General features: G+C 61.9%; 51 protein-coding genes (2 of these 51 only partly in view). 20 read left to right on the top strand and 31 right to left on the bottom strand.

Annotation, left to right across the window (positions count from 1 at the left end):
* Positions 1-150, top strand: the end of a protein-coding gene (locus tag BLU85_RS07080) for an OmpA family protein (protein WP_092205461.1). The gene continues 987 nt to the left of window position 1, outside the view; the window shows 150 of its 1,137 coding nt (coding positions 988-1,137); its start codon lies off the left edge, out of view; its stop codon occupies positions 148-150.
* 24 nt (positions 151-174) lie between these two features.
* Positions 175-822, top strand: coding sequence for a pyridoxamine 5'-phosphate oxidase (gene pdxH / locus BLU85_RS07075; RefSeq protein WP_092205462.1), 648 nt, complete (start codon positions 175-177; stop codon positions 820-822).
* Here the strand turns inward: pdxH and BLU85_RS07070 are convergent.
* Positions 770-1,054 (bottom strand): hypothetical protein, encoded by a 285-nt coding sequence (locus tag BLU85_RS07070; protein WP_092205463.1) that lies wholly within the window; start codon positions 1,052-1,054, stop codon positions 770-772. The genes pdxH and BLU85_RS07070 overlap by 53 nt on opposite strands.
* A 171-nt stretch (positions 1,055-1,225) precedes the next feature.
* On the opposite strand from BLU85_RS07070, the gene BLU85_RS07065 reads away from it, so the two are divergent.
* Positions 1,226-1,690, top strand: a complete 465-nt coding sequence (locus BLU85_RS07065) for an outer membrane lipoprotein (protein ID WP_047228399.1) — start codon at positions 1,226-1,228, stop codon at positions 1,688-1,690.
* Positions 1,691-2,713: 1,023 nt separating this feature from the next.
* On the opposite strand, the gene nhaA is transcribed toward BLU85_RS07065, so the two are convergent.
* Positions 2,714-3,901, bottom strand: a complete 1,188-nt coding sequence (gene nhaA, locus BLU85_RS07055; RefSeq protein WP_092203981.1) for a Na+/H+ antiporter NhaA — start codon at positions 3,899-3,901, stop codon at positions 2,714-2,716.
* A gap of 269 nt (positions 3,902-4,170) precedes the next feature.
* Here nhaA and BLU85_RS07050 point away from each other — a divergent pair, with 269 nt between their 5' ends.
* Positions 4,171-5,265, top strand: coding sequence for a PLP-dependent cysteine synthase family protein (locus BLU85_RS07050; protein ID WP_092203979.1), 1,095 nt, complete (start codon positions 4,171-4,173; stop codon positions 5,263-5,265).
* A gap of 123 nt (positions 5,266-5,388) precedes the next feature.
* Here BLU85_RS07050 and BLU85_RS07045 read toward each other — a convergent pair whose 3' ends face one another.
* The 3 genes from BLU85_RS07045 to BLU85_RS07035 all read right to left on the bottom strand — a co-directional run bounded on the left by BLU85_RS07045 (position 5,389) and on the right by BLU85_RS07035 (position 8,411).
* On the bottom strand, positions 5,389-7,002 hold the full coding sequence (locus tag BLU85_RS07045) for an NAD(P)/FAD-dependent oxidoreductase (protein WP_092203977.1): 1,614 nt from the start codon (positions 7,000-7,002) through the stop codon (positions 5,389-5,391).
* A 73-nt stretch (positions 7,003-7,075) separates the two neighbouring features.
* Positions 7,076-7,750, bottom strand: coding sequence for a COG3650 family protein (locus BLU85_RS07040; RefSeq protein ID WP_092203985.1), 675 nt, complete (start codon positions 7,748-7,750; stop codon positions 7,076-7,078).
* A gap of 61 nt (positions 7,751-7,811) precedes the next feature.
* The gene (locus BLU85_RS07035) at positions 7,812-8,411 is read right to left on the bottom strand and encodes a short chain dehydrogenase (RefSeq protein WP_092203975.1); all 600 of its coding nucleotides are present in this window, start codon (positions 8,409-8,411) and stop codon (positions 7,812-7,814) included.
* A gap of 104 nt (positions 8,412-8,515) precedes the next feature.
* On the opposite strand from BLU85_RS07035, the gene BLU85_RS07030 reads away from it, so the two are divergent.
* A complete protein-coding gene (locus BLU85_RS07030; protein ID WP_092203973.1) occupies positions 8,516-9,430 on the top strand; it encodes a LysR family transcriptional regulator in 915 nt (304 codons plus the stop codon).
* A 134-nt stretch (positions 9,431-9,564) separates the two neighbouring features.
* On the opposite strand, the gene BLU85_RS07025 is transcribed toward BLU85_RS07030, so the two are convergent.
* From BLU85_RS07025 to BLU85_RS06985, 9 genes are all read right to left on the bottom strand, one after another.
* A complete protein-coding gene (locus BLU85_RS07025; protein ID WP_092203971.1) occupies positions 9,565-10,044 on the bottom strand; it encodes a DoxX family protein in 480 nt (159 codons plus the stop codon).
* Positions 10,041-10,799 carry an HvfC/BufC N-terminal domain-containing protein gene (locus BLU85_RS07020; protein WP_092203969.1) on the bottom strand — a complete coding sequence of 253 codons (759 nt, stop codon included), beginning with the start codon at positions 10,797-10,799 and terminating at the stop codon, positions 10,041-10,043. The genes BLU85_RS07025 and BLU85_RS07020 overlap by 4 nt, the downstream gene beginning before the upstream one ends.
* Complete coding sequence (locus tag BLU85_RS07015) at positions 10,796-11,665, bottom strand: MNIO family bufferin maturase (RefSeq protein ID WP_092203967.1); 870 nt, start codon at positions 11,663-11,665, stop codon at positions 10,796-10,798. Before BLU85_RS07015 ends, BLU85_RS07020 begins: the two co-directional genes overlap by 4 nt.
* 25 nt (positions 11,666-11,690) lie before the next feature.
* Positions 11,691-11,996, bottom strand: coding sequence for a BufA1 family periplasmic bufferin-type metallophore (locus BLU85_RS07010; protein ID WP_092203965.1), 306 nt, complete (start codon positions 11,994-11,996; stop codon positions 11,691-11,693).
* A gap of 276 nt (positions 11,997-12,272) precedes the next feature.
* Positions 12,273-12,974, bottom strand: a complete 702-nt coding sequence (locus BLU85_RS07005; RefSeq protein ID WP_003184675.1) for an ABC transporter ATP-binding protein — start codon at positions 12,972-12,974, stop codon at positions 12,273-12,275.
* Positions 12,975-13,742, bottom strand: coding sequence for a high-affinity branched-chain amino acid ABC transporter ATP-binding protein LivG (gene livG, locus BLU85_RS07000; RefSeq protein ID WP_060738896.1), 768 nt, complete (start codon positions 13,740-13,742; stop codon positions 12,975-12,977).
* Positions 13,739-14,995, bottom strand: a complete 1,257-nt coding sequence (locus BLU85_RS06995; RefSeq protein ID WP_060738895.1) for a high-affinity branched-chain amino acid ABC transporter permease LivM — start codon at positions 14,993-14,995, stop codon at positions 13,739-13,741. The genes livG and BLU85_RS06995 overlap by 4 nt, the downstream gene beginning before the upstream one ends.
* Complete coding sequence (gene livH / locus BLU85_RS06990) at positions 14,992-15,915, bottom strand: high-affinity branched-chain amino acid ABC transporter permease LivH (protein ID WP_060738894.1); 924 nt, start codon at positions 15,913-15,915, stop codon at positions 14,992-14,994. Before livH ends, BLU85_RS06995 begins: the two co-directional genes overlap by 4 nt.
* Positions 15,916-16,145: 230 nt before the next feature.
* The gene (locus tag BLU85_RS06985; RefSeq protein ID WP_092203963.1) at positions 16,146-17,273 is read right to left on the bottom strand and encodes a branched-chain amino acid ABC transporter substrate-binding protein; all 1,128 of its coding nucleotides are present in this window, start codon (positions 17,271-17,273) and stop codon (positions 16,146-16,148) included.
* A 341-nt stretch (positions 17,274-17,614) separates the two neighbouring features.
* Here BLU85_RS06985 and BLU85_RS06980 point away from each other — a divergent pair, with 341 nt between their 5' ends.
* Positions 17,615-17,920 (top strand): DUF2288 domain-containing protein, encoded by a 306-nt coding sequence (locus tag BLU85_RS06980; RefSeq protein ID WP_092203961.1) that lies wholly within the window; start codon positions 17,615-17,617, stop codon positions 17,918-17,920.
* Between the two features lie 288 nt (positions 17,921-18,208).
* Here the strand turns inward: BLU85_RS06980 and BLU85_RS06975 are convergent, their stop codons facing one another.
* Positions 18,209-20,386, bottom strand: coding sequence for a hypothetical protein (locus BLU85_RS06975; protein WP_092203959.1), 2,178 nt, complete (start codon positions 20,384-20,386; stop codon positions 18,209-18,211).
* Positions 20,387-20,746: 360 nt separating this feature from the next.
* Between BLU85_RS06975 and BLU85_RS06970 the strand changes: the two genes are divergently transcribed.
* On the top strand, positions 20,747-22,096 hold the full coding sequence (locus BLU85_RS06970; protein WP_092203957.1) for a spinster family MFS transporter: 1,350 nt from the start codon (positions 20,747-20,749) through the stop codon (positions 22,094-22,096).
* A 133-nt stretch (positions 22,097-22,229) separates the two neighbouring features.
* Here BLU85_RS06970 and BLU85_RS06965 read toward each other — a convergent pair whose 3' ends face one another.
* Together BLU85_RS06965 and pobA are read right to left on the bottom strand one after the other, a co-directional pair.
* Positions 22,230-23,765 carry an MDR family MFS transporter gene (locus tag BLU85_RS06965; RefSeq protein WP_371914229.1) on the bottom strand — a complete coding sequence of 512 codons (1,536 nt, stop codon included), beginning with the start codon at positions 23,763-23,765 and terminating at the stop codon, positions 22,230-22,232.
* Between the two features lie 51 nt (positions 23,766-23,816).
* Positions 23,817-25,007, bottom strand: coding sequence for a 4-hydroxybenzoate 3-monooxygenase (gene pobA / locus BLU85_RS06960; RefSeq protein WP_092203953.1), 1,191 nt, complete (start codon positions 25,005-25,007; stop codon positions 23,817-23,819).
* A gap of 175 nt (positions 25,008-25,182) precedes the next feature.
* On the opposite strand from pobA, the gene BLU85_RS06955 reads away from it, so the two are divergent.
* Positions 25,183-26,076 carry a helix-turn-helix domain-containing protein gene (locus tag BLU85_RS06955; RefSeq protein ID WP_092203951.1) on the top strand — a complete coding sequence of 298 codons (894 nt, stop codon included), beginning with the start codon at positions 25,183-25,185 and terminating at the stop codon, positions 26,074-26,076.
* Between the two features lie 7 nt (positions 26,077-26,083).
* Here BLU85_RS06955 and BLU85_RS31105 read toward each other — a convergent pair whose 3' ends face one another.
* The 6 genes from BLU85_RS31105 to arcD (BLU85_RS06930) all read right to left on the bottom strand — a co-directional run bounded on the left by BLU85_RS31105 (position 26,084) and on the right by arcD (BLU85_RS06930) (position 31,795).
* Positions 26,084-26,260, bottom strand: a complete 177-nt coding sequence (locus tag BLU85_RS31105) for a hypothetical protein (protein ID WP_162843733.1) — start codon at positions 26,258-26,260, stop codon at positions 26,084-26,086.
* A 234-nt stretch (positions 26,261-26,494) separates the two neighbouring features.
* A complete protein-coding gene (locus BLU85_RS06950) occupies positions 26,495-26,854 on the bottom strand; it encodes a DUF5064 family protein (RefSeq protein ID WP_092203948.1) in 360 nt (119 codons plus the stop codon).
* A gap of 63 nt (positions 26,855-26,917) precedes the next feature.
* A complete protein-coding gene (arcC, locus tag BLU85_RS06945) occupies positions 26,918-27,847 on the bottom strand; it encodes a carbamate kinase (protein WP_092203946.1) in 930 nt (309 codons plus the stop codon).
* 150 nt (positions 27,848-27,997) lie between these two features.
* Positions 27,998-29,008, bottom strand: coding sequence for an ornithine carbamoyltransferase (locus tag BLU85_RS06940; protein WP_060738885.1), 1,011 nt, complete (start codon positions 29,006-29,008; stop codon positions 27,998-28,000).
* A gap of 71 nt (positions 29,009-29,079) precedes the next feature.
* The gene (gene arcA, locus BLU85_RS06935) at positions 29,080-30,336 is read right to left on the bottom strand and encodes an arginine deiminase (RefSeq protein WP_092203944.1); all 1,257 of its coding nucleotides are present in this window, start codon (positions 30,334-30,336) and stop codon (positions 29,080-29,082) included.
* 31 nt (positions 30,337-30,367) lie between these two features.
* Positions 30,368-31,795, bottom strand: coding sequence for an arginine-ornithine antiporter (gene arcD, locus BLU85_RS06930; RefSeq protein ID WP_092203942.1), 1,428 nt, complete (start codon positions 31,793-31,795; stop codon positions 30,368-30,370).
* A 390-nt stretch (positions 31,796-32,185) separates the two neighbouring features.
* Between arcD (BLU85_RS06930) and arcD (BLU85_RS06925) the strand changes: the two genes are divergently transcribed.
* Positions 32,186-33,613 (top strand): arginine-ornithine antiporter, encoded by a 1,428-nt coding sequence (gene arcD, locus BLU85_RS06925; protein ID WP_092203940.1) that lies wholly within the window; start codon positions 32,186-32,188, stop codon positions 33,611-33,613.
* Positions 33,614-33,753: 140 nt separating this feature from the next.
* Here the strand turns inward: arcD (BLU85_RS06925) and BLU85_RS06920 are convergent, their stop codons facing one another.
* The 7 genes from BLU85_RS06920 to gap all read right to left on the bottom strand — a co-directional run bounded on the left by BLU85_RS06920 (position 33,754) and on the right by gap (position 41,933).
* Entirely contained in the window at positions 33,754-35,100 is a 1,347-nt protein-coding gene (locus tag BLU85_RS06920) for a CoA transferase (RefSeq protein ID WP_092203938.1), read from the bottom strand.
* A 34-nt stretch (positions 35,101-35,134) separates the two neighbouring features.
* Positions 35,135-35,578, bottom strand: a complete 444-nt coding sequence (locus tag BLU85_RS06915; RefSeq protein ID WP_092203936.1) for a YbaN family protein — start codon at positions 35,576-35,578, stop codon at positions 35,135-35,137.
* Between the two features lie 120 nt (positions 35,579-35,698).
* Positions 35,699-36,289 (bottom strand): biliverdin-producing heme oxygenase, encoded by a 591-nt coding sequence (locus tag BLU85_RS06910; protein WP_092203934.1) that lies wholly within the window; start codon positions 36,287-36,289, stop codon positions 35,699-35,701.
* Positions 36,290-36,458: 169 nt separating this feature from the next.
* Positions 36,459-39,053, bottom strand: a complete 2,595-nt coding sequence (locus BLU85_RS06905) for a TonB-dependent receptor (protein ID WP_092203932.1) — start codon at positions 39,051-39,053, stop codon at positions 36,459-36,461.
* A gap of 118 nt (positions 39,054-39,171) precedes the next feature.
* Complete coding sequence (locus BLU85_RS06900; RefSeq protein WP_092203930.1) at positions 39,172-40,077, bottom strand: FecR family protein; 906 nt, start codon at positions 40,075-40,077, stop codon at positions 39,172-39,174.
* A gap of 143 nt (positions 40,078-40,220) precedes the next feature.
* Positions 40,221-40,727, bottom strand: coding sequence for an RNA polymerase sigma factor (locus BLU85_RS06895; RefSeq protein ID WP_092166018.1), 507 nt, complete (start codon positions 40,725-40,727; stop codon positions 40,221-40,223).
* Between the two features lie 204 nt (positions 40,728-40,931).
* Positions 40,932-41,933: a type I glyceraldehyde-3-phosphate dehydrogenase gene (gene gap / locus BLU85_RS06890; protein ID WP_092203928.1), complete on the bottom strand. Its 1,002-nt coding sequence runs from the start codon at positions 41,931-41,933 to the stop codon at positions 40,932-40,934.
* Between the two features lie 230 nt (positions 41,934-42,163).
* Between gap and edd the strand changes: the two genes are divergently transcribed.
* The 11 genes from edd (at position 42,164) to BLU85_RS06835 (ending at position 55,887) form a co-directional block, all read left to right on the top strand.
* Positions 42,164-43,990 carry a phosphogluconate dehydratase gene (gene edd, locus BLU85_RS06885; RefSeq protein ID WP_092203926.1) on the top strand — a complete coding sequence of 609 codons (1,827 nt, stop codon included), beginning with the start codon at positions 42,164-42,166 and terminating at the stop codon, positions 43,988-43,990.
* Positions 43,987-44,946: a glucokinase gene (locus BLU85_RS06880; RefSeq protein WP_092203924.1), complete on the top strand. Its 960-nt coding sequence runs from the start codon at positions 43,987-43,989 to the stop codon at positions 44,944-44,946. The genes edd and BLU85_RS06880 overlap by 4 nt, the downstream gene beginning before the upstream one ends.
* Before the next feature lie 185 nt (positions 44,947-45,131).
* The gene (locus BLU85_RS06875; RefSeq protein ID WP_060738873.1) at positions 45,132-45,863 is read left to right on the top strand and encodes a response regulator; all 732 of its coding nucleotides are present in this window, start codon (positions 45,132-45,134) and stop codon (positions 45,861-45,863) included.
* Positions 45,853-47,322 (top strand): ATP-binding protein, encoded by a 1,470-nt coding sequence (locus BLU85_RS06870; RefSeq protein ID WP_092203922.1) that lies wholly within the window; start codon positions 45,853-45,855, stop codon positions 47,320-47,322. Before BLU85_RS06875 ends, BLU85_RS06870 begins: the two co-directional genes overlap by 11 nt.
* A gap of 236 nt (positions 47,323-47,558) precedes the next feature.
* A complete protein-coding gene (locus BLU85_RS06865) occupies positions 47,559-48,818 on the top strand; it encodes a D-mannose isomerase (protein WP_092203920.1) in 1,260 nt (419 codons plus the stop codon).
* Positions 48,819-48,934: 116 nt separating this feature from the next.
* Positions 48,935-50,236, top strand: coding sequence for an ABC transporter substrate-binding protein (locus tag BLU85_RS06860; RefSeq protein WP_092203918.1), 1,302 nt, complete (start codon positions 48,935-48,937; stop codon positions 50,234-50,236).
* Between the two features lie 146 nt (positions 50,237-50,382).
* The gene (locus BLU85_RS06855; protein WP_092203916.1) at positions 50,383-51,291 is read left to right on the top strand and encodes a carbohydrate ABC transporter permease; all 909 of its coding nucleotides are present in this window, start codon (positions 50,383-50,385) and stop codon (positions 51,289-51,291) included.
* Positions 51,284-52,129: a carbohydrate ABC transporter permease gene (locus tag BLU85_RS06850; protein ID WP_003198539.1), complete on the top strand. Its 846-nt coding sequence runs from the start codon at positions 51,284-51,286 to the stop codon at positions 52,127-52,129. The genes BLU85_RS06855 and BLU85_RS06850 overlap by 8 nt, the downstream gene beginning before the upstream one ends.
* 2 nt (positions 52,130-52,131) lie before the next feature.
* The gene (locus tag BLU85_RS06845) at positions 52,132-53,292 is read left to right on the top strand and encodes an ABC transporter ATP-binding protein (protein WP_092203914.1); all 1,161 of its coding nucleotides are present in this window, start codon (positions 52,132-52,134) and stop codon (positions 53,290-53,292) included.
* A gap of 130 nt (positions 53,293-53,422) precedes the next feature.
* A complete protein-coding gene (locus BLU85_RS06840) occupies positions 53,423-54,769 on the top strand; it encodes a carbohydrate porin (protein ID WP_092203912.1) in 1,347 nt (448 codons plus the stop codon).
* Between the two features lie 263 nt (positions 54,770-55,032).
* Positions 55,033-55,887, top strand: coding sequence for a D-hexose-6-phosphate mutarotase (locus BLU85_RS06835; protein WP_092203910.1), 855 nt, complete (start codon positions 55,033-55,035; stop codon positions 55,885-55,887).
* 146 nt (positions 55,888-56,033) lie between these two features.
* Here the strand turns inward: BLU85_RS06835 and BLU85_RS06830 are convergent, their stop codons facing one another.
* Positions 56,034-56,658, bottom strand: partial view of a MurR/RpiR family transcriptional regulator gene (locus BLU85_RS06830; RefSeq protein ID WP_170842276.1) — the 3' portion only. It continues 236 nt past the right edge of the window; 625 of the gene's 861 nt are visible here — the last part of the coding sequence; the start codon falls outside the window, past its right edge — the gene reads right to left on this strand; its stop codon occupies positions 56,034-56,036.

Below are 56,658 nucleotides of genomic sequence, written 5' to 3'. Positions count from 1 at the left end.
GCCAAGAAAGCACCGGCCAAGAAAGCCGCGACCAAGGCGCCTGCAAAGAAGGTCGCGGCCAAGCCCGCTACCCCAGCCAAGAAGCCCCAACCGGCCAAAGCCGCCACCGATACCAAGAAAGTCGCGGCCGCCGATACCCCCAAGCAGTGATGGGCTAACCACAAGGAATGCGCCATGACCCAAGCGCTGGCTGATATGCGCCGCGACTACACCCGCGATGGCCTGACCGAGGCGCAAGCCCCGGCCGAGCCGTTCGCCCTGTTCCACCAATGGTTCGCCGACGCGGTAAAGACCGAACAGGCCCCGGTGGAGGCCAACGCCATGACCCTGGCCACGGTGGATGAGCAGGGACGTCCGCACTGCCGGATCCTGCTGCTCAAGGGCCTGGATGCCCAGGGCTTCACGTTCTTCACCAACTACGACAGCGCCAAGGGCCAGCAACTGGCTGCGAACCCGTTTGCGGCCATGACGTTTTTCTGGCCGACCCTTGAGCGCCAGGTGCGCATCGAGGGCAAGGTGGTGAAGGTCACGGCGCAGGAATCGGACGCCTACTACCAAGTCCGTCCGCTGGGCAGCCGCTTGGGCGCCTGGGCGTCACCCCAGAGCCGGGTGATTGCCGGGCGCGGCGAACTGGAAGACCTGCTCAAGGCCACCGAGCAGCGCTTCAGCGACAGCCAGCCACACTGTCCCGAGCATTGGGGCGGTTATCGCCTGCTGCCCGAACGCATCGAGTTCTGGCAGGGCCGTCCGAGCCGCCTGCACGATCGCCTCAACTATCGCCTGCAAGGGGCGCAGTGGGCTCGCGAGCGTCTGGCGCCTTAGCATCGGGATAACCTGCCGCGGCGCTCTGGAGCCATTGCGGCAGGTCGCGGCGCTTGATGCCTTGTGCCTGGGCGCGGGCCAATTGTTGCAACATGTAGGTTTTCTTTTGCCCATCCGGCCCCGCCAGTGAAAGCGCCAGATCGCGATCCACCCAGCGTTTGATCCGCACGTACAGCCACCAGTGGAAATACAAACCGGCCACGGTGGTGGCGACGATAATGAAATAATCCATGAAAAATTCCAGGGTTGATGACGCAGGTTTCGGAAATTGACGCTACTGTTTGGTGAATTTTTCGGGCGCGCCTGTATCCCACCTGAATGAAAGCAATTTTATCCCGGCGAGGCCGTGACAGGCGTCAAGCTGCGGAGTTTAATGAATCCCTGTCTTTTGGAGTTTGATGCTATGCGTAAGTCTGTTTTGCTGGTTGCTTCCTTTTCCACGATGGCGATGTTGCTCACTGGCTGTCAGTCGAGCCTGACCGGTGACTCCTACTCCCGTGACGAAGCGCGTCGCGTGCAGACGATTCGCATGGGCACGATCGAAGCCTTGCGTCCGGTCAAGATCGAAGGCACCAAGACCCCAATCGGCGGTGCGGCCGGTGCTGTGGTCGGTGGTGTAGGCGGCAGTGCCATCGGTGGTGGTCGTGGCAGCATCGTCGCTGCCGTGATCGGTGCCGTGGCGGGCGGCCTGATTGGTTCGGCTACTGAAGAAGGCCTGACCCGTACCCAGGGTGTGGAAATTACCGTTCGTGAAGATGACGGCAGCATGCGTGCCTATGTGCAGCAGGTTCAGGAAAACGAGGTGTTCCGTGTGGGTGAGCGGGTTCGTATTTCCACTGTGGATGGTACGAGTCGCGTATCGCACTAAGCTTGAGTCGGTAATTGAAAACGGCGCTTATTCCGGGAGTGGAAAGCGCCGTTTTTTTATGGCTTCGTTTCGGGTGACGGGTGTATATCCGTTTTTTGCGTAACGGCGGCTTATGGTTCCGCTCTTACAGCGGGTCACTTTTGAAAAGCCTGCGCGGCCCGGCGAAAAGTAACCAAAACGCTCTTGCCCCACCACTCGGTGCCTCGCCTAGGCTCGGCATGCCTGAACGAAGGCCTTGCTCCGTGGGCCGCCGCGAAGGGCCATCCATGGCCCAGCGCGGCTACCTCGGCATCCATGCCGAGGTGCCCACTGCGCAAGGCCTTCGTTCAGCCATCGTGGTTAACGGGGCGCCCCAGATCAAAAGCCGAAGCGAGGCGGCCTTATAGCCGGCCTGGTTCTTCCGGATTTTACCCAGCCCCAGTGTGGGAGCGAGCTTGCTCCGGATAGCGGTGCTTCAGTTACATAGATGTTGGACCTACTGTCGTCATCGCGAGCAAGCTCGCTCCCACAATGGTTCTATTTTCTATATAAGTTTGTGTTTGCTGAAATTTAATTGCGAACCTGCTCTCAGTCGTTGCTATTCAAATTAATTGCTCTTGCTCTTGCTCTTGCTCTTGCTCTTGCTCTTGCTCTTGCTCTTGCTCTTGCTCTTGCTCTTGCTTTAGATGTTGATCTCGGCGCCCCATTAACCACGCTGGCTGAACGAAGGTATTGCGCAGTGGGCAACCCGGCATGGATGCCGGGTTAGCCGCGCTGGGCCATGGATGGCCCTTCGCGGCGGCCCACGGAGCGATGCCTTCGTTCAGGCATGCCGAGCCTAGGCGAGGCACCGAGTGGTGGGGCAAAGCGTTTTTGGTTACTTTTGGCGCTCTTCCAAAAGTGACCCGCCGTAAGGGCGGAACCCTAAGTAGCCGTTACCGCAGAAACGGATATACACACCAACCATACTTCTACTTGTCCATCAGTTACTGGTAGGGCCGGATATTGAGGACCCGAAACGACTTAAAGACGTGTTGGAAAGTATCAGGAAGGCAATGCCGCCCGCTTGCGACTGGCCGCTGCCGTCACCGCATAACCCAGCAACGCCGCCAGGATCGAACCGGTGAGGATCCCCATCCGGTCCATGCCAGCGTAGTCACTCACACCCGGCTCGAACGCCAGGGAGCCGACGAACAGGCTCATGGTGAAACCAATCCCGCACAGGATCGCCACGCCCAGTACCTGGCCCCAATTGGCGCCGGCGGGCAGGCTGGCGATGCCGATTTTCACGGTCAGCCAGGTCAGGCCGAAGACGCCGACGGTCTTGCCCAGCAACAGGCCGATGGCGATGCCCATCGGCACGTGATGGGTGAAGCTCTCGACGGTGACGCCGCTCAAGGACAGGCCGGCGTTGGCGAAGGCGAACAGCGGCAGGATACCGTAGGCCACCCAGGGATGCAGGGCATGTTCCAGGGTGAGCAGCGGCGAAGTCTCGGCGTTTTTCGTGCGCAGCGGAATGCAGAACGCCAGGGTGACACCGGCCAATGTTGCATGGACACCGCTCTTGAGCACGCAGACCCAGAGGATCAGGCCCACGACCATGTAGGGCCCGAGCTTGACCACGCCCATCCGGTTCATCGCCACCAGCACGGCGATGCAGGCGGCCGCCAGCATGAGCGACAAGGTCGACAGGGCGCCGGAATAGAAGATGGCGATGATGATAATGGCGCCCAGGTCATCGATGATCGCCAGGGTCATCAGGAACAGTTTGAGCGACACCGGCACTCGCTTGCCGAGCAAGGCCAGCACGCCGAGGGCGAACGCGATGTCAGTGGCCGTCGGAATCGCCCAGCCGGCGAGGGCGGCCGGGTTGTCGCGGTTGAGAAACCAGTAGATCAGCGCCGGCACCACCATGCCGCCAATCGCCGCCGCGCCCGGCAAGACGATTTGCGACGGCTTTGATAGTTGCCCGTCGAGTACTTCACGCTTGACTTCGAGGCCGATGAGCAGGAAGAACATCGCCATCAGGCCGTCGTTGATCCACAGCAGCAGGGGTTTTGCGATCTTCAGGGCGCCCACCTGGGCGACTACCGGGGTGTCCAGCAGGCCGTTATACAACCAGGACAGCGGTGAATTGTTGATGACCAGGGCCAGTACGGCGGCGGCGATCAGCAGCAGGCCGCTGGCAGCCTCCAGTTGAAAAAAACGTGTCAGAGAATTGCGTAGAGCCACGATCGCTCTCCATGTATCGAATCAAAAAGATGGCACACCCTAACCCGTACTGTTAGTTGTTAAAACAAAAGTTATATTCTTTTTTGTTATATGTCGTTACAAGGCCTGCGCCACGCAGTCGGCAGTTACGGGTCATATTGGACCTTAGCTGTACCTGTGCGTGATGTCGGGTTTTTCCTAAGCTGTCGTCTGGTTTTTCCGAACTCCAGCCGTGCCTGCACGACCGCGTGATCTCCCCACGCTGAATACGATCAGTGAGCAAACACACCATGAACGACCATCGCCAGTGGGCTCGTGAAGCGATCCGCATCATCGAGGCCGACTTCCAGCGCAGCGCCGATACCCACCTGATTCCGCTGCCGCTGCCTGGCCTGCCGGGCATCGAGCTGTACTTCAAGGACGAGTCCAGTCATCCCACCGGCAGCCTCAAGCATCGGTTGGCCCGCTCGCTGTTTCTCTATGCGTTGTGTAACGGCTGGCTCAAGCCAGGTGCGCCAGTGATCGAGGCCTCCAGTGGCTCGACGGCGATTTCCGAGGCTTACTTCGCCAGGTTGCTGGGCCTGCCGTTCATTGCGGTGATGCCGGCGACCACCTCCAGGGAAAAAATCGCACAGATCGCTTTCTATGGCGGTCAGAGCCACCTGGTGGATGATCCTACGCAGATCTACGCCGAATCCGAGCGTCTGGCCCGCGAGCATGACGGGCATTTCATCGACCAGTTCACCTATGCCGAGCGGGCCACGGACTGGCGGGCCAATAACAACATTGCCGAATCGATCTTCCAGCAGATGCGCTTCGAGCGGCATCCGGAGCCCACATGGCTGATCTCCAGCCCCGGCACCGGCGGCACCACGGCCACCCTGGGACGCTATGTCCGTTACCGCCAGCACGGCACCCGTGTGCTGTGTGCCGACGCCGAGCGTTCGGTGTTCTTCGATTACTACCGCAGTGGCGACGCCAGCCTGCGCCTGGATTGCGGTTCACGCATCGAGGGTATCGGCCGGCCGCGAGTCGAAGCGTCGTTCCTGCCGAACGTCATCGATGCGATGGTCAAGGTGCCGGACGCCTTATCGCTGGCGGCCATGCATTACCTGGCCGGGCGTCTGGGACGACGGGTCGGCGGGTCCAGCGGCACCAACCTGATCGGCGCACTCATGGCGGCCCGGCAGATGGCGGATGCGGCGGAGTCGGGGTCGATCGTGGCGATCTTGTGTGACGGCGGCGAGCGCTACGCCACGACCTATTACGACCCGGCATGGCTCAAGGCCCAAGGTTATGAGTTGAGCGGGCTGATGGACATCGTGGCGGCGAGTGTGGAGCGGGGTGAGGCACTGCCGGAGAGTGTGTTGCGGGCCAATATCTGAATCTTGAAAACCCCGGGGTCCCTTGTGGGAGCGAGCCTGCTCGCGATAGCGGTGGATCAGTCAACATCTGTGTTGAATGCCAGGCCGCCATCGCGAGCAAGCTCGCTCCCACAGGGCCAACTGTCAGGCTTCGAGGCCGAGAATGTTTCGCGCCACCGCTTCGGCAATCCGAATCCCATCCACCCCCGCCGACAGGATCCCGCCCGCATAACCGGCGCCTTCACCCGCCGGGAACAGGCCTTTGACGTTCAGGCTCTGCAGCGATTCGTTGCGGGTGATGCGCAGGGGCGATGAGGTGCGGGTTTCGATGCCGGTCAGCACGGCGTCGTGCAGCGAGTAGCCGCGAATCTGTTTCTCGAATGCCGGCAAGGCTTCGCGGATGGCTTCGATGGCGAAGTCCGGCAAGGCCAGGGCCAGATCCCCCAGGGACACCCCAGGCTTATAGGACGGTTCGACGCTGCCCAGTGCCGTAGACGGCTTGCCGGCGATGAAATCGCCCACCAGTTGCGCCGGGGCCTCGTAGTTGCTGCCGCCGAGCACGAACGCGTGGGATTCCAGGCGTTCCTGCAACTCGATACCGGCCAGCGGGCCACCCGGATAATCCACTTCCGGGGTAATGCCGACGACGATGCCAGAGTTGGCGTTGCGCTCATTGCGCGAATACTGGCTCATGCCGTTGGTGACGACGCGGTTCGGCTCGGACGTCGCCGCTACCACGGTGCCGCCCGGGCACATGCAGAAGCTGTACACCGAGCGGCCATTCTTGGCGTGGTGCACCAGTTTGTAGTCGGCGGCGCCGAGTTTCGGATGGCCGGCGTACTTGCCCAGGCGCGCGCTGTCGATCAGCGATTGCGGGTGTTCGATGCGGAAGCCCACCGAGAACGGCTTGGCTTCCATGTACACGCCACGGCTGTGGAGCATACGGAACGTGTCTCGGGCGCTGTGGCCGAGGGCGAGGATCACGTGTTTCGAATGAATGCGTTCACCGCCGGCCAATTCGACGCCGACCAGTTGGCCGTCTTCGATCAGCACATCGGTGACCCGTTGCTGGAAGCGTACTTCGCCGCCCAGGGCGCGGATCTGCTCACGCATGGTTTCCACCACGCCTGTCAGGCGGAACGTGCCGATGTGCGGCTTGCTGACGTAGAGGATTTCTTCCGGCGCCCCGGCCTTGACGAATTCATGCAGGACCTTGCGGCCAAGGAATTTCGGGTCCTTGATCTGGCTGTAGAGCTTGCCGTCGGAAAACGTCCCTGCGCCGCCTTCACCGAACTGCACATTGGACTCGGGGTTGAGCACACTTTTGCGCCACAGGCCCCAGGTGTCCTTGGTGCGCTGGCGCACTTCCGGGCCGCGTTCGAGGATGATCGGCTTGAAACCCATCTGCGCCAGCAACAGGGCGGCGAAAATCCCGCACGGGCCGAAGCCGACCACGATCGGCCGCTCGTTCAAGTCGGCCGGGGCCTGGCCCACCACTTTGTAGCTGACATCCGGCGCTTCGTTGACGTTACGGTCATCGGCGAACTTGCGCAGCAGGCTGGCTTCATCACGCACCGTCAGGTCGATGGTGTAGATGAAGCACAGTTCGGAGGATTTCTTGCGCGCATCGTAGCTGCGCTTGAACAGGGTGAAGTCGAGCAGGTCATCGCTGGCGATGCCCAGGCGCTGCACGATGGCAGGGCGCAGGTCTTCTTCGGGGTGATCGATTGGCAGCTTGAGTTCGGTGATTCGTAACATGGCGGGGTCCGGTTCGCGGGATGCACAACTGCACCAGGGCGTGAACCGGCGATTATAAGCCAAAAGCTGCGAATCAGTCGTCGCGCGCGCCGCCGAAGTAGGCACAGCCGCGTTGGACCTGGCCGTTGACCCGCAACTCGGCGCTCATGTGTTGCACGCTGTCGCTGACACTGTCGACACAACGCGCAGGTGTGACCCAGAGCTCGACTTTCTGGCCGTTGGCCTCGGTGCCCAGGTTGAAGCGGCCATCGCCCAATTGCTCCTCGACGTAAGGCACCGCCAGCGGCGGCTGGCCTTCGCGGTCCAGCACCAGGCCCTTGCCACTGGCCTTGAGCGTCCATTCCGGGCTGTGCCCCGCGGCGCGCAGGATCACTCGTTTGAAGTCGACGTCTTCGCAAGCCGTTCCCGAGCGCTCCAGGCGATACAGCTGTTCAACGTCCAACTGACTGTCGGTGCCGGCCGCTGCGCTGGAAACGATACGGCCACGTACATCGGCAAACAGCTTGCCCCGGTCATCGGCCAGGCTGGCGGCCTGTTGCAGCACGCTGGTGCCACCGCTGTCGTTGACGATGTAGCGGCGCTGTTCCTGGCACGGCTGGAACACCAGTTTGCCATCGGCCGCCGTGAGTTCGCCTTGCAGGCGTGTCTGGCCGGCGTGGGAGGCGCTCTGACGTGGGGTGTCGAGCAATTGGCAGCCGGTGAACAGCGGCAGGAGGGCGACAAACAGCAGGGAGCGGGCGGCACGCATCATTGGGTCTCCAGACAAGTGCCGCCACGTTACTCAGACTGATCCTGCATCACAAGGGGGGTTAGCCCACGTGAAAGGTCTGACCGGTTTGTAGGCCTTCGACGCTCTTGGCGTAGGCCAATGCCACATCCACTGCGGGTACGGGTTTGAAACCGCGGAAATAAGGCGCGTATTTGTCCATGGCTTCCAGCAGCACGTTCGGGCTCACCGAGTTGACCCGCAGGCCCCGTGGCAACTCGATTGCCGCGGCGCGCACGAAACTGTCCAGGGCGCCGTTGACCAGGGCCGCCGAAGCACCGCTCTTGATCGGGTCGTGGCTGAGCACGCCGGTGGTGAAGGTGAAGGACGCGCCGTCATTGGCGAATTCGCGACCGATCAGCAGCAGGTTGACCTGGCCCATCAGCTTGTCTTGCAAGCCCAGGGCAAAGCTGTCTTCGGTCATGTCGGCCAGGGGCGCAAAGGTGACGTTGCCGGCGGCACAGACCAGGGCGTCAAAACGGCCAGTCTTCTCGAACAGGGCGCGAATCGAGGCGCTGTCGCTGATATCCACTTGCAATTCGCCGCTGTGGCGGCCGATCCGAACGATTTCGTGGCGGGGCGACAGTTCTTTATCAATGGCCGAACCGATAGTGCCGTTGGCGCCGATCAAGAGGATTTTCATGAGCTGTTCCTTAATGGGTTGAATGAGTTTTCAGTCTAGAGGGGTTCTTTCCAGTGATAATCATGCTAATAGGCAACCTTTGGTTTTCATTTGGAAACAATCCAATGAGCGAAATGGATGACCTGGCGGCGTTCGCCGTGTTGATGGAGGCCGGCAGTTTTACCTTGGCGGCCCAGCAATTGGGGTGCAGCAAGGGCCAGTTGTCCAAGCGCATCAGCCTGTTGGAGAATCGGTTTTCGGTGGTATTGCTGCAACGCACCACTCGGCGCTTGAGCCTCACGGCGGCCGGGGCGGCGCTGTTGCCTCAGGCCCAGGCGCTGTTGGTGCAGGTGGAAAGGGCACGTCAGGCATTGGCTCGGTTGAAGGATGACATTTGCGGGCCGGTGCGTATGACGGTTCCGGTTTCGTTGGGTGAAACCTTCTTCGAGGGCTTGCTGATGGAGTTCGCTCGCACGTACCCCAATGTGCAGATCGAACTGGAGCTCAACAACGGTTACCGTGACTTGAGCCGCGATGGTTTCGACCTGGCGATCCGTTCCGACGCCGCCATCGATGAGCGGCTGGTGGCCCGGCCATTGTTGGCGTGGCACGAAATGACCTGCGCCAGCCCGGCCTACCTCGAACACTATGGCGAGCCTGAGACGCCCCAGGCCCTGGCCGAGCACCGCTGTCTGCTCAACAGTCACTACAGCGGCCGGGAAGAATGGCTCTACCACCAACAACACGAACTGTTGCGGGTCCGAGTGTCGGGACCGTTCGCCAGCAATCACTACAGCCTGCTGAAAAAAGCCGCCCTGGCCGGTGCCGGAATCGCCCGGCTGCCGTCGTACCTGCTGCATGAAGCGTTGGCGGACGGACGCCTGCATTGGCTGCTGCGCGACTACCAGACCCGGCGCATGCCGATGTACCTGGTGCACCCGTACCAGGGCGGCCTGCCCAAGCGCACCCAGGTGCTGGCCGACTATTTGATCGACTGGTTCAAGCGCAGCGGCGAGGCGCTGGATCGGCTACAGCGATAACCCGGCCATTTGATATCCCTAGTGGGAGCGAGCTTGCTCGCGAAGGCGGTGGTACATCCGGTATTCGTGCAAGCTGACCCACCGCTATCGCGAGCAAGCTCGCTCCTACAGGGGGGCTGTGAGGGGATCTGTGTTCAGTCGTGGGCGTAACGCTTGGCTATCAGGTGATCGATCGACAACACCCCCGGTCCACGGGCCATCAGGTGGAGCAAGACCGCCGCCCAGGTGCCATGGGTCGGGTAGGCGTCCGGGTAGACGAACACCTGAATGGTCAAGGTCATGCCGAGCAAGGCCATTGCCGAAAAGCGTGTCGCCAGGCCAAACAGAAGCAGTACCGGGAAGACATGCTCGGCAGAGGCCGCCAGGTGCGCGGCCAGTTCCGGCGACAGCAGCGGCAGGGCATATTCGCTTTTGAACAGGGGGATGGTCGAGTCCGCCAGCCGCGGCAGACCGATCTGGAAGGTGCCGTCGAACAGGTCGATGGCCAGTCCTTCGATTTTGGTCTGGCCGGATTTCCAGAACACGGCGGCAATCGAGAAGCGTGCGACGAAGGCGATCAGGCTGTGGGGGATTTTCTCCAGCCATTGAATGAAACCGGCAATCAGGGCGTTCATGGGGATACCTGTTCGGCTAGGAGATGGGTGATGGCCTGGTGGCGGATGAGCCCCGCCAGGGTCTGTTCCAGGTCAAGATCGATTGAGGCTTCGATGGCCGCCGTCAGGGAAGACCCTTGTTGCAGGGCTGCGATGAACCCATGGGCAGCGTGACTGATCGCAAACACCTCTACGTCCAGGCCGTTGCGCAGCACCAAGGCGTTTTGCGGGGGAAACGTTTCGAACGGTACGGGCGCCTGGTGCTGATGAGCGGCCCAGATCGTCACCAGGGCGTAGGGGGATTGCAGCAGCCGCAGTGACGGGTGAAGCCCGATCTTCAGGTGCCCCGCCAGCGTGGGGGACGACAGCGCCGCCACGATTCGTTCTTGCGCCATGGGCTCGGCGTCGGCGGCATGCCAGGCTTGCACATGCAGTCGCTCCAGCCGAGCGACGTCCGCCAGGTAAGGCACACTGGCGGCGGGTTCGAAGTGTTCGATGAACTCGGCAAAGTCGCCCCCGTAGTCGTTCATCACCGGGCTGCGCGGCGGCGTCGATTGGGCATAGACCCCGGCCATGGCCCGGAAAAATTCTTCGCCCACCAGTTGCGCCACCACCGGGTAGTTGTCGGCCAGGGCGTTGATCAATGAGCTGAGCACGTTGTTGCGGTACACCGCGAAACGGCTTTCCGGGCCCGCTCCATTGGTGCTGACCAGGCCGGACGGACACGCCTTGCGCGGGTCGAGCAGGGCGGCGGCAAATGCGTGCTGGTTGCTCATGGCCGGGCTCCGGTGGCGCTCAACAGTTGATCGGCCTGGCGTGCTTCGGCCAGCAGCACTTCCCATGCCGGGACATGGTTGTCGCGTTCGATCAAGGTGGCGATCGGCCCGGTCCGCTCCAGTGCCTGGAGATACAGTTGCCAGACCGCGTGGTCGATGGGGGCTCCGTGATCGTCTATCAACAGGCGCTCGCCGAGGCTGTCGGAATCTTCGGCAAAGCCGGCCAGGTGAATTTCGCCGGTCGCTTGCAGAGGCAGGGCGTCGAGGTAGGCCAATGGATCGCGGCAATGGTTGATGCACGAAACGTAGACGTTGTTCACATCCAGCAGCAGGCCGCAGCCGGTGCGACGGATCACTTCGCTCATGAACTGTGGCTCGTCGAAGGTCGAGGTTTCAAAGGCCAGGTAGGTGGCCGGATTTTCCAGTAACAGCGTGCGCTTGAGGCTGGACTGCACCTGGTCGACGTGTTCGCAGACCCGGTCGAGGGTTGCTTCGTCATAGGCCAGGGGGAGCAAGTCATTGAGGAACACCGGGCCGTGGCTGGACCAGGCCAGGTGTTCGGAAAAGGATTGGGGCTGATAGCGTTCGATCAAGGCGGCCAGGCGCTGCAAATGCGCAACATCCAGCGGCTCCTCTCCACCGATCGACAGGCCGACGCCGTGCAACGACAGCGGGTACTGTTCGCGTATCAGCCCCAGGAAGTGATGAAGCGGCCCGCCGGCCACCATGTAGTTTTCCGCGTGCACCTCGAAGAAACCCAGGTCCGGTCGGGTCTGGAGCACCTCACGAAAATGCGCACTCTTGAGCCCCAACCCTGCTCTTGGCGGCAGCCGGGTATCCGTGGAGAGGGAAGGGACATTCGACATGGCGGCAGGCCTCAGGCAGAGGTGATCAGGACTTGGCTTTGAACGCTTGGAGTTGGCCGAAACCGGTGGGGGAGGTCTTGCTTTCAAGGGTGGTGCAAGTGCCTTTAGGGACCGATTTCCAAGCGTTGGGCTGATAGTCCATCTTTGCGGTACCGGCGCAGGTGGTGCCGGCACCGGCGGCGCAGTTGTTCATGCCTTTGAGGGCGACGCCGAAGCATTTTTCCATGTTGTCGTCGGCTGCGTGAGCGGTCGAGACGGCAGTCATGCTCAGGGCAGAACCCAGGGCCAGGACCAAGGCAGCGGCGGACAGGGTGCGAGTCGAAGCAGTCATGGTGATTCTCCAGTCTTCAGGGAAATGAACCGGCGTTAGCGCCGGTCTGCTGAACTAGAGAAGGGAGGTGGGAAAGCGTTACAGCGCGATCTCATTATTTTTTAGATACGCGTAACCCTGTGGCGAGGGAGCTTGCTCCCGCTCGGTTGCGCAGCAACCGCAAAATCTTGGGGTCGCTGCGCAGCCCAGCGGGAGCAAGCGCCCTCGCCACAGGGGATTGCGGGCGGTCCGAGCAAAAAAAACGGCCCGAAGGCCGTTTCTTTTACTGCGACAGACTCAACCCCCCAGATACGCCTCGCGCACTTTCGGGTCGGTCAGCAACGCCTCGCCGGTGCCTTGCATCACCACCCGGCCGTTCTCCAGCACGTACGCCCGGTCGGCGATTTTCAGCGCCTGGTTGGCGTTCTGCTCCACCAGGAACACCGTCACGCCATCCTTGCGCAGTTGCTCGATGATGTCGAAGATCTGCTGGATGATGATCGGTGCCAGGCCCAGGGAAGGCTCGTCGAGCAGCAGCAGCTTGGGTTTGCTCATCAGCGCACGGCCGATGGCGAGCATTTGCTGTTCGCCGCCGGACATGGTGCCGCCGCGCTGGGTAAAGCGTTCTTTCAGGCGTGGGAAAAGGTGCAGGACCTTGTCCATTTGTTCCTGATAGTCGCCCTTGTCGGTGAAAAATCCGCCCATGGCGAGGTTTTCTTCCACGGTCAGCCGGGCAAATACCCGGCGGCCCTCAGGTACCACGGCGATGCTCTTGCGCATGATCCGCGCCGAGTCCTGGCCCACCAGTTCCTCACCCATGTAGCGGATGCTGCCGCTGTGGGCCTGGGGCGAACCGCAGAGCGTCATCAGCAGGGTGGATTTGCCGGCACCGTTGGCACCGATCAGCGTGACGATTTCGCCCTGGCGGACTTCGACGTTGACGCTGTGCAGGGCCTGGATCTTGCCGTAGAAGGTGGAAACGTTTTCGAACTGCAGCATTTACGCTTCCCCCAGGTAGGCTTTGATCACTTCAGGATTGTCGCGGATCTGTTCCGGCGTACCGTCGGCCAGGGGCGTGCCCTGGTTGATGACGACGATGTGGTCGGAAATGCTCATGACCAGCTTCATGTCGTGCTCGATCAGCAGCACGGTGACGTTGTGCTCCTCACGCAGCACGCCGATCAGGGCTTTCAGGTCTTCGGTTTCCTTGGGGTTCAGGCCGGCGGCCGGCTCGTCGAGCATGAGGATCCGCGGACGGGTCATCATGCAGCGGGCGATTTCCAGGCGCCGTTGCTGACCGTAGGCCAGGGTGCCGGCGGTACGGTTGGCGAACTCGGTGAGGTTGACCTTGTCCAGCCAGTACTCGGCGTACTCCATGGCCTCGCGTTCGCTTTTGCGGAACGCCGGGGTCTTGAACAGGCCGGCAAAGAAGTTGGTGTTCAAATGACGATGCTGGGCGATCAACAGGTTCTCGACCGCCGTCATGTCCTTGAACAGCCGCACGTTCTGGAAGGTGCGCACCACACCCTTGCGGGCGATGTGGTGGCCGGGCAGACCCTGGATCGGCTCGCCGTCCAGCAGGATGGTGCCGCCGGTGGGCTGGTAGAAGCCGGTCAGGCAGTTGAACACGGTGGTCTTGCCCGCGCCGTTGGGCCCGATCAGGGCAACCACTTGCTTCTCTTTCACGGTCAGGGCCACGCCGTTGACCGCCAGCAAACCGCCGAAGCGCATGCTCAGGTTTTCGACTTTCAGGATCTCGCGGCTCATTTGCGCAGCTCCATGTGGGGGCGTTGCATAGGCAGCAGACCTTGAGGACGCCAGATCATCATCAGCACCATCAAGGCGCCGAACATCAACATGCGATATTCGCTGAATTCACGCATCATTTCCGGCAGCAGGATCATCACGATCGCCGCCAGGATCACGCCCAGCTGCGAGCCCATCCCGCCCAGCACCACGATGGCGAGGATGATCGCCGACTCGATGAAGGTGAAGGATTCCGGCGTCACCAGGCCTTGGCGGGCGGCGAAGAAGCTGCCGGCAAAACCGGCGAACGCAGCGCCGAGGGTAAAGGCCGACAGTTTGATCACGGTTGGGTTGAGACCCAGGGCACGGCAGGCGATTTCGTCTTCACGCAGTGCCTCCCAGGCGCGGCCGATCGGCATGCGCAGCAGGCGGTTGATGACGAACAGCGCGGCCAGGGCCAGCAACAGGGCAACCAGATAGAGGAAGATCACCTTGTTGATCGAGTTGTATTCCAGGCCGAAGTACTCGTGGAAGGTCTGCAGCCCCTCGGCGGCTTTACGCTCGAAGGTCAGGCCGAAGAACGTCGGTTTCTCGATGTTGCTGATGCCGTTCGGGCCGCCGGTGATGTCGGTCAGGTTGCGCAGGAACAGGCGGATGATCTCGCCAAAACCCAGGGTCACGATCGCCAGGTAGTCGCCGCGCAAGCGCAGGACCGGGAAACCCAGCAGGAAACCGAAGGTGGCGGCCATCATCCCGGCGATCGGCAGGCAGATCCAGAAGCTCAGGCCGAAGTAGTGGGACAGCAGCGCGTAGCTGTAGGCGCCGACGGCGTAGAAGCCGACGTAACCCAGGTCCAGCAGGCCGGCCAGGCCTACGACGATGTTCAGGCCCAGGCCCAGCATCACGTAGATCAGGATCAGCGTGGCGATGTCCACCGCGCCGCGAGAGCCGAAGAACGGCCACACCAGGGCCACGACGATCAGGCCCAGCACGATCCAGCGCTGGGTGCTCGGCAGGGTCAGGAAGTGGCTGGCCTTGGCCGGGATCACCGGCAGGCCGGGCGAGGACTTCCACGCCGCGCTGATCTGTGTGCTGAACAGCACGCGCACGAACATCAGCAGCGAGCACACGGCGATGGTCGCCAGGATCGCCGGGCTGGTGCCGTGCACTTCCAGGTTGATGCCGACGATGGTCAGTTTAAGACCCAGTACCGGATAGGCCACGGCCCAGACCAGCAGGGCGCTGAAAAGCGCCGATTTGAGATGCCTAGTCATACTTTCTCAACCTCCGGGCGGCCCAGGATGCCGGTCGGCCGGAATAACAGAACCAGAACCAACAAGCCGAACGCCACGACGTCCTTGTACTGGTCGCCGAAGATGTCGGCGCCAAAGGCTTCCGCCACGCCCAGCACCAGCCCGCCGAGCATCGCCCCGGGGATGCTGCCGATGCCGCCCAGTACCGCGGCGGTGAAGGCTTTCAGGCCCACGAGGAAGCCGGCGTTGGGGTTGATCACGCCGTATTGCATGCTCAACAGCACCGCGGCGATGGCCGCCAGGGCCGCACCGATGACGAAGGTCAGGGCGATGATGTTGTTGGTGTTGATGCCCAGCAGGTTGGCCATCTTGATGTCCTCGGCACAGGCGCGACAGGCGCGGCCGAGGCGGGAACGGGAGATGAACAGCGTGAGGCCGAGCATGGCGACCAGGGTCACCACGAACACCACGATTTGCATGTAGGAAATCAGCACTTCATGTGCCCCGCCTGGCCCGATGGCAAAGTTGCCCGGGATCAGGTTGGGAATGGATTTGTCCTTGGAGTCTTGCGAAAGCAGTACCGTGTTCTGCAGGAAGATCGACATGCCGATGGCGGAGATCAGCGGGATCAGACGGTTGCTGCCGCGCAGGGGGCGGTAGGCGATCCGTTCGATGCTGTAGCCATAGGAGCTGGTGACGACGATGCTCGCGAGAAACGCCGCGGTCATCAACAGCGGGACACTGTCGAGTCCCATCATGCTCAGCCCGGCGATGGCGATGAACGCCACGTAGGAGCCGATCATGTACACCTCGCCGTGGGCGAAGTTGATCATTCCAATGATGCCGTAGACCATCGTGTAGCCGATGGCGATCAAGGCATACGTGCTGCCAACGGTCAGGCCGTTAACCAGCTGCTGGAAGAAGTGATAGATGTCAGGCATTACAGCGCTCCTAAAAACCTGATACGCATTTCACTGGTGGAGTCATTTTCCCGCCCGGGCCCCGTGGATCTGCATCCACTTCGAACACGAGGTTTGCCAGCGAACCGCTGATGACGGTTTTGAGATTTTCAGGTGGGGAGGCTGGCGGATCACGCCAGCGCGGCCCAATACATTTAAAACAAAGCCCACGGCACGCCGTGGGCTTTATTGGCAGTCAGTCAGGCCAGGCCTTACTGAGGCGAAGCTTCGGTTTTAGGTTTGCCGAAATGCCACTCGTAGACCACGAACTTGAAGTCCTTCAGGTCGCCCTTCGCGTCGAAGCTCAGGTCGCCCGTTGGCGTCTTGAAGGTGCCGGCGTGGATGGCTTCGGCCACTTTGCCCGCGTCTTCGCTCTTGGCTGTGGTGATGGCCTGGGCAATCACCTGGACAGCGGAGTAGGACGGGAACACGAACGGACCGCTCGGGTCTTCTTTCTTGGCCTTGAACGCGTCAGCCAGGGCAACGTTGGCCGGATCCTGGTCGAAGGATTTCGGCAGGGTCACCAGCAGGCCTTCGGAGGACTCCTTGGCGATTTGCGAGATGGAGTCGTTACCCACGCCTTCCGGACCCATGAACTTGGCCTTCAGGCCTTTTTCCTGGGCTTGACGCAGGATCAGGCCCAGCTCCGGGTGGTAGCCGCCGTAGTAGACGAAATCGACGTTGGCTTGCTTGAGCTTGGCGATCATCGAGGAGAAGTCCTTGTCGCCGGCGTTCACGCCTTCGAAGACGGCCACTTTCACGCCTTTGCCTTCGAGGGTTTTCTTCACGGCGCTGGCGATGCCTTCACCGTACTGCTGCTTGTCGTGCAGGACCGCAACGATCTTCGGCTTGACGTGGTCGGCGATGTAGTTGCCGGCCGCAGGGCCTTGGGCGCTGTCCAGGCCGATGGTGCGGAAGATCATCTTGTAGCCGCGAGCGGTGATGTCCGGGCTGGTAGCCGCCGGGGTGATCATGACCACGCCTTCGTCTTCGTAGATGTCGGAAGCTGGCTGGGTGGAGCTGGAGCACAGGTGGCCGACCACGAACTTGACGCCGTCGTTGACGACTTTGTTCGCGACCGCGACCGCTTGTTTTGGATCACAGGCGTCGTCGTATTCGACGGCGACGAGCTGCTTGCCGTCGACGCCGCCCTTGGCGTTGATCTGCTCGATGGCCATTTTCGCGCCACTGAACTGCATGTCGCCGTATTGGGCTACAGGGCCGGTCTTGGGGCCGGCGATGCCGATCTTGATGGTGTCGGCGGCAAACGAATGGCTGGCAACCCCGGCCAGAACCATAGCGGCAAACAGTTTGGAAATCTGCTTAGTAGCCTTAGTCATAGTGCTCCACTCATGCTGTTGTAGTTTTTATAGTCCTGGCGCCGTAGCAGCAGAACCGGGTCAGATATCTTGGATACCCTCGCGGAAAATGCCCCCGGCAACTGTACCGGTACAGTGTAGAGCGCCCATTGTTGGCAAGGGAAGCTGGCGCTTGGGGGCAAAACCTGGGGGTGTCGCTTAATTGAAAGAAAAAGACAGAATAGCGGCGGGGGGTTGTCCGGTCGTTTCGGCAATCCTTGGCTTTCCTGCGCTTTTCAATCGGTACCGCAATTTGCTACCGGGTTTTTCTGCCAGACCACCGACGTTATCATTCGCGCCGATTTCTTTTCCGGACAGGTCCCATGAATCAAGAACCTAGCACCCTCTATGCCAAGCTGCTTGGAGAAACCGCATCCATCACCTGGAAAGAGCTGGAGCCGTTCTTTGCCAAGGGTGCCCTATTGTGGGTCGATCCGGCACTGGATTTGATCGCCGCCGCCGAGGCCGTCGCCCGGGACGAAGGTACCAAAGTCGCCGCCTGGCTGGCTGCCGACCAGCTCGCCAAGCTGTCTGAAACGCGGGCGCTGGATTTTCTGAAGCGCGATCCGCAGCTTTGGGCGGTGGTGGTTTCGCCGTGGATTATGATCCAGGAAAGGGCGTCGAATTGATCGGTGCACCAACTTGGTTCGTGTTTTTGTGTTTGAAAAAGTGTGTAGGTGAGTAGCGTGATAGCACCCTGCCGTGGCGAAACGCCACAGGGCAGGGTGACGTATACGTAACGGGAACAGTTCATGGAGCAGCCTTTGGGCTGCTCAATTGTTTCTGGATGTTGTTCAGGTGGGGGATTCGGGACCGCTATCGCGAGCAAGCTCGCCCCCACAAAGGTTCTGTGGACACAGGCCCACTGTGGGAGCGAGCTTGCTCGCGATCGAGGCGACGCGGTCTCCGCACCCGCCTCAGTAAGTCCTGCCAGTGTGGTTATTCAGAGAAATGACCTTGGTCTTGCCAATGCGGTGACGGTAGATCTCGCGCAGGTACTTGATGGATTTCTTCACGCAGTCGCGGGACAGGCGGATGTCGTTGATCGAGACGAACTTGTCCTTGTCATTGATCAGCTCGCGGTACTTCTTCTCGTACATCGGCTTGATCGCGTACCAGTTGGTGTCGAGGATCTTCGCCGGGTTTTCGAATTCGTTGAGCAGGTCGTCGATGCGCGCTTCGTCGAAGTCTTCATTGATGATGAAGTCCAGGATCGAGTTGTCCAGGGTGTCGTCGAAACGGTACGGGGTGCGGGCGAAGCAGCGTTTGATGAAGGCCACGATCAAGGTCAGGAAATCATCCGACAGGCACGGGCTCTTGGCGATCAGGGTGGTCAGCGACAGGTTCGCCGAGGCGCCGATCACCAACGCGTAACGCTTGAGCGTGGTGTTGGGGAACAGGCTGTTGAGGTGGGTCTTGAGCCGGTTCAGGTCCATGTAGGACAGCTTGTAGTCCTTGGGCAAGGAGACGATGGACACCACCGACGAGCAGTTCTTGAAAAAGTGCAGGTCATGCAGGGCCGCGGCGTCGTAGCCGGAATTCTTGTATTGCTCCAGCGAGGCGCGGTAGCGCTTGGATTCGATCGGCAACAGGCTGATGCCTTCGATGGCCTGGGTGACTTTGTTGAAGTGCGGCAGGTCGATGGAGCGGAAGAACAGGTCGTCGATGTTCAGGCGCGGCGGCTCTTTCTCGAACACCTTGAACTTGTCGCCGCTCGGTGCCGGGGTTTCCGGGACGACAGACTCGGCGTAGGCGATTGCCACCGGGCCGGCCAGGCTCATGAACAGGTCGTTGGCGTCCAGGCGAATGGTTTCGCCGATGTCGATGCCGGCACGGCGGAAGTAATTCTGGTCGTAGTCGGTGGTGACGGCCTGGGCCGTCAGGATGTTGAAGATCTGCTGGGAGATGTACTGGTTGGCGTGCTTCTCCATGGCGTTGACATCGATGTTCTGGATGTTGCCGTCATCGCTTTCTTCGGCGTAGCGCATGATGTCGTTGGAGATCAGCATCATCGCGTTCCACGGGCGGATACGGCCCATCACGCTGGCTTCGCTGCTGTCTTCGTTGGCGAAGTTGTACGAGAAATCCCATTCTTCCGACAGGTACTTGCACAGCAGGCGTCCGGCGTTGATGTGCAAGGCTTCGGACATTTCGCTGCGGTGGTCGGAAATGTTCGGCAGCACGCAGATGCCGCTGGTGAAGATCGGCTCGAAGACGAAGGAGTGGCCGCTCTTGCTGTCGTGTTCGTCCATCGGCTTGGTGTCGAACGTCTTGTTCATGTACGAGTACTGCTGGGCCAGGCCGAACTCCGAGGCCATGCCCGAACCGGTACCGCCGCCAGCGCTGAAGATCGAGAAGTACAGGCGCGATTGGTTGGCCTTGATGCCGCAGCTGTCGATCAGGTACGAGTGGATCATTTTCCAGTCGGGGCTGGAGAAGCGCTGGGTGTCCTTGTTCAGGATGATCTTGGCCAGGTACTGGCCGAGGATCGGTGCGTTACCGGCGCCACCGGCGTGGACTTCCGACAGGTCCATGATTTTCATCTTGCTGTAGTCGCGCAAGAAGCCGCTTTTTTCGCCCTTGCGCGAGAAACGGATGCGCCCGGCGATGTCCTTGTCCAGGTCGCCGAGCATCACCAGCGGCTCCACCAGGAACACCGGTTTGCTGGCCTTGCTGGTGCCCAGGCGCAGGTTGTTGCGGATCCATTGTGCAGGGCTGTGGCCCTTGTCACTGTAGCCTTTGTCTTCGGCGTTGAATTCGTTGAGGTAGAACTTGCGGGCGTTGTACACCAGCTCGGCCACGTCCAGGGCGATGTTGGAGCCGCAGCGACCCAGACCGATCAGGCACACCGACGGGAATTCCTGTTGCGCGCGGTCGTATTCGTCGTCCACCAGGTGCGGCGGACGCGGGAACACGGTGTCACGCAGGCCGTCGAGGTTATCGAGGATACGGTCGGTGTTGGTTTCGGTGAAATACAGATATTGCTGGGTCGACAGAGGGCGCGGGGGGCTCGATGGCTTCGAGACTTCCGGGCCGTTGGCGGCGGGGCTCAAGGTCAGATCGGATACCGCAGTGGCTGTTTTTTTGGAAGTCATTGTGCGCCATGTGCCTGAACTGGTGGCTCGACGAATGCGGTCATCGAACACTCGCGGATGGGAGTTCGCGCCTGGATAAACGCGAAAATCGGTCCAAGCGGCCAGGGCTGCGGCCTGAGCAGCGCTTGGGATAATCTTTTTCCTGATCACGTTGAATCGGCCACCGGACTTCGATCTTTAACCAGCAAAAGGCAAAATGGTGGCAATTGTTACAGAAGCTTGATGGGCATCAAGAAATACGCCGCGTCCCATGGGTGGGTATCAGTCTTGCGAATGATTGGAGACAGCTCCCGTAGCGCTGTCTAGATTGCATATCCAGGCCACGGACCGTTGGCCCATAACAATAAAAGAGACGGACCCATGCAGAACTCGACCCAAGCGGCGAATGCCTGGCGCATTCTGTTCCTGTTGTTCCTGGCCAACCTGTTCAATTTCTTCGACCGCACCATCCCGGCGATCATCATCGAGCCGATCCGCATGGAGTGGAGCCTCAGCGATTTCCAGATCGGCATCATCGGCACCGCCTTCACCATCGTTTATGCCATTGCCGGCTTGCCGCTGGGGCGCATGGCCGATACCGGTTCGCGCAGCAAGTTGATGGGCTGGGGCCTGGCGGCCTGGAGCGGACTGACGGCGGTGAACGGCCTGGTGGGCAGTTTCTGGGCGTTCCTGGTGGTGCGCATGGGCGTCGGCATCGGCGAGGCCAGCTACGCGCCAGCCGCCAACTCACTGATTGGCGACCTGTTCCCGGCCCACCGCCGGGCTCGGGCGATGGGCATCTTCATGCTCGGCCTGCCCCTGGGCCTGCTGTTGGCGTTTTTCACCATTGGCGCGATGGTCAAGGCGTTCGACAGCTGGCGTGCGCCGTTCTTCATCGCGGCGGTACCGGGGCTGGTGCTGGCGGTGTTCATGTTTTTCATCAAGGAGCCCAAGCGCGGTGCGGCGGAAACCGTGCAGGTCTCCCAGGAAAAGATCGACAAGCCGGTGCGCCGGGTGCTGGCGATTCCCACCTTCCTGTGGCTGGTGCTGGCGGGGCTGTGCTTCAACTTCGCCACCTATGCCTGCAACTCCTTCCTGGTGCCGATGCTGCAACGTTATTTCCTGATGCCGTTGCACGAGGCGGCCGTGGCCACCGGGATCATGGTGGGCGTGACGGGGTTGTTCGGGCTCACCCTGGGTGGCTGGGTCGCGGACAAGATTCACCAGCGCGTGCCCAATGGCCGCCTGCTGTTTGCAGCCTTCAGCCTGGCGATTTCGACGGTCACCACGGCCTGGGCCCTGCATGCCGGGCGCATTGAAATCGGCGTGTTCGTGGCGGTGTTCAGCGTGGGTTGGCTGTTTGCCTATAACTTTTACACCTGCGTCTACACCGCGATCCAGGACGTGGTGGAGCCGCGCCTGCGCGCCACGGCGATGGCGTTGTACTTTGCCGGGCTGTATTTGCTCGGCGGCGGCCTGGGGCCGGTGGTGGTGGGCGGCTTGTCCGACTACTTCGCCCGCACGGCCATGGCCACCGCGGGTGTCGACCAGATGACCGAAGCATTCAAGGCCATCGGCCTGCACGACGCGATGTACCTGATCCCGGTGGCGCTGCTCTTGACCATGGTGTTCCTGTTCCTGGCGTCACGCTGCTTCGTGCGCGATGCCAAGCGGATGAAGGACGGGATGAGCGCGCAGGTGATGCCAGAGGGTGTCGCGGCGACGGCTTGATAGCATTTGTGCGAGCAAGGCTTGTGTGGGAGCAAGGCTTGCCCGCGATGAAGGCGATGCGGTCTTTCAAAAAACCGAGGTGCCTGTTTCGCGAGCAAGCTTTGCTCCCACAATCCTTCTTCACCGGTACAGGTTACCCAGCCTTCTCATCCCGCCCACGCAGCAAGCGATTGGGCATCGCCACCGCGGCCGCCAGCCCCAACAGCGATACCGCCGCGCTGATCAACAGCAAATGCCGGAATGTCGCCTGCAATGCCTGGCGCAAGGCGTTCCGGGCCTCGCCCGGGGCGGCGTTGAGGCCGTCCAGCAAGACGTTGCCGGCATGTCCTTCACCGATCAATGACGCGCCGGCGAGTTGGGCCAGGCTTGAGTCCTGTAGCAAGGCCAGCAGCAAGGCCGACATCAACGCCACGCCCACCGCGCCGCCGAGGGAGCGGAACAGGTTGGTGGTGCTGGTGGCGACGCCGATGTCCTGTTGGTGGACGGCGTTCTGTGACCCCACCAGCGACGTGGGGAACTGCATGCCGGAGGCGATGCCGCAGAGCAGCATGAACAGGCTGCTGAGCCAGAGCGCGTCAGGCGCAGTGAAGGCCATGCCGAGGATGGCGAAGGGAAAGAGCAGTGCGCCGCTGAGGATCATCGGTTTGTAGCGCCCCGTGACCGAGGTCCGGCGGCCGGCGATATACGCGCCGAGCGGCAGCCCTATGGCCAGCGGCAGCAAGTGCAACGCCGCACTGTCGGCACCGGCGCCGGTCACGCTCTGGAAGCGCAACGGCACCAGCACCGTCAGGGAAATCGCCTGGAAACTGGTGAAGAACACCGTGCACCAGCACAGCACCGCGCTGCGGTTGGCGAACAGGTGCATCGGCAGCAACGGTTCCCGCGCCCGGCGCTCGTGCCAGGCGAACACCCCCAGGGCTATCCCCGCGCAACCCAGTAATCCCAGCACTTCACGGCTGTGCCAGGCATGGCCCTGGCCGACCTCGGTGATCCCCAGCAGCAACGCCGTCAGGCCAATGATCAGCAACACGGTGCCCAGGTAATCGATGATCGGCGTGCGTTGCGGTACGGGCAGCCCCACCAGGGTGCGTCGGGCCACCCACCAGGCCGTGAGGCCCAGCGGCAGGTTGATCCAGAACACCCAGCGCCACGACAAGTATTCGGTCATGTAGCCCCCGAGTACCGGCCCGGCCACGCTGGCCACCGCGTACATGCTGCTGAAATACCCTTGGTAGCGACCCCGCTCGCGGGGCGGGATGATGTCGCCGATGATCGCCTGGCTCACCGAAATCATCCCGCCGGCGCCGATGCCCTGGACGATCCGCGCCAGCACCAGTTGCTCCATGTTTTGCGCCAGGCCACAGAACAGCGAGGCCAGGGTGAACAGGCCCATGCCGAACAGCATCAACGGCCGGCGTCCGTAGAGGTCACCGAGCTTGCCGTAGATGGGCACCGCCACGGTCATGGCGACCATGTAGCCGGAAATCACCCAGGCCAGCAGGCTGACGTCGGCAAATTGTGCGGAAATGGCCGGCATCGAGACGGCGACGATGGTCTGGTCCAGCGCACCCAGGAAAATCGCCAGCATCAGGGCCACCAGCACGCTGCGGATGGCCGGTTTCGGAGCTTGGAGTGTATTGAGCTGAGTCACGGCAGAACCTGCGGGCATTGCGCTGAAGAGGCGAATGGGATGAAGCCCGCAGTTTAAGTCGGTAGGCGGCTATTCGATAGCCTCGTAAGGAAGTCCGACGTAATTTTCCGCAATGGTTTTTCGGCCGGCCTCGGAGTCGAGGAAGTATTCCAGCTCGGCTTCGCTGATGCGCTGGTTGAACGCATCGTCGTCGAAGCGGTGCAGCATCGAAGTCATCCACCACGAGAACCGTTCGGCTTTCCAGACGCGCCGCAGGCAGATGGCCGAATACTGTTCCAGCAAGTCCACACGGCCGTCGCGATAGACCTTGAGCAGGATGTTGAACAACGTGCTGACATCGCTGGCGGCCAGGTTCAGCCCCTTGGCCCCGGTCGGTGGGACGATGTGGGCCGCGTCGCCCACCAGGAACATCCGCCCGTACTGCATCGGCTCGACCACGAAGCTGCGCAGCGGCGCGATGCTTTTCTCGATGGACGGGCCGGTCACCAAGGCCTCGGCCAGGTCGGTGGGCAGGCGGTTTTTCAGTTCATGCCAGAAACGCTCGTCCGGCCAGTCGGCCACTTGCTCCTCGGCGGGGACTTGCAGGTAGTAACGGGTGCGGGTCTTGGAACGCATGCTGCACAGGGCAAAACCGCGGGCGTGCCGAGCGTAGACCAGCTCTTCATGAACCGGCGGGGTGTCGGCCAGCACGCCGAGCCAGCCAAACGGGTAGACGCGTTCGAAAACCTTGAGTTTTTCCGCCGGAATGGACTGTCGCGCCACACCGTGGAAACCGTCGCAACCGGCAATGTAGTCGCAGTCCAGGCGCAAGGTTTGCCCGTCATGCTCGAAGGTCACGAAAGGGTGCTCGGTTTGCATATCGTGGGGCTGGGCGTTGCTGGCCAGGTACAACGTGCGGGCGCCGGCGGCTTCGCGGGCGGCCATCAGGTCACGGGTCACTTCGGTCTGGCCGTAGACCATGACGTTTTTACCGCCAGTCAGGCCCTTGAGGTCGATGTGCACCCGCCGGTCGTTGAGCACCAGTTCAAAGCCGTCATGGGGCAGGCCTTCGGCGTCCATGCGTTGACCGACGCCAGCCTGGCGCAGCAGTTCGACCATGCCTTGCTCCAGCACACCGGCGCGGATGCGGCCCAGTACATAGTCCGGGGTCTGGCGTTCGAGGATGACAGTGTCGATGCCGGCGTTGTGCAGCAACTGGCCGAGCAGCAGGCCAGAGGGGCCGGCGCCGATAATAGCGACTTGGGTCTTGAGTGTTTTCATTGTTCTTATGACTCGCACGAAGCACGCGACCAGGGTCGGTGTTGATTATTAGAAATCGAGTGCCTACATTTTTCGCTTGCGGACCTGTCAGTTGAAGGGGAAAACTGAGCCGATACCTGTACTTTCTGCCAATTGGTGCGATTATCGCCCGCAACCCCAGGCCCGGATCCACGTTATGAAAAAACCTGACCTGCCTTCGATCCCGGTGTTCAAGCTCTACGGTGAGAGCCAGGAATGGCCGACCCCGGACCTGCTGCACTGCGAAACCATCTCCAAGCGCAGCCGCGAGCATCACTGGGAAATCAAACCCCATCGGCACGCCGACCTGTGCCAGTTGCTGTTTGTCTTCAAGGGCCAGGCGGAACTGGAAATCGAAGGTCGGCGCACGCAGCTCACCGAACCGGCCGTGCAGATCCTGCCGCCGCTGTCGGTCCATGGCTTTCGTTTTTCCGAGGATGTGGAAGGTTACGTGGTGACGCTGGCGGCGCCGCTGGTCACGCACCTGCAAGCGCAACTGGGGCATTCGGTCAATGTGCTGGCCCAGGCCGAAAGCTACCCCGCCCTCGAGAATGCCGAGTACCTCAACAGCCTGTTCAGCGCCCTGCAGAATGAATACATGGGGCACCAGCCGGCTCGGGAAATGCTGATGCATGCGCTGGTCAGCGTGATCATGGTCTGGGTCAGCCGCCAGGTGATGCAGCGACACACCCAGGCCCAGCGCCCGCAACGGGCCCGGGAATACCTCAACGGGTTCATTCAGTTGGTGGAAGAAACCTATCGCGAGCACGTCAAGGTCGAAGACCTGGCCCATCGCCTGGGCATTTCCGTGTCGCACCTCAACGGCACCTGCCGGGAGCTGGCGGGGCAACCGGCGTTGCAGATCATGCACGAGCGCCAGCTGTTGGAAGCCAAGCGCCTGCTGACCTACACCGGCATGACCATCTACGAGATTTCCGAACTGCTCGGGTTTTCCGACCCGACCAACTTCACTCGGCTGTTCCGCCGGCGCGTCGGGATCTCGCCCAAGGCGTTCCGGGACCGGCTCAAGACCGATCAGCAGGACGACTGACCACGCCTCAGCGCAGGGCGTTCAGGGTTGCGCTGTGGGGGATGCAGCGTTCGAAGTTGCAGCTGGCGTATTCACGGGGCAGTTGCCTGGCCTGCTCGACCCGGTAGGCCGCGGTGCCATACAGCGCAAGCGTGGCGGCGCAGGTGACGAAAATAGCGAGGCGTCTTCTTGTTTTGATGTTCATGGCGGTGACCTCTGAACGAATACCCGGGGGTACTACTTTCAGCATAGGTCAGCCGTGGCGGGTTGCCAGCCAGGCAGTGAGTGTGTTTAACCCGCTATTCAGAACACTGATAGCCCTTGTGGGAGCGAGCTTGCTCGCGATGAGGGTGGGTCAGTCACTATGTGTCTCGACTGATCTACCGCTATCGCGAGCAAGCTCGCTCCCACAAGGGATTGGGGTGGTCTTTTAGCCAGGTTATGCCAAGTGTTCCGGCTTCATCGGATCGCCCGGCTTGACGTCCAGTTGCTTGCGCACGTCTTCGAACATTTTGTCGTAGTACTCGTGCATCGAGCCGATGCTGGCGGTCTTGGGCAGGCCGTATTTCTGAGCGATGCGCGTGGCGTGGCGGGCGAAGTCGAAGGCCTGGTCCTTGGCCAGGAAGAAGGTCTCGTCCAGGGATTTGTCCTCCACCTTGCCATGCACCCGGAACGACATGCCGGTGCCTTCCTTGGGGTCTTGCTCAACCTTGTAGTCGATGCACAGGTTGTAGCTGAAGTCATTCTTGTTCAGCGCGTGGCGTTCCATGTGCAGGTGACCGGGTTCGAACATGGCCATAAACGACTCTCCTCGAAGGCGTGGGTGTAGGGCAGACTCTGGATCCGCCCTGCAAGTTTCCTGTTATCGATAAGCGATGCCAGGTGTCGACGTGCTGATGCGGGTGCCGGCCTGACCCTGGACGATAGCATCGATGTCCGACAGCGACCCGATCACCGCGACCTTGCCCGTGTTGCGCGCGAACTCGCAGGCGGCCTGCACCTTCGGCCCCATGGAGCCGGCGGCGAAGCCGAGCTTTTCCATTTCGTCGGGGTGGGCCTGGGCGATGGCTTTCTGGGTCGGCTTGCCGAAGTCGACGAACGCGGCGTTGACGTCGGTGGCGATCACCAGCAGATCGCTTTCCAGCTGTTCGGCCAGCAGCGCCGAGCACAGGTCCTTGTCGATCACCGCTTCCACGCCCTGCAGCTTGCCGTCGGCGTCGTACATCGTCGGAATACCGCCACCGCCGGCGCAGATCACGATGCTGCCTTTTTCCAGCAGCCACTTGATCGGACGGATCTCAAAGATGCGCTTGGGCCGTGGGCTGGCGACCACCCGGCGGAACTTGTCGCCGTCCGGGGCGATGGTCCAGCCTTTTTCAGCCGCCAGCTTCTGCGCCTCTTGCTGGCTGTAGACCGGGCCGATGGGCTTGGTGGGGTTCTGGAAGGCCGGGTCGTTGCCATCCACTTCGACCTGGGTCAGCAGTGTGGCGAAGGGGACTTCGAAGTCCAGCAGATTGCCCAGTTCCTGTTCGATGATGTAGCCGATCATGCCTTCGGTTTCGGCGCCGAGCACGTCCAGCGGATACGGTGTGACCGCGGTGTAGGCCGCCGCCTGCAACGACAGCAGGCCGACCTGCGGGCCGTTGCCGTGGGCGATGACCAGTTGGTTGCCGGGGTGGATCTTGGCGATCTGTCCGGTCGCGGTGCGGATGTTGCTGCGTTGGTTGGCAGCGGTCAGGGGTTCACCCCGACGCAGGAGGGCGTTACCGCCCAGGGCAACGACGATGCGCATGGTGCTGTCCTTTCAAAAATGGATCGGGAACGCAGTCCTCCCTGTGGGAGCGAGCTTGCTCGCGATAGCGGTGTGTCAGTCGACATCAATGTTGCCTGTTCCTGCGCCATCGCGAGCAAGCTCGCTCCCACAGTGATTCGCGTCGGGCATTCAGATATCCGCCAGCGCCGACACCAGGATCGCCTTGATGGTGTGCATGCGATTCTCCGCCTGCTCGAACGCGATGTTGGCCGGGGACTCGAACACCTCTTCGGTCACTTCCACACCATTGGCCAGGTTCGGATAGCGGGCGGCGATGTCCTTGCCGACCTTGGTTTCGCTGTTGTGGAACGCCGGCAGGCAATGCATGAATTTCACCCGTGGGTTGCCCGAGGCTTTCATCATTTGCGCGTTGACCTGGTAGGGCAGCAATTGCTCGATGCGTTCATCCCAGGCTTCCACCGGTTCGCCCATGGACACCCAGATATCGGTGTGGATGAAGTCCACGCCCTTGACGGCGGCCTTCGGATCCTCGGTGATGGTGATGCGCCCGCCGCTCTCGGCGGCGAAGGCCTGGCACTGGTCGATGAAATCCTGATGCGGCCACAGGGCTTTCGGCGCGCCGATGCGCACGTCCATGCCCAGTTTGGCGCCGATCATCAGCAGCGAATTGCCCATGTTGTAGCGGGCATCGCCCAGGTACGCGTAGCTGATGTCATGCAGCGGCTTGTCGCTGTGTTCGCGCATGGTCAGGGTGTCGGCGATCATCTGGGTGGGGTGGAATTCGGCGGTCAGGCCGTTGAACACCGGCACTCCGGCGAACTTGGCCAGTTCCTCGACGATCTCCTGTTCGAAGCCCCGGTATTCGATGGCATCGAACATCCGCCCCAGGACCCGGGCGGTGTCTTTCATGCTTTCCTTGTGGCCGATCTGCGACGACACCGGGTCGATGTAGGTGACGTGGGCACCCTGGTCGTGGGCCGCGACCTCGAAGGCACAGCGGGTGCGGGTCGAGGTCTTCTCGAAGATCAGCGCGATGTTCTTGCCCTTGAGGTGCGGTTGTTCGGTGCCGGTGTACTTGGCACGCTTGAGGTCGCGGGACAGGTCCAGCAGGTAGTGCAGCTCGCGGTTGGTGTGGTGCATCAAGCTCAGCAGGCTGCGGTTGCGCATGTTGAAAGCCATGATATGGATCTCCTTGGGTTTCGGTTATCCCCTGGGCGGCTATCGGCTCGATACCGGCCCAGGCTCAAAGGTCAGTAGTCGATCGGGTCGCGGATGATCGGGCAGGTCATGCAGTGGCCACCGCCGCGGCCGCGGCCCAGCTCGCTGGCGCTGATGGTGATGACTTCCACCCCGGCCTTGCGCAGCAGGGTGTTGGTGTAGGTGTTGCGGTCATAGCCGATCACCACGCCCGGCTCCACGGCCACCACGTTGTTGCCGTCGTCCCATTGTTCGCGCTCGGCGGCGAAGCTATTGCCGCCGGTTTCCACCACGCGCAAGGCCGGCAGCTTGAGGGCGGCGGCCACGGTGTCGAGGAAGCTGCCTTCTTCGCGGCGTACGTCGATGCCGCCGGGCTTGCTTTCGTCAGGGCGCAGGGAGAAGGCGACGATCTGGCCCACCACTTCCGGGAAAACCGTGACCAGGTCGCGGTCGCAGAAGCTGAACACCGTGTCCAGGTGCATGGCGGCGCGGGATCTTGGCAAGCCGGCGACGATCACCCGCTCCACGGCCTTGTGCTTGAACAGGTTCAGTGCCAGTTGGCCGATGGCCTGGCGGGACGAGCGTTCGCCCATGCCGATCAGCACCACGCCGTTGCCGATGGGCATCACGTCGCCGCCTTCGAGGGTGGCGTTGCCATGCTCCTGGTCCGGGTCGCCGTACCAGATCTGAAAGTCAGCCTGGGTGAACTCGGGGTGGAACTTGTAGATGGCAGTGGTCAGCAGGGTTTCCTGGCGTCGCGCCGGCCAGTACATCGGGTTCAGGGTCACGCCGCCGTAGATCCAGCAGGTGGTGTCACGGGTGAACTGGGTATTGGGCAGCGGTGGCAGGATGAAGCTGGAGTGCCCGAGGAAGTCGCGGAACATCTGGATGGTCTTGCCACCGAAGCTGTCCGGCAGGTCGTCGGCCGAGACGCCGCCAATCAGGAACTCGGCGATATGGCGTGGCTCCAGGCTGCGCAGCCACGAACCGACTTCGTTCACCAGGCCCAGGCCCACCGAGTTGGCGGTGATCTTGCGCTGCAGGATCCAGTCCAGGGCTTCGGGGACGGCGACGATGTCGGTCAGCAGGTTGTGCATTTCCAGCACCTCGATGTCACGCTCGCGCATCTTGGTGACGAAATCGAAATGGTCGCGCTTGGCCTGGTTGACCCAGATCACGTCGTCGAACAGCAGCTCGTCGCAGTTGTTCGGGGTCAAGCGTTGATGGGCCAGGCCTGGGGAACACACCATGACTTTACGTAATTTACCGGCTTCGGAATGAACGCCGTACTTCACTTTTTCCGTGGTCATTACAAATCCTCCTGTTAAAACAATCAGCCAGCTACAAGGTCAGGAAGCCGTCGTAGAGCCCATAGGCGGCCACCAGGGCGCCTGCGATCACTGCGGCGAAAATCAGCTTCTCGACAGAGGTGAAAACCGGTTTGCCCAACTCGCGCTTGGCCTTGGCGAACAGAATCGCGCCGGGGGCATAGAGCAGGGCGGAGAGCAGCAGGTACTTGATCCCGCCGGCATAGAGCAGCCACACCGCGTAGATCAGGGCGATGGCGCCGATGACCAGATCCTTGCGCCGCTCGGCCGCGAAGCCTTCGTAGGTCTCGCCGCGCACTGCCAGCAGCACGGCGTAGGCCGCCGACCACAGGTATGGCACCAGGATCATCGAGGTGGCGAGGTAGATCAGTGACAGGTACGTGCTGGCCGAGAACAGGGTGATGACCAGAAACAGCTGGACCATCGCGTTGGTCAGCCACAGGGCGTTGGCCGGTACGTGGTTGGCGTTCTCCCGGCGCAGGAACTCGGGCATGGTGTGGTCTTTGGCGGCGGCGAACATGATCTCGGCGCACAGCAGCACCCAGGACAGCAGGGCGCCGAGCAGCGAGATGATCAGGCCGACGCTGATCAGCACCGCGCCCCAATGGCCCACCACGTGCTCCAGCACGGCGGCCATGGACGGGTTCTGCAGCTTGGCCAGTTCAGGTTGGGTCATGATGCCCAGTGACAGCACGTTGACCAGCACCAGGAACAGCAGCACGGTGATGAAACCGATGACCGTGGCCTTGCCGACGTCGGAGCGTTTCTCGGCCCGTGCCGAGAAGATGCTGGCGCCCTCGATGCCGATGAACACCCACACGGTGACCAGCATCATGTTGCGCACCTGGTTCATCACGCTGCCCAGGTCCGGGTTCATCGTGCCCCAGATATCTCTGGTGAAGATATCCAGCTTGAAGGCGAACACGGCGATGAGCACGAACAACACCAGTGGCACGACCTTGGCGATGGTGGTTACGAGGTTGATGAATGCCGCTTCCTTGATGCCGCGCAGCACCAGGAAATGCACCGCCCACAGCAATACCGAGGCGCCGATCACCGCGGCAACGGTGTTGCCTTCACCGAAAATCGGGAAGAAGTAGCCCAGGGTGCTGAACAGCAGTACGAAGTAGCCGACGTTGCCCAGCCAGGCGCTGATCCAGTAGCCCCAGGCCGACGAGAAACCCATGTAGTCGCCGAACCCGGCCTTGGCGTAGACATACACGCCGCCATCCAGGTCGGGCTTGCGATTGGCCAGGGTCTGAAAGACAAAAGCGAGGGTCAGCATGCCGACAGCGGTAATGGCCCAGCCAATCAGTACCGCACCGACATCGGCGCTGGCGGCCATGTTTTGTGGCAGGGAAAATATCCCGCCGCCGATCATGGAGCCGACAACCAGTGCAACTAGCGCACCCAATCGAAGTTTTCCGGGGGTATCAGACATTTGCGAGACTCCAATGCAGGAGAAGAGAGTCGACAGAATAAGTCGATTTAAATGTTGAATACCTGATCTGGATCAGTACATGACAACATTCCATTGTTAATGAAGAGGTTAAGTGCCTTTCTTCATGTCCATAAGTTGCCGTTAGGCCCGTTTTAGAGGCTTCGGCAAGGTGCTGCGAGGCGGGATTCATCCCGTAGGACTATTCACGCTAGTTGATTTTTTCTGAATCGCAACTATTTTGTATTTGTTTTCATGACAAAGATAATCGTCTGGCGTGGCCTTTCTTATTGCTGTCCTGAATAATGGCCGGGGTAATAATCCCTCGGACTTTGTGCGCGTGACGTTATTTATAAACGTTATGACGCATTATTTACTTAATGAGCGAGAAAGATGCCGCAGCCGATTGAAAAGTTACGACTCGGTGCGCTGGTGGCGCTGGTGGTGGGATCGATGATCGGTGGCGGGATATTTTCCCTGCCACAAAACATGGCGGCCCGGGCCGACGTTGGCGCGGTGCTGATCGGTTGGGCCATCACCGCCGTCGGCATGCTGACCCTCGCTTTTGTCTTTCAGACCCTGGCCAATCGCAAGCCCGAACTGGACTCGGGTGTCTATGCCTACGCCAAGGCCGGTTTCGGCGACTACATGGGCTTCTCTTCCGCGTGGGGGTACTGGATCAGTGCCTGGATGGGCAACGTCGGCTACTTCGTATTGCTGTTCAGCACCCTGGGGTATTTTTTCCCGGTGTTCGGCCAGGGCAACACGCCGGTGGCCATCGCCTGCGCATCATTGCTGCTGTGGGCGGTGCATTTCCTGGTATTGCGCGGCATCAAGGAGGCGGCGTTCATCAACCTGGTGACCACCATCGCCAAAGTGGTGCCGCTGGTGATGTTCATTGTCATCGCCGCGGTGGCGTTCAAGGCCGAGGTGTTCACCCGGGACATCTGGGGCGAGATGAACCCGGACCTGGGCAGCGTGATGGACCAGGTGCGCCACATGATGCTGGTCACGGTGTTCGTGTTCATCGGCATCGAGGGCGCCAGTGTCTATTCGGCGCGGGCGGAAAAACGCGCGGATGTCGGGCGTGCGACGGTGATCGGTTTCCTCGGGGTCCTGGCGCTGCTGGTGCTGGTGAACGTGTTGTCCCTGGGGATCATGAGCCAGCCTGTACTGGCGCAATTGCAGAACCCGTCACTGGCCGGCGTGCTGGAATATATCGTCGGGCCTTGGGGCGCGTTGTTGATCAGCCTCGGTCTGGCGGTGTCGTTGTTGGGCGCGCTGTTGTCCTGGGCGCTGTTGTGCGCGGAAATTCTCTATGCCACCGCCAGGGACAAGACCATGCCGGCGTTCCTGACCAAGGAAAACGCCAACCAGGCGCCGGTCAACGCGTTGTGGCTGACCAATGGCATGATCCAGTTGTTTTTGCTGATTACCCTGTTCTCCGCGGGCACCTATACCAGCCTGATCTACCTCGCTTCATCGATGATCCTGGTGCCGTACCTGTGGTCGGCAGCCTATGCGGTGTTGCTTTGCGCACGGGGCGAAACCTATGGGCAGGCCTCGGCCCGGCGCATGAAGGACCTGTGCATCGGTGGCGTTGCGCTGTGCTATGCGGTGTGGCTGCTGTATGCCGGCGGCGTGAAGTACCTGCTGCTGTCGGCGTTGTTGTACGCGCCGGGGGTGATCCTGTTTGCCCAGGCCAAGCGCGAACAGCGCCAACCCTTGTTCACCCCTGTGGAAAAAGGTGTCTTTGCGTGTGTGATGTCCGGGGCGGGCTTGGCGGCGTATGGGTTGTACAGTGGGTTTTTGACGCTGTGAGGCTTACCGCGAGGTTGAGGTGACGCCTTGTGGCGAGAGGGTTATGTGGGAGCAAAGCTTGCTCGCGAAACAGGCGCCTCGATTTCTGAGAGACTGCGTCGCTTCCATCGCGGGCAAGCCTTGCTCCCACATCTATCCCCTTACCACCGTGCCCGATGCGCGCCCAATTGCGCCGCCGGCAAAGTCCATTGCAGGGGCGTCCCGGTTATTTTCAACGGCACCTGCAGGCGGTGGGCTGGGCCCCATGGGGTTTGTTCGACCACCAGGCCCTGATCGTTATCGTCTTCGGCGCGCAATGGCGTCGGGTCCCCTGGGCCTCGCTCGATCAACAGTTTCGCCGTGCGTGCCAGTGACAGGCGTGCCGAACCGCCCTGGCCGTTCGTCAGGCGGCGGGACAACAACACAACGGCACTGGCCGCCATCAGGTACCCGGTGCCGTGGTCCAGTGCCTGCACCGGCAGCGGTGCCGGTTTGTCGGTGTGTTTCCAACCCATGCCGGCTTCGGCAATGCCGCTGCTCATCTGCACCAGGCTGTCGAAGCCACGACGGTGCTGCCACGGGCCGCTCCAGCCATAGGCGTTGAGGCTCACGTCGATCAGCCCCGGGGCGACTCGCTGGCGTTGATCGGCGTCATAGCCCAGGCGTTCGAGAGCGTCGGCGCGATAGCCATGCAGGAGGATGTCGGCGTCCTTGAGCAGTGCCTCGAATACCGCCCGATCATCGGGCCGATGCAAGTCGAGGCGGGCGCAGCGTTTGCCCAGGGTGACTTCCGGGACCACGCCGGGTTCGTTCCAGGTCGGCGGGTCGATGCGCAGCACGTCGGCCCCCAGGCCGGCGAGGAAGCGGCTGGCGACGGGGCCGGCCAGCACGCGGGTCAGGTCCAACACCTTGAGGCCCGCCAGTGGCTGGGTCACGGAGCCGAGCCAGGGCTTGCGCTGTTCGGCAGTCGTTTCACTCAGCTGCACCAGCGGTTCGGCATTCACCGCCATGCCTTGGGGATGGGCCTGCCAGGACTGCCACGAACGCATCTGGGCGGCGCAACCGCCGGCGTCGACCACGGCCTGTTCCAGCTCGGCCTTGTTCCAACGGGCCACCCTCGCCGCCATGTCGGCGCGGTCGGTGCAGGTGCCGAGGACTTTTTCCGCGGCCAGGCGATGATGCGGTGCGTTGGTGTGCAGGCGAATCCAGCCGTTGGCGCAGGCGTAGTCACCGGCCACCGGGTCCCACATCGGCGGCACGCTCCAGCCGATGGGGCGCAGGGAGGTGGAGAACCAGAACGACGCCAGGCGCCGGTCGACCTCGACGGGCGGAAGGCGGCCGGTTTGCTGGTGGATGAGCGCGGCGGCCGCCTGGCCCGCAACGGCGATGCTGGCGCTGGCCAGTTCCGTGACGGCGAACGCCGAGGGCAGGGCGCCTTCGCCGCTGAAGATGATTGGGGTCGTGGGCAAGCCGAGTGCGGTTTGCATGGACGTGAGCAGATCTGACATCGAAAGCCCTCCAGTACGAGAGGGCGATCATAGATCAAAAATCCGTTGGGGGCCGCTTCGCGCCCCAGCGGGAGCAAGCGCCCTCGCCACAAGTGCCCTGTGCCTGTTCCGGCCGCGACCAGATCCACAGGTTGCCCAGGCCCATGCCCACGAGCGCCAGGTAAACCGGCCAGCCGTGGTCGAGCATCACCAGCATCAGCCCGGCACACAGCAGCATGCTGGCGGTGGCAGCCACCTTGGCCCGGCGCGGGATGACCTTGCCGTTGCGCCAGTTGTGCAGCATCGGCCCGAACAACCGATGGTTCTCCAGCCAGGCGCTCAGGCGCGGCGAACTGCGGGTCGCGGCCCAGGCGGCCAGCAGGATGAACTCGGTGGTCGGCAGGCCGGGCACGACGATGGCGACCAGGCCGATGGCCAGGCTGGTGTAGGCGAGCAGGGCGAAGAGCAGTTGGGTGAGTCTGGAGGGCGTGCGGCTCATGTATTTCTATCCGACATGCACTTTACCTTGTGGGAGCGAGCTTGCTCGCGATAGCGGTGTATCAGGCAGCCAATAAGGTGGCTGAAAGTCCGCCATCGCGAGCAAGCTCGCTCCCACAGATCAAGCCGGCTCGGCCGCATAAGCCTGTTCCAGTAGCACGGTAAAGCGGTTGAACGCATCCAGCGCGCCTTTATCCGCCTCGGCTTCCTGCTGTTCGGTGAAGGCCAGGCCGTCGAGGGTGCGGGTGAAGGTTTTCCAGCCTTCGGCGCGCCCGCCGGCAGGCTCCGCCAGGTGCCGGGCGCCGAAGGTTTCGCTCAGCCCCAGGCCCACGGCACGCTTGATCAGGAACGCGGCGCCGAGCTTGGAACCTTCGGAAACGAACAGCCAGCCCAGGGCTTCGGCCTGGGTCGGGTTGTTCACCGCACCGGCCACCGGCGCGGGGACTTCGGTGTCCAGGTCGGCGAGATCCGTCTTGGCTGCATCGGCCCGGCAACGGGCCGGCAGGTCGGGAATCAGGGCGGACAGCTCGGCGTCGTTGTACAGCGCCACCAGTTCCGACTGGAACAGGTACTGGGCGACGACGAAACGGGCGAAGCTGGCCGGGGTTTCGAACGGGGCGTGGGCCTTGACCAGGGCGTCGAGCTTGCTGTGAGGCTCATGGGTGATCTGGTTCAGGCGTTGGGAACGTGAAGCGGGGCGTTGTGTGGTCATGAACAGTTCCTTCGAATTAGATTGCTTTGGCGAGGGGCTGTGGGAGCAAAGCTTGCTCGCGAAACAGGCGCCTCGATCTCTGGAAGACCGCATCGTCTTAATCGCGGGCAAGCCTTGCTCCCACATGACTCTCCTCGCCACAGATGTTTGTGTTGCCTGGGAAATCGGGTCAGATATCCCAGATCAGGTTCACCGCGAAGTTACGCCCGGGCGCGGTCAGGCGGTCGAGATTGGCGGGGCTCAGCACGGCCGCTTCGCCGACGCTGTCGTAGCCGCGTACGTCATCCCACAGCCAGTATTTTTTGTCGGTGAGGTTGTAGAGGCCGCCGCTGACGGTCACGTCGCGGGTCACCTTGTAGAAACCCGTCAGGTCGAGGATGCCGAAGCCTGGCGTCTTGAACTGGCTGCTCACGCCATCGGGCGAGTTGAAGTTGCTGTCGTCGACGCGGTCCTTTTTCTTGACCAGGGTCCAGCTGAGCAACGTGCCGAACTGCTCCTGGTCGTAGCCCAGGCCGAACACGCCGGTCAGCGGGTTGACGCTGTTGAGCGGCTCGCCGGTGTCGTTGTTGCGACCGTAGGCGTAGGCCAGCGAACCTTGGGTGTACAGGCCCTTTGGCGCGCCCAGCACGTCCAGCTCAAGGCGTCCCTTGACTTCGGCGCCCTTGATGGTGGCGTGCTTGATGTTGTTGCTCTGGAAGGTCAACTGGTCGGCACCGGGGGTGATGGCGTCCTCGTTGATGAAATCGCGGTACTTGTTGTAGTACACAGCCACATCGAACGAGCCGGAGTCGAAACGTCCACGCAGGCCGGTTTCGTAGCTTTTGCTTTTTTCCGGTTCCAGGTCGGCGTTGGGCTCCACGCTATAGCCGGCGCCAGGGTTGTCGAAACGGCCATACAGGGCCTTGGCGGTCGGGGTGCGGAAACCCTCGGCGTACTGCCCGTACCAGGTGTACTGGTCGGTCAGGGCATAGGTCACGCCGAATTTCGGCGAGACGCGGTGCCAGGTCTTGTTCTTGTCGCTGACCTCACCACCGCTGGTGGGGTCCACGGTGTTGAGGAATTCCTCGGTCAGGTGCGGCTTGAGTTGGGTGTAGTCGTAGCGCAGGCCGGGCGTGAAGGTCCATTTGTCCCAACTGATCTGGTCCTGGGCGAACAGGGCGTAGCTGTTGATGGTCGGGTCCGGGAAATCGCTGGCTTTTGCCAGCACGTCCCGGGTACTGATGGCGCCCACCGCAGAGCAACCGACACCCACCGCCAGACACACGCCATTGCCGCTGCGCGAGCCGGTGACGTTCTGTTGCTTGATCGTGGTGCCGTAGGTCAGCGCGTGATCGGTGTCGGCAATGCTGAAGGCCTTGTCCAGTTGCGCATCGAAGACCCACTGCTTTTCTTCGTAGAGGGTATCCCGGGTGCGCAGGACCTGGCGGGTGATCGGGAAATAGAACTCGGCGGTGCTCTGGTCGGTCTTGGCGACCTGGTGATTCAGGCTCCACTTGACGTGATCGGCCAGCAGGCTGTCGAGGGCGAAGCTGTGCTCCAGGCCGAAACGCTCGCGGGTGATGGTGTCGTTGCCGGTGCGCCACTGGTACATGCCGCCGGGCAGTACAAAGTCGGGGATCGCCGGCTGGCCGTTGGCGTAGGGGCCGCCGTAGGCGCTTTTCAGGTCGCTGTCGCGGTCGTCCTTGTATTTCTCGTAGACCAGGCCAAGGCGCGCGTCATCGCTGTAGTTCCAGCCGAGCTTGGCCAGCACGTTATTGGCGCGCACGTCTTCCGGGTTGGCGGCGGTGCGGTCCAGGCCGGTGCCGTTGTGGCTGCCGTAGGATTCGGTTTCGTGACCGTCGCGCTGGCTGTAGTGCAGCAGGCCGTCGAATGGGCCGCTGCGGCCGGCGACGGTGGCGGACTTGAGCCAGCTCTCGTCGGCGGAGCTGTAGCCGGTCTTCAGGCGGGCGCCAACGTCCTGGCCGGGCTTGATAATGTCGTCCGGATCGAGGGTGAAGTAGCTGACGGCACCGCCTATGGCATTGCTGCCGTACAGCACCGAGGCCGGACCGCGGAGGATTTCCACGCGCTTGATGATTTCCGGGTCGACGTAATTGCGCTGGGTCTTGGCGTAGGGGCCGTTGAAGAAACCGCCGGGTACTTCCACGCCGTCGACCTGGGTCAGGATCCGGTTGCCGTCGATGCCACGAATGTTGTAGCCACTGATGCCGCCGCGCTGGCCCGCACCGCCCACCGACACGCCCGGTTCATAGCGCACCAGGTCCTTGAGGGTATTGACGTTGTTGCGGTCCAGTTCCTGGCGGTCGTGGACGGTGACCGTGCTGGGTACGCTGGTGATGTCCTGTTCCTGGCGGGTGGCGCTGATGGTCACCTGTTGCAGCTCCAGCGCGCTGCCGCTGCTGCGCCTTTCCAGCACGATGCTGTTGTCGCCCAGCTTGCGGTAGTCCAGGTGGGTCCCCACCAGCAGGCGTTCCAGGGCTTTTTCAGGCGACAGCGAGCCGTTCACCCCTGGTGACGCGACGCCTTCGGCCAGTTCCGCCGGCATGCCGACTTGCCAGCCGGTGACCGCGGTGAATGCATTCAAGGCCGAGACCAGTGGCTGCCGGGCGATGGCGAAGGTGTAGTCGCCCATGTTGCGGGCAGGGGGCTGCACGGCGGTGGCAGCCAGGGCGAGCGGCGCGGTGCCAGCCATCAGGATGGCAGCGGTGAGCAGTGACAGCGTGCAAGAGGGGGCAAGAAACCGGCAAGTAAGGCGAGAGGACATCGATAGCGCTCCGTGTCGCATCTGTTATAGGTGCAGATCGCATCGCTGGATGCGAATCAATTGCATTGGCTATAACGAGACGAACCAGCGGAGCCTATCGAGTAAAAATAATTCTCATTTAGTTCAGGATCACCAGCGCCGGGAATTCCTGAAGCCGTGCCGAGGTGATATGGGCCAGGGAGCGGACCACGTCCAACGGCTGATCGAGGCGGTAATTGCCGGTCACCGCGACACTGGCCAACTGTTCGTTATTGTTGATGATCCAGCCGGGGTAGTAGCGGCGCAGTTCGGCCAGTACCTGGCTCAGTGGCCGGTTCTCGAACACCAGCCGACCCTGGACCCAGGCCAGGTCGGTGTTGGCATCGAGGCGGGCCGGCCGGTCGAAGCCGTTGGGGCCGATGCGGATGCTCTCCCCGGCCGACAGCCGCACATGGGTGTCGTTGCGATTGGCCCGCAGATCCACATCGCCGCGCTGCACCTGGACCTGGGCCACGCCGTCGAGGTAACGCACGGCGAACGTGGTGTCGCTGACGCTGGCGGTGACCGGTCCGGCGTCGATTTCCAGCGGCAGGGTGCGGTTGCCCGGGACCTCGAAGAAGGCCTCGCCCTTGTACAAGCGGGCCACGTACCGTTGTTCGTTGAACGTGCTGGAGAACGCCGAGTCGGTGTTGAGCAGGACCTTGGAGCCGTCTTCCAATTGCAGGCGCTGGCGCTCACCGACCACGGTCAGGTGGTCGGCCTGCAAGCGCAGGGGCAGGTCGCTGAAGTTGAACAGGCCGAGAAACAACACGGCGGCGGTGGCCAGGGGTTTCCAGTGGGCACGCAGGCGCGACAGCGCGGTGACCTTGGGCGCGGTTTCAAGTCGGCGGGCACTCTCCATCACCTGGGGGCCGTCCCAGATCGCCTGGGCCCGGGCGAAGGCCTCGCCATGACGTGGATCGGCCGCCAGCCAGGCCTGGAACTGCCGCGTCTGTTCCTCGCTGGGGCTGTCCAGCAGGATCAGCCAGTCCAGCGCCTGCTCCATGGCATGGGCGGTTTCCGGCGTCGGCGCAGGAGAAGGGGAGTTGTCCGTCACGGTGGGGTCTCGTTTCTCGGTTCAGCGGCAAGTTACAAGTTTCAAGCTTCAAGTCGCAAGCACAAGCCTGCACACAACTTGCAGCTTGAATCTTATAGCTGAAGTTGTCCCACACAGATCGCCATGATCAGTTTCAGTTCCTTTTGCACCGTGCTCAGGGACACGCCCAGCCGTTCGGCGATTTCCTGGTAGCTGTGGCCATGCAGGCGGCTGAGGATGAAGATCTGTCGTTGTCGCGGGCTCAGGGCCTGCAGGCTGACGTTCAGGCGCTCGAGCAGTTGCTGGGCATGGGCGGCGTCCTCGGCACTGCTTTGGGGGGCGACGACGTTTTGGACGACTTCCAGCGGCACGTCATCGAGCAGGGTCCGGGCCTGGATGCGCCGGGCACGCAAATGGTCCAGCGCCAGGTTGCGGGCGGTCTGGAAAACAAAGGGTTCGAGGTGCTCGACCGTGCGTTCGGCCAGTGCACGGGTGACACGCAGGTAGGTTTCCTGAAGCAGGTCTTCGGCGGTACTGGGGTTGCTGACCATGCGCTCGAGGGTGCGCAGCAGCGGCGTGCGCTGGGCAAGGAAGACGTGATGAAAGCGCGATTGACTCACGGTAGGGCCCGATCCGGTTCGAGTTGATGATAATGCTTATCATCAACGTTGCCGGTCAAGCCTTCATTCATTTCACGAATGTGAACCCTTGTGGGAGCGAGCTTGCTCGCGATGATGGCGTGTCAGTCGCCATCGATGTTGGCTGATACACCGCTATCGCGAGCAAGCTCGCTCCCACAGAAAAGCTCGATACTGCCGTGTCAGTTACTCGGCGTTACACAACGCCAGGCAGTTATCCAGCATGCGGTTGGAGAAACCCCACTCGTTGTCATACCAGGCCAGTACCTTGAGCAGCTTGCCGCTGGCCTTGGTGTGGTTGGCGTCGAAGATCGACGACAGCGGGTTGTGGTTGAAATCGCTGGAGACCAGCGGCAGGGTGTTGTAGCCGAGGATCTTCGAATGCTGGCTGGCCTGGCGCAGCAGTTCGTTGACTTCCTCGGCCGACGCTTCGCGCTTGAGCTGCACGGTGAGGTCCACCAGCGAGACGTTGATCACCGGTACGCGCACCGCCATGCCGGTCAGCTTGCCGGCCAGTTCTGGCAGCACCAGGCCCACCGCTTCGGCGGCGCCGGTCTTGCTCGGGATCATGTTCTGGGTGGCCGAGCGAGCGCGGTACGGGTCGGTGTGATAGACGTCGGTCAGGTTCTGGTCGTTGGTGTAGGCATGAATGGTGGTCATCAGGCCGCTTTCGATGCCCAGCTCGCGGTGCAGCACCTGGGCCACCGGAGCCAGGCAGTTGGTGGTGCACGAAGCGTTGGAGATGATCTGGTGGGACTGGCGCAGGATATCGTGGTTCACGCCGTACACGACGGTGGCATCGGCGCCCTTGGCCGGGGCCGAGATGATGACCTTGCGGGCGCCGGCGCTGATATGGGCGGCTGCCTTGGAGCGGTCGGTGAACAGACCGGTGCATTCGAACACGACGTCGATCTTCTCGGCCGCCCAAGGCAGTTCGGCCGGGTTGCGGATGGCGCTGACCGAGATGCGGTCGCCATTGACCGTCAGGCTTTCGTGATCGTGCTGGACATCGGCGTCGAAGGTGCCATGCACGGTGTCGAACTTGAGCAGATGAGCATTGATCGCACTGTCGCCCAGGTCGTTGATGGCGACGATCTGCAGGTCGCGACGATAGCCTTGGGTATACAGTGCACGGAGGACGTTGCGGCCGATGCGGCCAAAACCATTGATTGCGATTCGAAGAGTCATTAACTGCGCCGCCGTCGATTTGTTGTTGGAATTACAAGATTATTCGCATAAAAATAGAAAACAAGCCTTTTTAGTGGCAATATTTTGTTTTATCTACAACGAGTGACCTGAATCAACTGGTCCGAATGGTCAAAAACCGTCTGTCGCCTTGCCTTTCACACAGCGTGCAGCGGGCTTTTGACCAGCATAGACAATCAGGTCGCCACACCCGTTAGCCTGGAGTTCTACACATGCATCCCCGCGTTCTTGAGGTCACCGAACGGCTTATCGCCCGCAGCCGCGCCACGCGTCAGGCTTACCTTGCATTGATCCGTGGTGCCGCCAGCGACGGTCCGATGCGCGGCAAGCTGCAGTGCGCCAACTTCGCTCACGGCGTGGCCGGTTGCGGCACCGAAGACAAACACCACCTGCGGATGATGAACGCCGCCAACATCGCCATCGTGTCGTCCTATAACGACATGCTCTCGGCCCATCAGCCCTACGAAACCTTCCCGGAACAGATCAAGAAAGCCCTGCGCGAGATTGGCTCGGTCGGCCAGTTCGCCGGAGGCACGCCGGCGATGTGCGACGGCGTGACCCAGGGCGAGGCGGGGATGGAACTGAGCCTGCCGAGCCGCGAAGTGATCGCGCTGTCCACGGCGGTGGCGCTGTCCCACAACATGTTCGACGGCGCACTGATGCTCGGCATCTGCGACAAGATCGTCCCGGGCCTGATGATGGGCGCGCTGCGCTTCGGTCACTTGCCGACGATCTTCGTGCCAGGCGGGCCGATGGTCTCGGGCATTTCCAACAAGGAAAAAGCCGACGTGCGCCAGCGCTACGCCGAAGGCAAGGCCAGCCGCGAAGAACTGTTGGAATCGGAGATGAAGTCCTACCACAGTCCCGGCACCTGCACCTTCTATGGCACCGCCAACACCAACCAGTTGCTGATGGAAGTGATGGGCCTGCATTTGCCGGGCGCCTCGTTCGTCAACCCGAACACGCCGCTGCGCGATGCCCTGACCCGTGAAGCGGCGTTCCAGGTGACGCGCATGACCAAGCAAAGCGGCAATTTCATGCCCATCGGCGAAATCGTCGACGAGCGCTCGCTGGTCAATTCCATCGTTGCGCTGCACGCCACCGGCGGCTCCACCAACCACACCCTGCACATGCCGGCCATCGCTATGGCGGCGGGTATCCAGTTGACCTGGCAGGACATGGCCGACCTCTCCGAGGTGGTGCCGACCCTGAGCCACGTCTACCCGAACGGCAAGGCCGACATCAACCACTTCCAGGCGGCCGGCGGCATGTCGTTCCTGATCCGTGAGTTGCTGGAAGCCGGCTTGCTGCATGAAAACGTCAACACCGTGCTCGGCCACGGCCTGAGCCGCTACACCCAGGAACCGTTCCTGGAGGATGGCGAATTGGTGTGGCGCGACGGCCCGATCGAAAGCCTCGACGAAAACATCCTGCGCCCGGTGGCCCGCGCGTTCTCGCCGGAAGGTGGGTTGCGGGTGATGGAAGGCAACCTGGGCCGTGGGGTGATGAAGGTCTCGGCCGTGGCCCTGGAAAACCAGATTGTCGAAGCCCCGGCCATGGTCTTCCAGGACCAGCAGGACCTGGCGGACGCATTCAAGGCCGGCCTGTTGGAAAAGGATTTTGTCGCGGTGATGCGCTTCCAGGGCCCGCGCTCCAACGGCATGCCGGAGCTGCACAAGATGACGCCATTCCTGGGGGTGTTGCAGGACCGTGGCTTCAAAGTGGCGCTGGTGACCGACGGGCGCATGTCCGGCGCGTCGGGGAAAATCCCGGCGGCCATTCATGTCAGTCCCGAAGCTTATGTCGGTGGTGCGTTGGCCCGGGTGCAGGAGGGCGATATCATCCGTGTCGATGGCGTCAAAGGCACTTTGGAATTGAAGGTGGACGCCGAGGAATTCGCCGCGCGCACGCCGGCCAAGGGCCTGTTGGGCAACAACATCGGCACCGGCCGCGAGCTGTTCGGTTTCATGCGCATGGCCTTCAGCTCGGCGGAGCAGGGCGCCAGCGCCTTCACATCTGCCCTGGAGACGCTTAATTGAAACTGGCTTTGGTCGGTGACATCGGTGGGACCAACGCACGCTTCGCGCTGTGGAAAAACCACAGCCTGGAAAACATCCAGGTGCTGGCAACGGCGAATTACGCCTGCCCGGAAGATGCCATCCAGGTGTACCTGAGCGGCCTGGGCCTGAAACCGGGCGCCATCGGCTCGGTGTGCCTGTCGGTGGCCGGTCCCGTGAGCGGCGATGAGTTTCGCTTTACCAACAATCACTGGCGCCTGAGCAATCTGGCGTTCTGCCAGACCCTGCAGGTGGAGAAGCTGTTGCTGGTCAACGACTTCTCGGCCATGGCCCTGGGCATGACCTGCTTGCGTCCCGATGAGTACCGGGTCGTGTGCGAAGGCACCCCGGAGCCGATGCGTCCGGCGGTGGTGATCGGGCCGGGTACCGGGTTGGGCGTCGGCACGCTGCTGGATCTGGGGGAGGGCCGTTTCGCCGCGTTGCCGGGGGAGGGCGGCCATGTCGACCTGCCCCTGAGCAGCCCGCGGGAAACCCAGCTGTGGCAGCACATCTACAACGAGATCGGCCACGTCAGCGCCGAAACCGCCTTGAGCGGCAGCGGTTTGCCTCGGGTGTACCGGGCCATTTGCGCGGTGGACGGCCATGTGCCGGTACTCGACACCCCCGAATCCATCACCGCGGCCGGCCTGGCCGGCGACCCCATCGCCCTGGAAGTGCTCGAGCAGTTCTGCCGCTGGCTGGGGCGCGTGGCCGGCAACAACGTGTTGACCCTGGGCGGACGCGGCGGCGTCTACATCGTCGGTGGCGTGGTCCCGCGCTTTGCCGATTTCTTCCTCGAGAGCGGTTTCGCTCGCTGCTTCGCCGACAAGGGTTGCATGAGCGATTACTTCAAGGGCATTCCGGTCTGGCTGGTGACCGCGCCATACTCCGGGCTGATGGGCGCGGGCGTGGCGCTGGAGCAATCCGCCGCCGCCTGAGGTTCGATAGGTACCCCACCTGTGGGAGCGAGCTTGCTCGCGATGACGGAGTGTCAGTCGCCATTGAGGTTGACTGTTGCACCGCTTTCGCGAGCAAGCCCGCTCCCACAGAGTTTTTGTGGTGTGTTTGTAGGCCTTGTCCATCAGGCATAATCGCCCCAATCCAAACAACAAGGACGAGGCCCGTGAGTTCAGTAAACAAATCGATTTTGTTGGTCGACGACGACCAGGAGATTCGCGAACTGCTGGACACCTACCTCAGCCGTGCGGGGTTCCAGGTGCGGACCACGCCCGACGGCGCCGGGTTTCGCCAGGCGTTTAACGATGCACCGAGCGACCTGGTGATCCTTGATGTGATGCTGCCCGATGAAGACGGTTTCAGCCTTTGCCGCTGGGTTCGCCAGCACCCACGCCAGGCTCATGTGCCGATCATCATGCTGACCGCCAGTTCCGACGAGGCCGACCGGGTCATCGGTCTTGAGCTGGGCGCCGATGATTACCTGGGCAAGCCTTTCAGCCCGCGTGAATTGCAGGCGCGCATCAAGGCGCTGCTGCGCCGGGCGCAATTCGGCCAGGAACGCTCCGGCGGTGAAGTGCTGGCCTTCGATGAATGGCGGCTGGACATGGTCAGTCATCGGCTGTTCCACACCGACGGTGAAGAAGTGATTCTCTCCGGCGCCGACTTCGCCCTGCTCAAGCTGTTTCTCGATCATCCCCAGGAAATCCTCGACCGCGACACCATCGGCAATGCGACCCGTGGCCGTGAGTTGATGCCCCTGGACCGGATCGTCGACATGGCGGTCAGTCGCCTGCGCCAGCGCCTGCGTGACACCGACAAACCACCGCGGCTGATTCGCACGGTGCGTGGCAGCGGTTATCAACTGGCGGCCAGTGTGGTTGCCAGCAATGGGCATTGACTGGATCAGGAAAATCGCCCGGCGGGTACCGGTCCCGCACTCGTTGCTGGGCCGGATGCTGCTGCTGACCTTGCTGGTGGTGTTGTTCGCCCAGACCTTGTCCAGCCTGATCTGGGTCTCGCAACTGCGCGCCACCCAGCTCGAAGGCCTGGTCACCAGCGCCCGTAGCCTGGCCCATTCGATGACCGCCAGCGTCAGTTACTTGCGTTCGCTGCCGGTGGCGTACCGGCCATTGGTGCTGGACCAGCTGCGCAGCATGGGCGGTACGCGGTTCGTCGTCACCCTCAACGACAAGCCCCTGGGCATGGATGTGCTGCCGGTAACACCGCGCAAGCAGGCGGTGCTCAAGGCTGTGGATGAAGTGCTGCGTCGCTCCTTGGGCGCTAACGCCGATATCTCGGTGACGTTTGTCAGCCCCGACGACCTGCGGATTTTCAACGCCGGGCTCAAGCTCGATGAGCTGCCCCGTTCGTGGGCCCACTATGCCCTGACGCTGGAACCGGTGAATCCGCCGGTGCTGGTCACGCAGATCCAGATGGCGCCGGGGGAATGGCTGTACATCGCCTCGCTGCTGCCCGAACCCTACACCAGCCTCGAAGAACAAGACTTGCCCAAGCAACAGGTCGGTTTCATCGTGCTCACCAGCAGCCTGTTGTTGCTGTTCATCGGTTTGCTGGTGCATTGGCAGAGCCGGCCCCTCAAGCGTCTGGCCCGGGCCGCCCGCGACATGTCCCTGGGCGCCGAAGTGGAGCCGGTGGCCGAGGGTGGTGGCAGCGAAGTGGTGGAAGTGGGGCGAGCGTTCAATGCCATGCGCGAACGCATCAGCCGTTACCTGACGGAGCGCAGCCAGTTGTTCAGCGCGATTTCCCACGACTTGCGCACACCGATCACTCGATTGCGGCTGCGGGTCGAGCTGCTGGAGGATGAAAACCTGCAAGCCAAGTTCGGCCGTGACCTGGATGAACTGGAGCTGCTGGTCAAAGGCGCGCTGCAATGCGTCAAGGACACCGACATCCACGAAAACATCGAGCCGGTGGACCTCAACCATGTACTCGATTGCCTGGTGGAGCCTTACCTGGCGCCCAACGGCAATGGCCGGGTGACCCAGGATGGCCGGGCGCTGGCGCCGTATCCCGGCAAGCCGCTGGCCCTCAAGCGCTGCATCGGCAACCTGATCGACAATGCCTTGAAATACGGGCAGAACGCCCACCTGCACATCGATGACGATGAAACCGCGTTCATCCTGCACGTCGACGACGAAGGGCCGGGGGTGCCGGAACAGCGCCTGGAGCAAGTCTTCGAACCGCACTTCCGTCTCGCCGGGCAACAGCAGGGCTATGGCCTGGGCCTGGGCATCGCCCGCAATATCGCCCACAGCCATGGGGGGGAGGTGAGCCTGCAAAACCTGCGTGAGGGTGGGTTGCGGGTGACGTTGCAGTTGCCTCGCAGTGTGGATTGATCAGACCGCGTCATCGTTCATCGCGAGCAGGCTCGCTCCCACAGGGGGGGACACAAAAATTGTGTACACCCTGGAGCCAATGTGGGAGCGAGCCTGCTCGCGATGACGTCATCAGCCTCAACACATCTCTCAGGGATTTGTCACAAGTCAGTGACATAACTCGCCCCTTTCGTTACCTGCCGCTGGCCATCCCTTGTTTAGACTCCCTGCGTCAAAACAACAAAAAAGGTACCTCGATGGACACCTTCCAACCGGCCTTCAGCAGTTGGCTGAATGCCCCTGCCCACCAGCAATGGCTTGCCGATGAAGGCTTGCGGCTGCTGGCGTTCGCCAAGGCCTCGAAGCTGCCGGACGGCTTTGGCAACCTGGATGAGCTTGGCCGCCTGCCGGCCGATGCCCGGGCCGAAACCATGAACACCGCGCGCATGACCCACAGCTTCGCCATGGCTCACATCCAGGGCCTGCCGGGTTTTGCCGAGTTGGTGGACCACGGCATCCAGGCCCTCAGCGGCCCCTTGCGCGACGCCGAACACGGTGGCTGGTTCGCCACGACGCGGCCTGATGAAGACGGTGCTGGCAAGGCGGCCTACCTGCATGCCTTCGTTGCCCTGGCGGCCAGTTCCGCTGTGGTGGCCCGGCGTCCTGGCGCTACGGCGTTGCTGGACGAAGCGGTGCGGATCATCGATGAGCATTTCTGGTGTGAGGAGGAGGGTGCGTTGCGCGAATCCTTCAACCGCGACTGGAGCGAGGAAGAGGCCTATCGCGGTGCCAACAGCAACATGCACGCCACCGAAGCCTTCCTGGCCCTGGCCGATGCCACCGACGATCCTCGTTGGCTGGCCCGTGCCCTGCGTATCGTCGAACGGGTGATCCACGGCCATGCCGCCGCCAACGACTACCTGGTGGTGGAGCATTTCGACCGCCACTGGCAGCCGCTGCGCGAATACAACCAGGACAATCCTGCCGATGGTTTCCGCCCCTACGGCACCACCCCCGGCCACGGTTTCGAATGGGCGCGGCTGCTGCTGCACCTTGAAGCCGCACGGGTCCAGATTGGCATGCTGACCCCGGGGTGGCTGGCCCAGGACGCGCAAAAACTCTTCGACCAGAACTGCCGCCATGGCTGGGACATCGATGGCGCGCCGGGCATTGTCTACACCTTGGACTGGGACAACCGCGCCGTGGTTCGCCACCGCCTGCATTGGGTCCACGCCGAAGCGGCGGCCGCTGCCAGCGCCTTGCTCAAGCGCACCGACGAGGCGAAGTACGAAGCCTGGTACCGGTGCTTCTGGGAATTCTGTGACAAACATTTCATCGATCGCTGCAACGGCAGCTGGCATCACGAGCTCGATCCGCAAAACCGTCCCAGCGCCGATATCTGGCCGGGCAAGCCGGACCTGTATCACGCCTGGCAGGCGGTCTTGATTCCGCGCCTGCCCCTGGCACCGAGCATGGCGTCAGCCCTGGCGCGGTTATCCAGCCCTGCGGCTGTGTAACCATGTCGTGACATTTGCACGTCCCTTCGTTACTTGCGAAGGGATTCCCTCTGATTAGAATCCATGCAGCGCAAGCACCAGACTTGCATGCATAACAACAAGAAAGGTAATTCTAGATGAATGCGATTTCTCGCCTCGCTACTGTCATTTCTCTTGCTTCCCTGCTTCCCGTCGCAGCCTTCCCTGTCACTACCCTTGCCGCCGAATCCAAAGGTTCCGTGGAAGTCGTCCACTGGTGGACGTCGGGTGGTGAAAAAGCCGCGGTCGATGTGCTCAAGGCCCAGGTAGAGAAAGACGGCTTTACCTGGAAGGACGGTGCTGTCGCCGGTGGTGGCGGTTCCACTGCCATGACCGTGCTCAAGAGCCGTGCCGTGGCCGGCAACCCACCGGGTGTCGCCCAGATCAAGGGCCCGGACATCCAGGAGTGGGCGTCCACCGGGCTGCTCGACACCGACATCCTCAAGGACGTTGCCAAGGCCGAGAAGTGGGACAGCCTGCTCGACAAGAAAGTCTCCGATACCGTGAAGTACGACGGTGACTACGTCGCCGTGCCGGTGAACATCCACCGCGTCAACTGGCTGTGGATCAACCCGGAAGTCTTCAAGAAAGCCGGTATCACCAAGAACCCGACCACCCTCGAGGAATTCTACGCGGCCGGCGACAAGCTCAAGGCCGCGGGCTTCATTCCGCTCGCCCACGGTGGCCAGCCTTGGCAGGACAGCACCGTGTTCGAAGCCGTGGTGCTCTCGGTGATGGGGGCCGATGGCTACAAGAAGGCCCTGGTCGACCTGGACAACAAGGCCCTGACCGGTCCGGAAATGGTCAAGGCCCTGACCGAACTGAAGAAAGTCGCGACCTACATGGACGCCGACGGCAAGGGCCAGGACTGGAACCTGGAGGCGGCCAAGGTCATCAACGGCAAGGCCGGCATGCAGATCATGGGTGACTGGGCCAAGAGCGAGTGGACCGCGGCGAAGAAAGTCGCCGGCAAGGACTACGAATGCGTGGCCTTCCCGGGCACCGACAAGGCCTTCACCTACAACATCGACTCCCTGGCGGTGTTCAAGCAGAAGGACGCGGGCACTGCGGCTGGCCAGCAGGATATCGCCAAGGTCGTGCTGGGCGAGAACTTCCAGAAGGTCTTCAGCATCAACAAGGGCTCGATCCCGGTGCGCAACGACATGCTGGGCGACATGGCCAAGTACGGTTTCGATTCCTGTGCCCAGACCGCGGCCAAGGACTTCCTGGCGGACGCCAAGTCCGGCGGCCTGCAACCGAGCATGGCGCACAACATGGCGACCACGCTGGCGGTACAGGGTGCGTTCTTCGATGTGGTGACCAATTACATCAACGACCCGAAAGCAGACCCGGCTGATGCAGCCAAGAAGCTGGGTGCTGCGGTTCAGTCTGCCAAGTAATTTGCGCCGCGGTCCCTTGTGGTGTGGGAGCGAGCTTGCTCGCGATAGCGGAATGTCAGGCAGCAGAGAGTCACTGACACACCGTCATCGCGAGCAAGCTCGCTCCCACAAAGGGATGCCCTTGTAACCTTGTTTTGGATCTTCCCATGAGTTCTGTTGCTGTGTTCAGCAAGGCCTCGCCGTTCGATGTGTTGCAGCGCTGGCTCCCGAAACTGGTGCTGGCGCCGAGCATGTTCATCGTTCTGGTGGGCTTCTATGGCTATATCTTGTGGACGTTCGTCCTGTCGTTCACCACCTCGACGTTCTTGCCGAACTACAAATGGGCCGGCCTGGCGCAATACGCGCGGCTGATGGACAACGACCGCTGGTGGGTGGCGAGCAAGAACCTGGTGCTCTTTGGTGGCATGTTCATCGGCATCACCCTGGTGATCGGCGTGCTGCTGGCGGTGTTTCTCGACCAGCGCATTCGTCGCGAAGGTTTCATCCGCACCATTTACCTGTACCCGATGGCGCTCTCGATGATCGTCACCGGTACGGCCTGGAAATGGCTGCTCAACCCGGGCATGGGCCTGGACAAATTGTTGCGTGACTGGGGTTGGGAAGGCTTCCGCCTGGACTGGCTGATCGACCCGGACCGCGTGGTGTACTGCCTGGTGATCGCGGCGGTGTGGCAGGCCTCGGGCTTCATCATGGCGATGTTCCTGGCCGGCCTGCGGGGTGTCGATCAATCGATCATCCGTGCCGCGCAGATCGATGGCGCGAGCATGCCGCGCATCTACTGGAAAGTGGTGTTGCCGAGCCTGCGCCCGGTGTTCTTCAGCGCCGTGATGATCCTGGCGCACATCGCGATCAAGAGCTTCGACCTGGTGGCGGCGATGACGGCCGGTGGCCCGGGTTATTCCTCCGACCTGCCAGCGATGTTCATGTATTCCTTCACCTTCAGTCGCGGCCAGATGGGCATGGGCTCGGCCAGTGCAATCCTGATGCTCGGTGCGATCCTCGCAATCATCGTGCCTTACCTGTACTCCGAGCTGAGGACCAAGCGTCATGACTAGTCTCGCTGCCAAACCTTCCATCAGCCTGAGTCGCATCGCGATCTACGCGGTGCTGATCCTCGCCGTACTGCTTTACCTGGTGCCATTGGTGGTCATGTTGCTGACCAGCTTCAAGACGCCGGAAGACATCAGCACCGGCAACCTGCTGAGCTGGCCGACCGTGGTCAGCGGCATCGGCTGGGTCAAGGCGTGGGCCACGGTGGACGGCTATTTCTGGAACTCGATCAAGATCACCGTCCCGGCGGTGCTGATCTCTACCGCCATCGGTGCCTTGAACGGCTACGTGTTGTCGATGTGGCGTTTTCGCGGTTCGCAGTTGTTCTTCGGCCTGTTGCTGTTCGGGTGCTTCCTGCCGTTCCAGACGGTCCTGCTGCCGGCCTCGTTCACCCTCGGCAAGATGGGCCTGGCCAGCACCACCACCGGCCTGGTGTTCGTGCACGTGGTCTATGGCCTGGCGTTCACCACGCTGTTCTTCCGTAACTACTACGTGAGCATTCCCGATGCACTGGTGAAGGCGGCGCGACTGGACGGTGCGGGTTTCTTCACCATCTTCCGGCGGATCATCCTGCCGATGTCCACCCCGATCATCATGGTGTGCCTGATCTGGCAGTTCACGCAGATCTGGAACGACTTCCTGTTCGGCGTGGTGTTCTCCAGCGGTGATTCGCAGCCCATCACAGTGGCGCTGAACAACCTGGTCAACACCAGTACCGGGGCCAAGGAATACAACGTGGACATGGCGGCGGCGATGATCGCCGGGCTGCCGACCCTGCTGGTCTATGTGGTGGCAGGCAAGTATTTCGTGCGCGGCCTGACGGCCGGCGCAGTCAAGGGGTAATCATGGCAACGCTTGAACTTCGCAACGTAAACAAGACCTATGGTGCCGGCCTGCCGGACACCCTGAAGAACATCGAGTTGTCGATCAAGGACGGTGAGTTCCTGATCCTCGTCGGACCTTCGGGCTGCGGCAAGTCGACGCTGATGAACTGCATCGCCGGCCTCGAGACCATCACCGGCGGCGCGATCATGATTGGTGACCAGGATGTCAGCGGCATGAGCCCGAAGGATCGTGACATCGCCATGGTGTTCCAGTCCTACGCGCTGTACCCGACCATGAGCGTGCGCGAGAACATCGAGTTCGGCCTGAAAATCCGCAAGATGAACCAGTCGGCCATCGACGAAGAAGTCAACCGCGTGGCCAAGCTGCTGCAGATCGAGCACCTGCTCAATCGCAAGCCCGGGCAGCTTTCCGGCGGCCAGCAACAGCGCGTGGCCATGGGCCGGGCGCTGGCGCGGCGGCCGAAGATCTACCTGTTCGACGAACCGCTGTCCAACCTCGACGCCAAGCTGCGGGTCGAGATGCGTACCGAAATGAAGCTGATGCACCAGCGCCTGAAGACCACCACGGTCTACGTGACCCACGACCAGATCGAAGCCATGACCCTGGGCGACAAAGTGGCGGTGATGAAGGACGGGATCATCCAGCAGTTCGGTACCCCGAAAGACATCTACACCAACCCGGCCAACCTGTTCGTGGCGAGCTTCATCGGTTCGCCGCCGATGAACTTCATCCCGCTGCGCCTGCAGCGCAAGGACGGCCGCCTGCTGGCGCTGCTCGACAGCGGCCAGGCCCGTTGCGAACTGCCAATGGGCATGCAGGACGCCGGCCTGGAAGACCGCGAAGTGATCCTGGGCATGCGCCCGGAGCAGATCATGCTGGCGGGCAGCGAGCCCAATGGCTTGCCGACCATTCGCGCCGAAGTCCAGGTCACCGAGCCTACCGGGCCGGACACCCTGGTGTTCGTCAACCTCAACGACACCAAGGTTTGCTGCCGCCTGGCACCGGACGTGGCGCCGCAAGTCGGGGAGACCCTGACGCTGCAATTCGATCCATCGAAAGTGCTGCTGTTCGATGCCCAGTCCGGCGAACGCCTGGGCGTGGCCGGCCAGCCGCAAGCTGACTTACGTAGCGCCAACGTGGCGCAGTTCAAAGGCCGATGAAGAACACATGTGGGAGCCAGCGTGCTCCCACCAAGAAGGAGTATGCGGTGAGTGGGGGACCACCCGCCGCAATCGTTGTAAACCGCGTTAGATAAAAACAGTTAATAACAATAAAGACGAGGATGTAGGGATGAAGAAGAAAAACAACGCCCAGCTAATCTGCCAGTTGTCAGCCGTTGCGGCGATGATGCTGGCCGGTAGCGCACACGCGGACGAGGCGTTCAGCGCCGACTCGAAGTGGATGACGGGTGACTGGGGCGGTGAACGGACCAGGCTGATCGAGCAAGGTATCGACATCAAGGCCGACTACGTCGGTGAAGTCGGTGGCAACCTGCATGGCGGCTACAACAACGACAAGACCGCGCGTTACTCCGACCAGTTTGGCCTGGGCGTGGCGCTGGACCTGCAAAAGCTGTGGGGTTGGGATAACACCCAGGCCAAAATCCAACTGACCAATCGGAATGGCGAGAACATCTCCAACGACCGTGTCGGCGATCCGCGTGCCGGGACCTTGAGCTCCTCCCAGGAAGTCTACGGCCGTGGTCACATGGTCCGTCTGACCCAGTTGTGGATCAAGCACCAGTTCCTCGACGGCAAGCTGGACGTCAAGGCCGGTTACTTCGGCGAAGGCGAAGACTTCAACACCTTCCCTTGCGAATTCCAGAACCTGGCGTTCTGCGGCTCCCAGGTCGGTAACTGGGCCACCAATATCTGGTACAACTGGCCCGTCAGCCAGGCGGCGATCCGCGTGAAATACAACCTCACGCCTGAGTTCTTCATGCAGATCGGTGCGTACAACCAGAACCCTTCGCAACTGGAACACGGCAACGGCTTCAAGCTCAGCGGCAGCGGTACCAAGGGCACCGTGATCCCGGTCGAGCTGGTCTGGTCGCCGAAGGTCAACAGCCTGCCGGGTGAGTACCGTGTGGGTTACTACAAGAGCACGGCCGATGCCAATGACGTACGTGAAGACGACAACGGCGACGATGCCGCGACCACCCGTAACGCCTATCGCAGCCACAATAGCAAGCACGGCTACTGGTTCGTGGCACAGCAACAACTCACCACTCACAACGGTGACGCGTCCCGCGGCCTGAACATCGCCGCCAACGCGACCTTCCACGACAAGGACACCAACGTCGTCGACAACTACCAGTCGCTGATGTTCGTGTACAAGGGGCCATTCGATGCGCGTCCAAAAGATGACATCGGCATCGGTTTCTCCCGCATCCATGTCAACGATGACGTGAAGAAAAACGCCGAGCTGACCAACGCTGCCAATGGCGTCAGCGACTACAACGACCCACTGTTCGCGCCGTTGCGTGACACCGAGTACAACTACGAGCTCAACTACGGTGTCCACGTGACCAACTGGCTGACCGTGCGTCCGAACCTGCAGTACATCACTCACCCAGGTGGTGTGGATGAAGTCGACAACGCGCTGGTGGCCGGCCTGAAAATTCAGTCGGTGTTCTAACGCTGTTGCGATAAGCTCCTCTCTATGTGCGCATATTTGCGGACGGCCAAGGCTGTCCGCTTTTTTTTGGGAGCGCATGGTCAATGCGGAACCTGTGGTGAGGGGATTTATCCCCGCTGGGGCGCGCAGCGGCCCTAAAACAGGCTCCTCGGTGTTTCAGTTCACTGCTTTGGGACTGCTTCGCAGTCCAGCGGGGATAAATCCCCTCGCCACAAAAGCTGTCGCATCAATTGAGAGTTCAATGATTTCCAGGACCGCGGCCCATGCATGAGCATCCGCTACAACGCTTTTTCAGATCCTTGCGCGAGCGCCCGGTGTTCGCGTGGGAGCGCTATCGGCAACGCGATGTGTTGGTGATCGATCATCCGTTGTGCCAGGCGGTGTTCAGTCGCCAGGGCGCGCAGTTGCTGCACTTCCAGCCGCGCGGCCAGAAGCCGTGGTTGTGGTGCGCGGCCAAATGGCCACACGTCGGTGCGATCCGCGGTGGAGTGCCGGTGTGCTGGCCGTGGTATGGCCGCCATCCCAGCGAAAACGCCTGGCCGTCCCACGGTTGGGCGCGGTTGATCGATTGGAAGCTGCTCGACAGCCGCAGTGATGAAGACGGTGTGCATCTGCACTGGCAACTGCAATTGTGCGACTGGCAAGTGGACTTGCACGCCGACCTGGGTGAGCGCATGGAATTGCGCTTGAGCACCGAGCACCAGGACAGCCTGCCGTGCCAGTTGAGCCAGGCCTTGCACGCCTATTGGCGTATTGGTGACGTCGGTGAGGTAGCGCTGTCTGGGCTTGAAGGCGCCCAGGGTTATGACCAGTTGAGCCGCGCGGTTTGCCAGCAGGAAGGCGAGTTGCGGGTCGAGGGCGGCTGCCAGCGGGTGTTCCAGCATGAGGGTGAATTGCAGCTCAAGGATCACGCCTGGCAGCGCGAATTGCGTATCGACACCGGCGACAGTGCCGATACCGTGGTCTGGCATCCCGGCACGCGACCGTTGCTGGGGGTGAGTTGGGATGAGGTCAGCGAATTCGTCTGTGTCGAAGCGGCCAGTGGCGGCACCGACAGCCTGTGCCTGGCGCCGGGGGAGCGGGCGCATTTGAGTTTGCAGGCGTGGGTGGGGGCTTGATGCAGGGGCAGGGTGGTAGGTGCGGCTGCTGGCCCCTTCGCGAGCAAGCTCGCTCCCACACTGGATCTTCGGTGTTCACAAAACCCATGTGGGAGCGAGCTTGCTCGCGATGACGGCCTGTCAGGCAGTTAGGCACTCAGGCTCGATCAGTTGAACTCATCCCCCACCGGATACCGGCTGGCATTCAGGCTTTCCTTGATCTTGCGCAGATGCGGCTGGAAGTCCACGCCCCGACGCAGGGTCATGCCGGTGGCGAGCACGTCCAGTACGGTGAGTTGGATGATCCGCGAGGTCATCGGCATATAGATGTCAGTGTCTTCGGGCAGGGGGATGTTCAGGCTCAGGGTACTGGCCTTGGCCAGCGGCGAGCCTTCGGCGGTCAGGCCCAGTACCGAGGCGCCGTTTTCCCGGGCGATGCGCGCCACTTCCACCAGCTCGCGGGTGCGGCCGGTGTAGGAAATGATCACGAACAGCTCGCCGGTATGGGCCACCGACGCAATCATGCGCTGCATCAGGACGTCGGCGTGGGCGGTCACTGCCAGGTTGAAGCGGAAAAACTTGTGCTGGGCATCCAGGGCCACCGGGGCGGAGGCGCCGAGGCCGAAGAAGTGGATCTGCCGGGCCTGGATCAGCAGGTCCACGGCGCGACTGATCAAATTGGGATCAAGGGCCTGGCAGGCGCTGTCCAATGAGGCAATGGCACTGCCAAAGATCTTGCGGGTGTAGGCTTCCGGGTTGTCATCGGCTTCTACCGCGCGGCTGACATAAGCG

It is taken from the genome of Pseudomonas sp. NFACC14, assembly GCF_900106885.1.
GTDB lineage: Bacteria > Pseudomonadota > Gammaproteobacteria > Pseudomonadales > Pseudomonadaceae > Aquipseudomonas > Aquipseudomonas fluorescens_AA.
This window is presented reverse-complemented; position numbering and strand designations above follow the sequence as displayed.

What these genes read in the sequence shown, in the direction of transcription:
- BLU85_RS06965 (WP_371914229.1), bottom strand. Translation starts at nt 23,765, where the DNA reads ATGCCCGCAGGTTCTGCCGTGACTCAGCTCAATACACTCCAAGCTCCG.
- BLU85_RS06860 (WP_092203918.1), top strand. Translation starts at nt 48,935, where the DNA reads ATGAATGCGATTTCTCGCCTCGCTACTGTCATTTCTCTTGCTTCCCTG.
- BLU85_RS06985 (WP_092203963.1), bottom strand. Translation starts at nt 17,273, where the DNA reads ATGACTAAGGCTACTAAGCAGATTTCCAAACTGTTTGCCGCTATGGTT.
- BLU85_RS06995 (WP_060738895.1), bottom strand. Translation starts at nt 14,995, where the DNA reads ATGACTAGGCATCTCAAATCGGCGCTTTTCAGCGCCCTGCTGGTCTGG.
- BLU85_RS07010 (WP_092203965.1), bottom strand. Translation starts at nt 11,996, where the DNA reads ATGACTGCTTCGACTCGCACCCTGTCCGCCGCTGCCTTGGTCCTGGCC.
- arcC (WP_092203946.1), bottom strand. Translation starts at nt 27,847, where the DNA reads ATGCGCATCGTCGTTGCCCTGGGCGGTAACGCCCTCCTGCGTCGGGGT.
- arcD (WP_092203942.1), bottom strand. Translation starts at nt 31,795, where the DNA reads ATGTCTGATACCCCCGGAAAACTTCGATTGGGTGCGCTAGTTGCACTG.
- pobA (WP_092203953.1), bottom strand. Translation starts at nt 25,007, where the DNA reads ATGAAAACACTCAAGACCCAAGTCGCTATTATCGGCGCCGGCCCCTCT.
- BLU85_RS06955 (WP_092203951.1), top strand. Translation starts at nt 25,183, where the DNA reads ATGAAAAAACCTGACCTGCCTTCGATCCCGGTGTTCAAGCTCTACGGT.
- BLU85_RS07030 (WP_092203973.1), top strand. Translation starts at nt 8,516, where the DNA reads ATGAGCGAAATGGATGACCTGGCGGCGTTCGCCGTGTTGATGGAGGCC.
- BLU85_RS06970 (WP_092203957.1), top strand. Translation starts at nt 20,747, where the DNA reads ATGCAGAACTCGACCCAAGCGGCGAATGCCTGGCGCATTCTGTTCCTG.
- arcA (WP_092203944.1), bottom strand. Translation starts at nt 30,336, where the DNA reads ATGACCACGGAAAAAGTGAAGTACGGCGTTCATTCCGAAGCCGGTAAA.
- BLU85_RS07005 (WP_003184675.1), bottom strand. Translation starts at nt 12,974, where the DNA reads ATGCTGCAGTTCGAAAACGTTTCCACCTTCTACGGCAAGATCCAGGCC.
- BLU85_RS07070 (WP_092205463.1), bottom strand. Translation starts at nt 1,054, where the DNA reads ATGGATTATTTCATTATCGTCGCCACCACCGTGGCCGGTTTGTATTTC.
- BLU85_RS06920 (WP_092203938.1), bottom strand. Translation starts at nt 35,100, where the DNA reads ATGTCAGATCTGCTCACGTCCATGCAAACCGCACTCGGCTTGCCCACG.
- BLU85_RS06845 (WP_092203914.1), top strand. Translation starts at nt 52,132, where the DNA reads ATGGCAACGCTTGAACTTCGCAACGTAAACAAGACCTATGGTGCCGGC.
- BLU85_RS06855 (WP_092203916.1), top strand. Translation starts at nt 50,383, where the DNA reads ATGAGTTCTGTTGCTGTGTTCAGCAAGGCCTCGCCGTTCGATGTGTTG.
- BLU85_RS07050 (WP_092203979.1), top strand. Translation starts at nt 4,171, where the DNA reads ATGAACGACCATCGCCAGTGGGCTCGTGAAGCGATCCGCATCATCGAG.
- edd (WP_092203926.1), top strand. Translation starts at nt 42,164, where the DNA reads ATGCATCCCCGCGTTCTTGAGGTCACCGAACGGCTTATCGCCCGCAGC.
- livG (WP_060738896.1), bottom strand. Translation starts at nt 13,742, where the DNA reads ATGAGCCGCGAGATCCTGAAAGTCGAAAACCTGAGCATGCGCTTCGGC.
- BLU85_RS06915 (WP_092203936.1), bottom strand. Translation starts at nt 35,578, where the DNA reads ATGAGCCGCACGCCCTCCAGACTCACCCAACTGCTCTTCGCCCTGCTC.
- BLU85_RS06940 (WP_060738885.1), bottom strand. Translation starts at nt 29,008, where the DNA reads ATGGCTTTCAACATGCGCAACCGCAGCCTGCTGAGCTTGATGCACCAC.
- BLU85_RS06975 (WP_092203959.1), bottom strand. Translation starts at nt 20,386, where the DNA reads ATGACTTCCAAAAAAACAGCCACTGCGGTATCCGATCTGACCTTGAGC.
- BLU85_RS06905 (WP_092203932.1), bottom strand. Translation starts at nt 39,053, where the DNA reads ATGTCCTCTCGCCTTACTTGCCGGTTTCTTGCCCCCTCTTGCACGCTG.
- BLU85_RS06870 (WP_092203922.1), top strand. Translation starts at nt 45,853, where the DNA reads ATGGGCATTGACTGGATCAGGAAAATCGCCCGGCGGGTACCGGTCCCG.
- BLU85_RS07025 (WP_092203971.1), bottom strand. Translation starts at nt 10,044, where the DNA reads ATGAACGCCCTGATTGCCGGTTTCATTCAATGGCTGGAGAAAATCCCC.
- BLU85_RS07040 (WP_092203985.1), bottom strand. Translation starts at nt 7,750, where the DNA reads ATGCGTGCCGCCCGCTCCCTGCTGTTTGTCGCCCTCCTGCCGCTGTTC.
- BLU85_RS07065 (WP_047228399.1), top strand. Translation starts at nt 1,226, where the DNA reads ATGCGTAAGTCTGTTTTGCTGGTTGCTTCCTTTTCCACGATGGCGATG.
- BLU85_RS06910 (WP_092203934.1), bottom strand. Translation starts at nt 36,289, where the DNA reads ATGACCACACAACGCCCCGCTTCACGTTCCCAACGCCTGAACCAGATC.
- pdxH (WP_092205462.1), top strand. Translation starts at nt 175, where the DNA reads ATGACCCAAGCGCTGGCTGATATGCGCCGCGACTACACCCGCGATGGC.
- BLU85_RS06835 (WP_092203910.1), top strand. Translation starts at nt 55,033, where the DNA reads ATGCATGAGCATCCGCTACAACGCTTTTTCAGATCCTTGCGCGAGCGC.
- BLU85_RS06850 (WP_003198539.1), top strand. Translation starts at nt 51,284, where the DNA reads ATGACTAGTCTCGCTGCCAAACCTTCCATCAGCCTGAGTCGCATCGCG.
- BLU85_RS06865 (WP_092203920.1), top strand. Translation starts at nt 47,559, where the DNA reads ATGGACACCTTCCAACCGGCCTTCAGCAGTTGGCTGAATGCCCCTGCC.
- BLU85_RS07035 (WP_092203975.1), bottom strand. Translation starts at nt 8,411, where the DNA reads ATGAAAATCCTCTTGATCGGCGCCAACGGCACTATCGGTTCGGCCATT.
- arcD (WP_092203940.1), top strand. Translation starts at nt 32,186, where the DNA reads ATGCCGCAGCCGATTGAAAAGTTACGACTCGGTGCGCTGGTGGCGCTG.
- BLU85_RS06980 (WP_092203961.1), top strand. Translation starts at nt 17,615, where the DNA reads ATGAATCAAGAACCTAGCACCCTCTATGCCAAGCTGCTTGGAGAAACC.
- gap (WP_092203928.1), bottom strand. Translation starts at nt 41,933, where the DNA reads ATGACTCTTCGAATCGCAATCAATGGTTTTGGCCGCATCGGCCGCAAC.
- BLU85_RS07045 (WP_092203977.1), bottom strand. Translation starts at nt 7,002, where the DNA reads ATGTTACGAATCACCGAACTCAAGCTGCCAATCGATCACCCCGAAGAA.
- BLU85_RS06840 (WP_092203912.1), top strand. Translation starts at nt 53,423, where the DNA reads ATGAAGAAGAAAAACAACGCCCAGCTAATCTGCCAGTTGTCAGCCGTT.
- BLU85_RS06900 (WP_092203930.1), bottom strand. Translation starts at nt 40,077, where the DNA reads ATGGAGCAGGCGCTGGACTGGCTGATCCTGCTGGACAGCCCCAGCGAG.
- BLU85_RS07020 (WP_092203969.1), bottom strand. Translation starts at nt 10,799, where the DNA reads ATGAGCAACCAGCACGCATTTGCCGCCGCCCTGCTCGACCCGCGCAAG.
- BLU85_RS07015 (WP_092203967.1), bottom strand. Translation starts at nt 11,665, where the DNA reads ATGTCGAATGTCCCTTCCCTCTCCACGGATACCCGGCTGCCGCCAAGA.
- BLU85_RS06950 (WP_092203948.1), bottom strand. Translation starts at nt 26,854, where the DNA reads ATGGCCATGTTCGAACCCGGTCACCTGCACATGGAACGCCACGCGCTG.
- livH (WP_060738894.1), bottom strand. Translation starts at nt 15,915, where the DNA reads ATGCCTGACATCTATCACTTCTTCCAGCAGCTGGTTAACGGCCTGACC.
- BLU85_RS31105 (WP_162843733.1), bottom strand. Translation starts at nt 26,260, where the DNA reads ATGAACATCAAAACAAGAAGACGCCTCGCTATTTTCGTCACCTGCGCC.